This is a genomic window from Pedobacter jeongneungensis, from assembly GCF_000633455.1.
GTDB lineage: Bacteria > Bacteroidota > Bacteroidia > Sphingobacteriales > Sphingobacteriaceae > Pedobacter > Pedobacter jeongneungensis_A.
Map to the genome: position 1 here is coordinate 1 of NZ_AYMG01000031.1, position 57,671 is coordinate 57,671.

Below are 57,671 nucleotides of genomic sequence, written 5' to 3' on the forward strand. Positions count from 1 at the left end.
GGTTGGGCTCAAAGCCGTTACTGATGGGGCGGAAGCAACTGGTGTTGCAAAAACAAGATCATCAAACATGTGAAAAAGACCCGAAACTCCTGTAATCACAACTTTGGTCACATTCCCAAAAGCAGCATTATTTGAAAGTGTATTAACAGTATTCCGATTAGTAGCATCAACACCAGCTGGGTTATAAGAGAAATTCATGGTAGCTACCAAAGTATTTCCACTATACCCCTTAATTGTTATTGGATTATCTACAGCATAATAAAGAGAGTAAAAATCAATAATTTTAAATGCCTGAAATGAAAACGCTGAGTTATCAGTGTATGTCACAGTAAGTGCATCACTAGATTGTGAATTATTAGTAATCAACCCCAGGTTGCTAGGAGATGAACCTGTACCATCATCTGCCACATAATAATTACTATTTGCTTGAACAGCACTATTATAATTAATATTTGCAGTTTTGGTGCCCACGGCCACCTGCACATTTGGGCCCAGTCCGGCATATGGTGTAAAACCACTTTGAAAGGAAACAGTACCTTGTGCAAGGGCAATTTTACCTATCGCAACAAAGATGACCAGGAAAAAAAATTTGTAAAATTTCACACTCATATTCAAAAGTTTAAATACATAAATAAGGATTTTGCCATATGGCAACAGCGTTCTCTGCCGAGTGATTAAATTCGGCATTTAAACTCACCGGCAATTGACCGGTAACATCAGCAGATATAAATTGCCTTTCAATAAGATTCATTTCAACTATTGAAATGGCATTACCTGATGGAATTTCATCTCCATCAAGCCATTTTATTACCTGCTGTGTTAGATACTGAAACAATACTGAAAAAGGGCTTTCAGAAAAATCAGCGATATATTTTGGTATGGTACTTTCAAGTACTGCAGTGAATACATTTTTGAAAGCAGCATGCTTGGTTTCTATATATTTTAATGAAACTGGAAATGAGAAAGATACTGATGGGGTATAATCGATAAACTGGCTGAACTGGTTGATAAACAAATCCAGTTCTCTTCCACATAAGGTTACATGTAAATGACCAGGGCGTAAACGGTTAATTTCATTAAACAACCCAATTACATCATTTACATTAGGATTATTATTTAATGTACAAACCTGTATTGGTTTAGCATAAATACTATGATAACCTACTCTGAATGATTCTACCAGACTATAGCCTGCATCGTAAAGAGAAGTGCATATCATACAATCGGCAGCAGGAAATTTTCTAGCTACCCAAGCACCTAAAAAGGCAATGGTTTTCCAGGCATCACTGCTGAAAAGAAGATAATTATCAGGATAATTAATCCGAGATTGTGTATAAGGGATCACCTCACCTAAGCTAAGGTGTATAAATATTTTATCTGGGTTCCGTCTTAACTTGTCAAATAATGTGATGGCAACACGATAGCCCACGTAACCAATAATAATGTCTACATCTTCCTGATAAAACAATTTATCTATGGCTTTATTCACCTCTTTCTCAGACCCTGGCCCGATAAATTCTTTGAGTAACTCATAATCATTATCATGAGCATATTGCGCAAAAGGATTCAGGAGAATCCGTTTTAAATCAACAAATTCTCCTGAATAAGGTATTAATAATCCAATTTTCTTGTTCACGGATTAAGGTCTAGATGGAAATATACCGTTTGTACAAATGATAAAATTAACGGATAGTGATGGCTGCATGGTGCTTATAGTTACCGGTACTGAAACATTTACCGGAAGTGGTGTTCCGGCGCCAGTGTTACCTGTATTAGCACCAGTTAAATTGGCATTAAATGGAAGCAACGTTGTATCAGCCGCAGCCGTAGTATATTGTTTACTGGTTGTATTTACCGGTCCGCCTTGCACGGTACCCTTTGTTAACACGGTAGTGGGTCCTGGCGTATCAGTATTGGTACCACCAGTACTATTTACAGGTACTGCAATAGAAACACTGGCACCACTAAGAGAATGATTGTGTGATGGTAGGTTATTTACACCAATGGTCACTGCACCTGCGCCGGTTGCTACTACAGTTGCCGCAGCAGCACCAGTTTGTTGCCCTACTTGTGTAACTGTTTGTGCACCAATAGGCACTCTTGTTCTAAAGTCAGGTACTGCAAATGTAGTTTGACCATTGCCGCCATAAATTGTACCAATAAGTGCAAACAACGCCTGGTTTTGATTAACAGACAATAAAGTGCCATCGCATAACTGCCAACCTTGAGGTACCCATGGCAGAGGCCAGATTAAAATTGTTCCAAGAAGAGGATCCATAATTGAATTGTTTTAATATATAATTAATTGTTAATTTCCTGATACTGAAAGGTGCTATTTTCAAAACGCTCCTCCGCTTTTATACCTATTGCTGCAAGCTTAAAGCCGGTCATAAAACCTTCATTAAGCTTTAATATATTTATCCTTAAAATTTTCTTATCCACACATTGCACATATAGTCCGTTATCGTTAGCATATGTAATTGTTCCCGCAACAGTATCTTCTTCCCCTTCAGCTTCAACTTGCGATACCTCCAAAATTTTCACTATCTGTTGTTTAAAAGTTGTTACCGCACCACCAGCACCAGGGTTACATGCATTTACTAAGGCTTCAACCTGTGTGGCTGTTTGTGTTTCCCAATCAATAGTCAAATCACTGGCTTTAGGTCTTGCATAATAACATAGATTGCTATCATCAGGAGCTAATTCTTTAAGTTCGTTTTGTTGTGAAAGTTGGGCGATCAGTTGAACAATCATATTAATAGCAACCAAACTGTGCCTGCTATCGGCTATGCCCCAGGTTTCGCCAGGTATAAAAGTTACCGGCTCTTGCATGACCACAGCACCGGTATCAAAACCAGAATCCACCTTATGAATACTTACACCCCCGCTCGTTTCCCCGTTTTTCATTTGCCAGAACAGGGGATCGGGTCCTTGGTAAGCGGGCAGCATACTAAAGTGTACATTAAAAAATCCAAGTGTGGGAAATTCGTAAAGATCAGCCGGAATACGATAAGAAAAACCGAACATAATCACTACATCAGGCTGTATATCAACAAACAATTGCTTAATGACTGTAAGCAGTTCGCGTCTGTTTACTTTGAAAAAAGATATATCATTTTTATTACAGAAATTCTCTATCCCTAAATGCTGCCCCTTAAGCTTATCAGTTGATACGATTGCTTTTAGTAATCCCTGTGTATTGAAATAATCTATTACAGGAATAGATGATAGGTGATTAGAAAATATAATTATTTTCACTGAGAGCGCAATTAAAATGGGATGATTTTTGGATGACGTAAATTTATCGAAATTATTGTTAACTCCAAACAGGAATTGATAAATACTTAAAAGTAGGTATTTGTAAAATCTTAATAATACATCAGATATATAACCTGTAAAATTTTATTTTATTTAAATTATGGCTATTTACTTCAGGTCAAATAAAGCTATTCATTATATTAATACAATCGAACACAACAAATACTACATTAAATTGAATGTATCATTTTCAGGATGTTACACTATAATATATATTAAAAGTGCTAAATATGAGTATACTAAATGGCGCCGACAGGACTTTACCAGAACTTCAATACAGGCCTTTTAAGATCATCCTAATATGCTGACTTTCCTTAACAGGTTTTTGATGAGGTATAGTACGAAGAAGAGATTTCTTTCTATCAACAAGAGGCGTTTAATTACTGTCACCAGCTAGGATTGAGAAAAGTACAGGCTGTAATGGCATAAAATGATCAGAACATTTTAAGCCAGGCCGGTGTTGATTTACCAGCGAACAACATCACCGGCACGAAGTACACAAGATAAATCAATGACAAGCGCAGAAAAACTGGCAAACTGGGTAGCAGATAAACATAAAAACCAACTGATCAAATGTACTACGCTTCCCTATTTTGACCATTTGAACAAAGTAGCTTTATTGGCAAAAAACGCTATTGAATGGGGTTATGAAATAGGCCTTTGTCACGATTTATTAGAAGACACAGGTACAACCAGTGCTGAGCTGAAAACCGCATTAATAAATTTTGGTTATCCTGTAACAGCTGCTGAGCTTATCACCAACCATGTGGTTGAGCTAACGGATGTTTTCACCAAAACAGCTTATCCCAAATTAAGCAAAAAGAAAAGGAAAAAACTGGAAAACAAGCGATTACAAACCTTAGATAATGCTGCACAAACGGTAAAATATGCCGATTTGATCGATAATATAGCCTGGATGATGAAATACGATATAAAACATGCCGCTCATTACCTGAAAAAGAAAGCTACACTTTTACTAAACTTAAACCTCGGCAATAATCAACTAAGGCAACGGGCTATGGGTATTATCCAACGAGAATTGCTAAATTTTCATCAGCACTAACAGAACTCTCCTCCCCAAAATATGGATTACAAAAAAAGCGCCCCATTAAGAGGACGCTTTATATCCAGAGACTAATCGGATTGGTTTAAACAGTTTTAACCGTTGGTAATTTCATATACTTTACCGCACCTACACTACAGGCAGATAATACGCACAGCGCGGCAATAACGATAAAAATACTATTGGTGCTTCCGGTTGTATCAATGGCAAAACCCAGTAAAGGCTCGCCAAAAGCGGCAAAAAGATAAGCGATCATATTCATAAAACCAATGCCTGTACCGGTAAGGCTACTCCCTAAGAAATCGGGACTAAGCGGAAAAAAGCAAGCCTGCGGGCCATATACAAAAAAACCGGCCAATAGCATCAATATACTTCCTAAAAGCAGGTTATGAACCGGCGAAATGTAAATCAGAATGGCAATAACGGCACTTATCGACATGCCAAAGAAAATGGCTTTGATCCGGTCTTTTTTAAACAAGCTATCAGAGAGGATTCCGAAAGTAAGTGCCCCGGCAGCCATTCCTACAGGTAATAAAAAGGTCACCCATAAGTTACCAGGATTATCTTTCCAGTTACCTCCTAAATAATGAACGGGCACCCAAAAAATAAGGCCGTAACGGGCCATGCTTTCAAAGCCAAAACCAAGGGAGGCAACCATAAACCTTTTATTACTCAATACCAAACGATAGCGGTTTATCCAGCTTACTTCTTGTTGCTTTTCTACTTTAGTATCTGTTGCAATGTCCGGTTTATCACGGGCAATAATCAGAAAGGCAGTTGCCGAAATCAATAGCAGGAGAACCGGCAACCTGAAAAGCATACGCCACTCATAACCCTGTTGCAATAAAATAATGGAGAGCAGGTAAGTTACTACCGAAGAAAGCCCGGCGGCCATGGTATAAAAACCAAAGGCTTTGCCCCGCTCCTCTTCACTCCACCAGTTATTAATCAGTTTTGCGCCGGGCGCAAAGGCCATCGATTGAAAATAACCGTTTAAGGCCCATAATATCATAATTAACGTTCCACTATTAGCAAAACTGATGGCCACATTGGTGATGATGGAAAGGTATGCGCCCACTGTAACCATTAAACGTGCACTAAAACGATCGGCCAGGTTCCCGTTGATTAACTGCCCGATGGAATAACCCATCAGCATCGAAAAACTGATCCAGCCAATACCCGTATATGGGATATGCAAATCGGCAGCCATCCCTTTTGCGGCCCAACCAAAATTATGTCTGCCTGTATAAAAAAACAGGTAACAAAACATGGTAATCAACAGCATTTTCCATTGCTGTACCCTAAATTTCTTATCCATTTTGCTAAGCTTCCTGTTGATCCAAATTAATGCCCACCCTAAGTGGCTTATTCGCTACAGCGAACTCAAAGGCTTCATTGGTATTTAAAAGAACAAATTCTTTCGACACCACTTTTTCGAAAGGAAAAACCTGATGATTTTTACTGATGAAATTTACGGCATAAACAAAATCGTCGAAATTATAATTGTGCAAGCCTTTAATGGTAATTAACCTCCGCACTACCGATTCTGCGTCAACCTGTACTTTACGCGTATTAAATACAGCACCAATCCATACTGCTGTTCCACCAATGGCCAGTTTTTCGAGACTATTTTCCATCGCATCGGCCGAGCCGCTCATATCAAATGCAAGCTCAATACCTTCCGGCAAGCCCGCTGAAGCACCTGTTAACAGGTGGGTTTCATTTGCGCCAAATGCTACAGCCTGTTCAAGCCGTTGAGGATTAATATCGGCCATGTGGATATAGCTGGCTCCTGCGTCTTTACACATCGCGGCACATACCATCCCCAGTAATCCGCTTCCGGTAATAAGCCCTTTTTTCGATTTAACATCTCCAGCCAGCCTTAATGCACCCGCTACAGTAGCTACCGCGCAATTGATAATTGCCGCTACAGGCAATGGCACTTCGGCTGAGATTTTGAGTACTGCTGTTCCTGGTTTAAGGATACAATGCGTAGACAAACCTCCATGTAATACATCATTGGCCGTAATTTGTGCATGACCATATTTAAAAAGATTTTCACCTTTTTGGGGCATACCAGCTTTTGACATGGCGGATTCAGGGTCAGAAGAAAAAATACTCCAGGTTACCCTGTCGCCTATATTCAGTTTATTTCCCAGATAATCCTTTCTGTCATGTCCATCAGCAAAACCTGTAATTTCACCTACAATCTCGTGCCCTAATACCGTAGGCACTTTCTCTTTTCTTAAGCCACAATACGTATGCAGATCACTACCACAAAGTGTGGTGTAAAGATTTTTGATCAGGATTTCTCCTTTCCGGAGGTTAGGAATATCTTTCACCTGCACTTCCATCGGTTGCCCCTGACCGTTAAAAACTACTATTCTGGCTTTATCCATTGTGATAAATGCTAATATTGGGTTTAGAAGGGATGTATAAAATCAATAACAAATTGTTAATCAATAAGCGGCAACAGGTCGATCAGGTTGTCGATGATCAGATCTGGGTGAGCTTCCATTAACTGGGCAGCAGTATGTGCTCCTGTAGTAATTCCTATGCTGAGGCCGCAACCCGCATTCTGTCCCTCTTCGATATCGATGGCCGAATCTCCAATTTTCACCACGCTGGTGCTATCGGTAATATTAAAGCTTTTCATTGCAAATTCGATCATATCAGGGTCTGGCCTGTTACGCGATACATCAGAAGCAGTTACCAGTGCATCAAACTCTCTTCCCACGCTCCATCCTAGTTTTTTGATAATCGAATTGGCGGTTGTGCTGTCGTATCCGGTGTTTAATACCGCTAAAATATTTCTGCTTTTTAATTCGGCAAACAGTTCTACCGCATTAGGCTGAGGAAGAATATCTTCCGTAGCATAGGCGTTGGTTAAAGCAACAATAAATTCATCGTATATTTTAGCCGTGAGCGCTTCATCATTAACGCCGGCGTAGGTAGATAATATCGAGCGGATGGCCTGCTTCTTTTCTTTACCCGCTCCCTGGGCAAGCACCTGATCCAAACTAAATTCAAAACCTGCATTATTGATTGCCTTTTGAAGCGTTTTATACACCAGGTTATCCTCATTTACTGTGGTTCCTGCCATATCGAAAACCACCATCGCTATTTTATTTTTCTTCATTTAAAATCTAATTTATGTATTTATTTTCCCTTGTATACTAAAGAGAATAAAATGTTTAGCAAAACTAAACAATGTTTACATAAAACAAATTTTATACATATTAATTTTTTGTTAAATTTATGGTATCTCAACTCCAAGCACAATCCAGGGCCTTTATCAGCATTTATGTAACCAGTATGTTGCCATGCGAAGTCGACCAATCGAATTAAATTCTGATTAAAAGTCCTGCAATTACATTAAAAACAACCTAAAAAGCATTCGCATTTGAATAGTAAATATCATTATCTTGTGGGTCCCTATTATTAAAGGAAATATGAAAGAATCTGCAGAAATCCTTAGTCTTATCAAAGGGTACGAAACACGCGAATCGGACCTGATGCTGAACATTGCCCAACTCAAAAGCTTAAATGAGGCATTGCGCATTGCAGATGAAAGAAGTGCAGTACTCAATTCGATTATTGAGAGTTCTGATGATGCAATTGTAAGTAAAGACCTCAACAGTATTGTAACCAGCTGGAATGATGCTGCTGAAAGGATTTTCGGCTATAATGCATCAGAAATGATCGGCAAATCAATCATGAAAATCATTCCGCCCGACCGTGCTGAGGAGGAACCGCATATACTTGGCCAGTTGCGGCAAGGGATCAGGGTTGATCATTTTGAAACGGAGCGGCTTAGAAAAGATGGCACGTTGATTAATGTTTCGCTAACCATTTCGCCAATTAAAGACCGCAATGGAAATGTAATCGGCCTATCTAAAATTGCAAGGGATATTACCGATAAAAAAAATATTGAAATTAAGAAAAATGAATTCATCGGTTTTGTAAGCCACGAACTCAAAACCCCATTAACGTCCCTTCGATCCTACATCCAGGTAGCCCTGCACAAGGCTAAAAAGGATGAGCTGGAATTTATCTCCCAGGCACTTTCCAGAGCCGAACTGCAGACAAAAAAAATGGAGAATATGATTTCCGATTTCCTGAGCATTTCGAAATTCGAGGACGGCCATATGAAGATTAATCCTACCCGGTTTGATATGGCAAAGGCAATAAAAGAAAACCTGGAGGATGCCCGGATTGCTTCAGCAAAACATATATTGGTTTATGCTGGTGCCAATGAAGCTTATGTAAATGGAGACCAGGAAAAACTTTCGCTTGTGCTCACCAACCTGATCAGCAATGCCCAGAAATACTCGCCCAATGGAGGTACAATAACCATCAATTGCCAACAAAAAGACCAACACTTTTTCATCAGTGTAAGCGATCAGGGTATCGGCATTTCTACCGCCGACCAAAAGCTGATGTTTGGAAAATTCTTCAGGGTTAACAGCGAACAGACTAAATTTATAAGCGGTTTCGGGATTGGCCTTTACCTTGCATCAACCATCATCAACCTTCATCAATCTTCCATCACAGTAGAAAGTGAGCCCGATAAAGGCTCAACATTTTCATTTCATGTAGCAGCTGCAATGGAGACGGCATAAAACCCAAATATTGAATTAAAAAAGATAGGTACACATAAGCTTAAATTTTCACAGAACACGGGTTAAGCAAGTTAGTACTGTTTCAATTTTATTTGTTATTACAAATAAATTCGCTTTATAAATTCGTGGAGTTTTTATGCCTTTTTACCTACCATTTATCTCTACTTACCTATTCTCTATTTTGTAAGACTGCATATTTTTTAATCTTAGTTAGGCTATTTTTAATCGTAATCCAATCATATGGTTATCAACAACTAAATGTAAATAATAATTATGAAAAAGATAAAATTCCTAATTTTTGCCTTTTTATTCTTTAGCGTTTATATAGCAAAAGCCCAAACTCAAAAAATAAAAAAAGATACTGTCTACTATCTTTTAGACACGTTGTCTGTTCCTGCAAAGGACAGAATGTTTAAAGTTGAACGAGAAGGGCCGGCAATGGTTTATCAATTACAATGTAAATGCTATCCTTACTCAACTAGCATTACATTCTATTATGATATTAATAGAAAAAAAGAGAAAATCATTAAAATTAGCGAGGCTAAAAAAATTAAAACAGTTTCAATTACAGAGTTAATTAGCCTTGCTGTAAAGTCCTTGCTTAAAGAAGAAGCTAATGAGTATAAGTTTGTATTTTTGGAACCAAGCGGCAACGACATTAATTTAATCAATATGGTTTTAGCTCCTCCTTATAATCCAAATAAAGTTCAGTGATCATAATTGACCGGAAACGGATAAAATAAGGCCGGGCTCATCTTAGCCTGTAATTAGAATAATCACTCGACGGGACAATTCCGATTTCCTATAATTAAAAAAATGGAAACTAAGCAAACTTTCATGTCCTCAATAACAAAAAAGTTGATGGCTATTCTTCTCTTATTAATTGGCAGTAATTATTTGTATGCTCAAAATTCAGTCGTTTTTGGTGAAAAATTTGTAATAAAGGCCGATTTTATCAAAAAAGATTCCATTTTGGTTATAAATTATAAAAATCTAATGCCTTTTAGTCAATTGGTATGGGCTAATGATTTTTGCATTACTGCTATCATTAGTCCATCTGATGTTTCGGGTAGCTACCTGGCTTCACCTATAACGCAAGAGATTTATTTGGTAAATAAAACACTTCAACCTAATAAAACTTCCAATTCATTTTTTTTGAGAAATGACAGTACTGAACTTGATCTGTATAACTATAAAATATTAGATACAAGGAGTGAGATGGAAGTTAGATTAAAAGTTAACAATGATCAATTGTATAAACTTATCGTTAATAAAAAACTAATACTAAAAGGAATGATGAGTTTTATTGATTTTACCAATATTGAACTTTTAGCCAGCGAAGATAAAGAGAAAGGTAAAAAATTGAGTGAGCTATTAGCTAATTATACTCAAAAAAAGAATCCGAGCAACACACTCGCTCCTATCTTGTTAAAAAATATTATTTGGCAATTTAGTAGAAAAGCGAATGTTGTAAATGTGAATGGCTTACCCTCTGGAATTGCACAAGAAGGAAATCTTGAAAAAGAGAAATTGGTACACTCAAACGAAAAACATAAAGATAAACTGATTCTTTTTTCTTACGAAGAACTATACCGATTTTCAAACAGACAGGTTTTTAATGTAGAAATAGGTTTGAAATAGTAAGTCGTTATAGAATTCATTTTGGCATTCCAAGTACTTAACTTCATGAAACACCCAAACAAGACTTATATTTTTTTGTTGAATTGAATTAAAAAAGATAAGTGCATATGAACAACGAGCTACCATATGTCATCTGTTTGATGATGACCTCAGTTGATGGAAAAATTTTGGGCGAAAAATGGGGCGATAGTCCACAAATGGAACAATTAAGGGGAACATTTGAGAAAATCCATGAGAAAATTGGCATAGGTGCGTGGATTGTTGGCCGTACCACCATGGAGAAAGATTTTACCGATTTTGCAAAACCGGTATTAAAAAAAGGGCATCAGAAAATAGACCGCAACGACTTTGTTTCAGCTCATCAATCAAAAACATTTGCCATTGCCATAGATGGTAAAGCCAAACTTGGTTGGGAAAAATCAACCATGCAGGGCGACCACGTGATTACCATTCTTAACGAAAGCGTAAAAGACGCTTATCTTGCCCATTTACAAGACATTGGAGTTTCGTACATTTTTGCTGGTAAAGATGAAATCAATTTAAAAACAGCTTTAAAAAAACTACGCAATCTATTCGCGATCGAAAAACTGATGCTCGAAGGTGGTGCCCATATCAACGGAAGTTTTCTTAATGAAGGCCTTATTGATGAACTTCACCAATTGCTATTACCTGTGGCAGATGGCACCATTAAAACTTCAACCCTTTTTGAAATCGACGAAAAAGCAAAAAAAAATGGCGCTACGCTATTAAAGCTTGAAAAGGTAAAACAGATTGAGAATGACGTACTTTGGATTACCTACAAAATAGACAAGAAGTAACTAATTTATAGCATAGTAACTTTAAAAACAAGGCATTATGGGCTATTAGCTTATGGAGTTATAATGCACATCCAACGAACAATTGTGGCTTCTTACCGACTTTCCATTTTTATCCCAACATGACTACCTTATCTTCGCAAAATAGTCATTTTACACCATGGGGTTTTATCTAAAAAGGTTATTTGTGCTTTTACTTTTGCTCCTGGCAATTTGTTATACCTTTAATACATTTGCTGCCCCTGTTATTTCCGCTGCAATTTTATCCACATCAGGCAGAAGTATAAATGGTTGCTCTTTTGATGGAGGCTTTCTTTTCTTTGCACTGGCATTAACGATAATTGCGGTGATCAGGATTAGGAGGAGTTAGAGAAACCTCAGCACATTTTTGCCAAATTTCCGAGCTGTTTCAATTTGAAATCAATTTCATCTGTCCAGGGCATGCCCATGCATATGCGTAAGCAATTTTCGTATTGTTCCTGCAAGGTAAACATCCGGCCGGGAGAAATGCTGATCTTCTGTTTCATGGCCAGCTCGTAAAGTTTTATGGTATCTGCACCTTTCGCCAGTTCAACCCAAATGGCAAGGCCTCCCTGTGGCCGGCTAATCTTGGTTCCTTCGGGAAAATAAGTGGCAATGGCATGGCTAAAACGCTGGTAATTCCCCATTAGCGTACGCCTAATCTGATGAATATGAACATCATAACGGCCACTTTTAAAAAAATTGCCCACCACTTCATGTACCAGAGAAGGTGTGGCAATGGCATGTACGAGTTTTAGCTTCATTATTTTATCCTTATACTTTCCGGGAGCCACCCACCCTACCCGATAACCGGGGGCAAGTGTTTTAGAAATGGCACTGCACCACAGCACATTACCCCCGGTATCGAACGCTTTACAACATTTTGGTCTTTGAGCACCGAAATATAGATCGCCATATACATCATCTTCAATTAACGGTATATTGTGCTTGGCCAACAATTTAACCACTTCCTTTTTGTGTTCATCGGGCATGCAGCTACCTAAAGGCGTATTGAAGTTTGGAATCAGCACACAGATATCGATTTTCGAAACCAGTTTTTTTAACGCATCAATTTCGATACCGGTAACCGGATGGGTGGGCAGTTCGAGTACTTTGAGACCAAGACTAATGGCCAGCTGAAAAATACCAGGATAACATGGACTTTCAATGGCCACAGTATCGCCCGGTTTTGCCAAAGCCATCAGTGAAAAAGAAAGCGCATTCATTCCGCCACTGGTGGTAATGAGATCGTCTTTGTTCAAATTTCCTCCCCAGCCCAAAGAGCGGACAGCAACCATTCTGCGAAGCTGAAGATTGCCTTGAAGTGGCTCATAGGCTGTACCACCTTGCAATAACCTGCTCGCCTGAAGGATTTCTTTTTGGAGTTTTGCCAAAGGCAACAGGTTTCCGGAAGGGATACCAATAGAAAAAAGTGTAATGTCGTTATTCCCCATGCTCGAATACACTTTGGTAATCAGTTCATCAGGTTCTTTGTTTCCGGGCATTAATGTAGGTTTACTAACCCCGGGAAGCGGCAAACGCTGAACAGAACGGTTACTGACAAAAAAACCGGATTGAGGTTTTGAATCGATCAGTGATTGCGCTTCAAGCTCTAAAAAAATCCTTTTGGCGGTGTTCATCCCAATGGCGTATTCTTTACAGAGCATCCTTACGGAAGGGAGTTTTTCACCAACCTTCAAAATACCATTTCTGATCTGGGCAGCTATTCCATCCGCAATTTCATTATACCTGTAAATCTTTTTCATAAACAAACTGTATCCATACAAATATACAAAACTGATACTGTATTTACTTATTTCTCTTTATCACTTTTGGTTAAGTAAATTTTAGATATGATAAGTACAACAACAGGTAGCCTGGCTACCAGGAAAATCTCGGGCGGATGGCTGAACGGTTTTATAGGAGTATTGATTTTTAGCGGTTCTATGCCAGCCACTAAAATAGCGGTAATGGATATGAGTCCCATTTTTGTAACCATTGCAAGGGCAACCATTGCAGGTTTACTTGCGCTTGCGGTATTGATTTTACTTAAAGAAAAGCGCCCTGCAAAAAGCAGTTTAGGATCGCTCATTATTGTGGCTGTTGGTGCGGTAATCGGGTTCCCTCTGTTAAGTGCCCTGGCTTTGGCGCACATCAGTTCTGCACATTCGCTTGTATTTTTAGGATTGTTGCCATTGGTAACGGCTGTATTTGCTGTTTTACGTGGAGGAGAACGGCCAAAACCTATTTTCTGGTTCTTTTCTGCACTGGGCAGTATATTGGTAATCGGTTATGCCATTTATCAGGGTATTAATGCTTCACCACTCGGCGACCTGTTGATGCTGGCGGCTATTGTGCTCTGCGGACTTGGTTATGCAGAAGGCGCCCGTTTAACCAAAACAATTGGGGGCTGGCAGGTTATCTCCTGGGCATTGGTGATTTCCCTCCCGCTCATGCTCCCATTAATTTTTGTTTTTAAACCTGTTTCGCTATCAGCCATCAGTTCTGGTGCATGGATGGGCTTAGCCTATATTTCATTGTTCAGCATGTTTATCGGCTTCATTTTCTGGTATAAAGGACTCGCACAGGGTGGTATTGCCTCTGTAGGCCAACTTCAGCTTTTACAACCCTTTTTCGGCCTGGCACTCGCCGCTACCTTGTTGCATGAAGAAGTAAGTTTAAATATGCTGGCCGTAATGATTGGCATTATCCTCTGTGTTGCAGGTTCGAAAAAATTTGCCCGATAACAAATTCAATATAAAAATTTAATCATATGAAGATCAGCAATAGTACTACGCAAGATATCGCAGAAATCTTTCGCCTTTACGAAAGCGCAACAGCTTTCCAGAAAACAAAATACAACCTTCACTGGCCAAAATTCGAAACTTCACTAATCGAAACTGAGATAAATGAGAACAGACAATGGAAAATAACCATTGATGGAAAAACGGCCTGTGTATGGGCAACAACATTCGACGATCCACAGATATGGGAAGCTAAAAATGCTGATCCGTCCGTTTATATACACCGCATAGCTACCAATCCTGAATTTAAAGGGCAAAATATGGTTGCCGTAATCGTGGAGTGGGCAAAGGGATATGCCAGGGCAAACAATAAAACCTATGTACGCCTGGATACCGTAGGTCAAAACGAAGGCCTGATCAACCATTATACAAAAATGGGATTTAAATTCCTGGGCTTATTCGATTTAGAAAATACAGACCAGTTGCCAGCACATTATCATGAAAGACCTGTTAGCCTGTTTGAGATAGCTGTAATGTAAATGGAGTAGAAAGCTTGTGTAAGGTTGAAATTAAAAGTTTGCCAATATTTCAAATCTTTAATACGCTCATTGCTTTTCTATCAGCGTAATTGGTTAGTTTTGATTATCAAAAAACCGGCCTTTGGGACATCCTAAATTTAAACTCTAACAAAGCGTTTTGATTTGCCAGGGGCACTAAATAAACTGAACGGAAAAAGCTTTTAAGACTGTTATGATGCTTTTTCCTGATGATGCGTTTTAATCAACTTTATCCACCATAACATTAAAACAACACAGCATGAGTACAATTAAAGTAAAAGACGGAACCGAAATCTACTACAAAGACTGGGGAACGGGTCAGCCTATTGTTTTCCATCATGGATGGCCTTTATCGGGCGATGACTGGGACGGGCAGATGATGTTTTTCCTGGAAAAGGGCTACAGGGTTATTGCTCACGACCGCCGCGGGCACGGACGCTCCAGCCAAACTGCACAAGGGCATGATATGGACACTTATGCAGCAGATGTAGCAGAACTGACCAATGCACTTGATTTAAAAGACGCGATCCACATTGGCCATTCTACAGGTGGAGGAGAGGTGATCAGATACGTAGCTAAACACGGGAAAGGGCGCGTAGCCAAAGCCGTGCTGATTAGTGCCGTTACGCCGATCATGGCCAAAACAGCAAACAATCCTGACGGTATTCCAATGGAGATATTTGATGAGATCCGCCAGGGAACTGCTTTTAACAGACCTCAGTATTTTCAGGATTTTACTTTGCCATTTTATGGTTTTAACCGTGAAGGCGCTAAAGTATCGCAGGGTGTTAGAGATAATTGGTGGCGCCAGGGCATGATGGGCGGAATTAAAGCACATTATGATTGTATCAAAGCATTTTCTGAGACCGATTTCACAGCAGATCTTCAAAGCGTTGATGTTCCGGTGTTAATATTGCATGGCGAAGATGACCAGATCGTTCCTTATCAAATTACAGGTGTAAAGGCCGCAAAATTGGTCAAAAACGGCAAATTGATCACCTATCCAGGTTTCCCACATGGAATGCCTACAACGGAGGCCGAAACAATCAACAAAGATCTGCTTGATTTTATAAAGGCATAATTATAATAGTTACCAGGCTAGCAGTTTTTCCGCTAGCCTGGTAATTAATTTCATCTCGTTTATACTAGTTAAATTTTTTAACCCAGCGTTCTATTTCGTCCAAAACTATTTTTTCGCTATCGGGTTGGTTCATACCACAATCATGACCCTTGCCCAACATAGGAACAAATTTCGCTGCAAACTTCTTTTCCTTCAATAGTTTAAACAAAAATTTAGACTGATTATCTGGTACCAGTTCATCTTTATCACCATGAAAGAGCAAGGTGGGGATCGCCTTTATATAAGTATAAGGACTTACCTCGGTAAATTTCACATTTATTTTTTCATTGGAGATATATTTTGCTCCGGCCAAAAGTTCAACATTTTTAACAAGATTATTTTTTTGAAGTGCTTTCATCGTTTCGGGATCATCAAGACGTACAGGAGGGCAAAGCGCAGTGATTGATCTGATATTTTTACTGCTGGTATATCCATACAGCAAAGCCAGATGAGCGCCGGCGCTGATTCCTGCCAGGTGATAACCTTTTGATCTAAAATGGTATTCCAGTGATTTTCGCTGTATAAATGCCAGGGCATGATCAATGTCGGAAAGAAGATCTTGGCCATTTACATTTTCACTTACGTAACGGTAGTCAACATTGGCTACAATAAAACCCCTGTTGCGTAAATCCTTCGCTGTTTTATCGGTGTACTCATTCCCTCCCATCATCCATGCACCGCCATGGAGTAATATAATAACGGCCGTATTTTTAGTATAGGTGGCGGGAAGGAAAAGATCCAGTTGATGCTGTGCTGCCGAACCATATTTCAGGCGCAAGATATCTTTAGTTTCAGGCTGCGTAAAGGCATAAGATACCTGAAGAAAGGACAGCCTGAGGATCAGCATCAGTATTATTTTCATAATTTTTTCTTTTATAAACAAAAATAGCCATTTCAGGATCCTGATCATCCGAAAAAACCATTTAAAACAAGAAAAGCAGCTCTTTTCAGAGCTGCTTTTACAATAGAGTAAGAAATCTGTTTAGTTTTGTTCGATTTCCTTTAAACTATTCATTTTTTTATAGGCCAGGAAGCCTTTGATGTCTTCAAAATGCTCACGAACACGTTTATTACCAAATTCAAATACTTTTGTTGCCAATCCATCCAGGAAATCCCGATCATGCGATACCAAAATCAAAGTGCCGTCAAAATCTTTCAGCGCATCTTTAATAATGTCTTTGGTTTTCATGTCCAAATGGTTGGTTGGTTCATCCAGAATCAATACATTTACGGGCTCTAACAGCAATTTAATCATCGCCAAACGGGTTTTTTCGCCACCAGAAAGTACCTTAACTTTTTTTGTTGTATCATCACCACTAAACATAAAAGCACCTAAAAGATCTTTGATTTTTATAGTACCATCACTTAATGGAATCTGGTCGATGGTTTCGAATACGGTCAAACTTTCATCAAGCAGCGCCGCCTGGTTTTGGGCAAAGTACCCGATTTTTGCATTGTGCCCTACTTTTAAACCTCCTTCAAAATTGATCTCCCCCATAATGGCTTTAATCATCGTCGATTTACCTTCACCGTTTTTACCAACAAAGGCTACTTTTTCTCCCCGCTCGATCACCATTGATGCTTTTTCGAAAACAACATGATCACCATAAGTTTTAGTCAGTTCTTCTACCATTACCGGGTATTGGCCAGAACGTGGTGATGGCGGGAACTTTAGCCGCAATGCTGAAGTATCCACTTCATCGATTTCAATTACTTCCAGCTTCTCAAGCATTTTTACACGCGATTGCACCTGCAGGGTTTTAGAATAAGTACCCCTAAACCGGTCTATAAATTCCTGATTATCGGCAATAAAACGCTGTTGTTCTTCGTAAGCTTTTAATTGATGGATACGTCGGTCGGCCCGCAGCTGAAGGTAATGGCTGTATTTGGCTTTATAGTCGTATATTCTACCCATGGTAACCTCAATGGTGCGGTTAGAAACGTTATCTACAAAGGCACGATCGTGCGAGATCACCATCACAGCTTTTGCCGAATTGATCAGAAAATCTTCCAGCCATTGAATGCTTTCGATATCCATGTGGTTGGTTGGCTCATCCAGTAAGATCAGATCCGGTTTTTTTAATAAAATCTTGGCTAACTCAATACGCATACGCCATCCGCCCGAAAATTCGGAAGTTTGACGGGTAAAATCTTTACGCTCAAAACCCAAACCTTTTAACACTTTCTCTACCTCTGCGTCGTAATTTGTCTCTTCGATCGAATAAAATTTCTCACTCAGTTCCGATACACGCTCAATGAGTTTCATATAATCGTCGCTTTCGTAATCCGTACGGATAGTAAGCTGTTCATTCAGTTCGTCGAGCTCCTTTTGCATTCGGTTTACCTCTGCGAAGGCTTTCATCGTTTCTTCAAAAACGGTTACATTATCCTGTGTAAGCAAATGCTGTGGTAAATAAGCAATTACAGCTTCTTTAGGGCCAGTTACGCTACCGGAAGTAGGTTTGGATGCATCGGCAATAATTTTAAGTATGGTCGACTTTCCCGCACCATTTTTACCCATAAGGGCAATTTTATCATTCTCGTTTATCGAAAAGGTTACATCGCTAAAAAGCGTGGTTCCGCCAAATGAAACGGAGATGTTATTTACATTAATCACGAAGTTGGAATATTAATTGGCGGCAAAGATAAAGGAAAGCGCGTAAATTATAGCTTTTGTACAATCAATTATCTCTACTAGCAGCAGATTCCAAAAATTGATCGTCATTTCGAATGGAGCACAGTCCCGACGTTAAAGTCTTGAGAGTAATCTTTTTACATAGTTTATAGATTTCTCCACTGCGGTCGAAATGACGACCCACCTAAAAATACCATCACCACTATAGTGTTTTTCTAAGGTAAGCCCTGGGGAATGACGATTAATCGCAGCGTATCAATATCAGTCTCCAAAATCGCTCTTTATTTAATTAGACGATTTTTTGGTATCATCATTACTAATGCTGCGTTCGCTCTTTTTAATCGATCCCTTGAGTTTTCCGAATTTCCAGTTGAGCCCAAAACTGATGCGCCGGAAAGGATTTTCGCGGATACGTTCCTGGGTAAAATTGACCCCTTCGGTGTAGCTTCTGTAAGCCCTGTACTTTTGGAAGGGATTAGCAACCATGGCAGAGAAGGTTAGTTTATCTTTAATGATGTCTTTACTACCGCTAAAACCCAGATAATAATAATAATTCGACTGTCCCTGTAACATCACATCGGGTGCCCCATAATTGAAGGATACGCTTGTTTTCCAGGTTTTTTCAAACTTGTAACTGGTGGTAAAGCTCGAATAGCCCGTTAAGCCGCTATTTTTTGCAAGCACGCCATTAATCATTCCTTCCAGCCAGATGTAGTTCAGGTTTGCACTTACATTGAGGTTCCATTTAGCCGTAATGGGATAATTGAAGTTTGCATTTGTACCCAGTAACCTGCTTTTACCAATATTGAAAGAAGTTACCCTGGTTAGGTTTTCGGCAGGAAGATATTCAAATACCTGCTGCTGGGTATTGTTGGCAAAATTATAGCTCAGGCTTAAATTGAGCGATCCTTTTTTGAAATTACTATAAGTCAGCTCGAAGTTATTGCTTAATGTAGCTTTAAGATCAGGGTTACCAAAATATTCAAAGTTTGGCCTTGATTTGTCGACAAATGGATTCAGGTCCCATATCCCCGGACGCTGGATTCGCTGGGTGAAACCCAGGCTGATGCTTTGACTGTTTTTCAAAGTTCTGTTAAATGAAACCGATGGGATCAGGTTAAAATAATCTGTTTTAACAGTCGTATTTGTACTTTCAAAGTTGCCCGTTACATAGGTTCCTTCCAAACGGGCTCCCGCCTTAAAAGTCCAGTCTTTAAGTTTTAAGATATAAGTATTGTAAACCCCAAAAATATTCTGGTCATTGCCATAAACATTACTCTGCGCAGGATCGAGCTGGTAGATATTCTGTGCGGGATTAAAATTGAGGTACTGGAAATTGCTCTCCCCGTTCCTTAAAATTGCCTTCACTCCGGCCTCAATGGTAAGTTTTTTAAAGGGATTCACATAATCTACCTGGATAGTCTGCTCCTTTGATCTGCTGGTATTTTCCTGTTTATAATCCGGGCCGGTAAAGTTTATTTTATTACTAAACATGACATCGTTTAGCTGTGGTTCCGAACTATTAAAAAATTTATAAGAGAAGGTAAGCAGGTGCTCCTTTTTACCTGCAAAACCTTTTTGGTAGTTGAAAGTATAGTCGGTTCCGCCCCACTCATACCTGATGCCGCTGCCCATGTCGTAAGCTGTTAATGCCGCTCCGTCCATGATGTCAAAATGCTGCATCAGGTTCTGCTGGTTATAACCACCGTAAGGGTTAACTTCAACGGTGATCAGATTGAGCGAATCAATCTCATAGCTTAGCTCTCCGCCACCCCACCTCCATTTATTGTCCATTTTCTGAAAACCCAGTGAATAAAGGCTGGAAGGTATTTGGGTACCCCTGCTATTACGGATATCGCTCATTTTTATGCCATCAACCTGCCATACGCCTGTTCCACCATATAGGTTAGCACCGAATTTTCCCTGTTTGATGGTAAAATTTCCATTTCCGCTCGGTCCACCCGGGAACTGATAACGTGCGTTCAGGTTTCCATTATAACCGTTTTCCATTTTTCTGGAAGTGATGATATTGATGATACCTGATAACCCTTCACTTTCATACTTTGATGGCGGGGTGGTGATTACTTCTATTTTCTGCACGCCGGCAGCAGGCATACTTTTCAGATACTCCTTAGGGTCACGGGTTAGAATGCCCGACGGTTTGCCATTAATCAGGATGCGGTAATTGCCTGTCCCTTTCAGCTTTACGTTATCATCCGCATCAACCGACAAAAGGGGGACTTTACGCATCATATCCATAACCGACAGTACTTTGCTCTCTGCATCTGCCTGGATATCATACACAATACGGTCGGATTCCTGTTTAATTAGCGGCTTACTTCCGGCAATGGAAACCTCTCCCAGCTCATTGCCGGCAGAGGTCATATTAATTTTACCCAGATCGGTATGAGCAGTTAACTTAACAACAAGCTGTTTAGGCTTGTAGCCCAAAGATCCGATCAGGATCTTATATTCTCCCTGGCCTATTCCTGAAAACGAAAATTTTCCCAGTCCATCAGAAACAACACTTTTAATTACTAGTGAATCTTTTTTAATGGCAACGGTAAAGTATTCACCTGGTTTTTGGGTCAGGCTGTCTATAATCATGCCGCTTACCTGATATTTGTTTTCCTGGGCATGTAAAGTGCCCCAGGTAAGACTGCATTGAATAACAATACAGATCATTAAAAAGTATCTGCTCATAAAAAGATTTTTTTCCGGTGTGTAAAACATTTCTGTTCTTATGCCTACTAGATGCAAAAGTTTATATAATGTTGCATGGACGCTGGAAAATTGATCCGAAAAGATTAAAAATCAATAAGATAAATTTTGCCTAACCATTGATATCCATATGATCTATCAACAGAAGAGCCGAGCTGATTGCACACATATAACACAAAACCGTCTTTCATCACATTTATCCCCTATTCCATCACATTTATCTTTTACAATGTGCAGATCAGGATATATTGCAGCACATTTAAACAATAATATAACCCCAAATTAACGACAATGAAATCCCGTTTACTTATTTTGCTCTGCTGCTTCAGTTCTGGACTGTTTGCACAAATCCAGCCAGATTCTACTTCCAATCCAGACTTTACCATAGAAAATATTAAGTTTACGAGTGCAGGTGTCACATTGGAAGGTGCAATCTTTAAACCAAAACATGCGCATGCAGCGATAGTTTTAGTGCATGGCTCTGGCCAGGAAATGAGGATGGCGGGGATGGCATCGCTTTTGGCGAAAAATGGCATCGCGGTATTAACCTACGACAAACGCGGCGTTGGAAAATCGGGCGGTGTTTATGCCGGACCAGAAGTAGGAACCAATAACATTGATTCTGCCAACCTCAACCTACTGGCTTTAGATGCTAGTGCCGCCTCAAACATACTTTTGGCACATCTGCCAACTCAACACCTGCCTTTAGGTTTAATGGGCTTTAGCCAGGCTGGCTGGGTCATTCCTCTGGCCGCAAAGAAAAACCATCATGTAAACTTCATGATATTGTTTAGCGGACCGGTTGTTACCACGCTCGAACAGCTCCGGTTTCAGTTTTATACACAGGGTAAATCCAGCTTTTGGGAAACACATACTGAAGCCGAGGCACGTGAACACATCAATACCGATCCAGACCGGTATCAGTTTGCCGGAACCGATCCCCGCGATGCCCTAGCAAAACTCGCAACCCCGGGGCTTTGGATTTTTGGCGGCAAAGACATCCAAATTCCGGTAGGCTTATCAATAGAACACCTCAATACGCTTAAGGCAAAAGGTAAACCTTATCAATATCAGTTGTTTCCGGCGCTGGGCCACAACACCGCTTCCTCTAAATCCCCTGAACCACTTAACTACGCGCTTGAATGGATTAAAACCATTGGTGATGCTAAAAAACGTAAATAGTTAAATAAGGATTAACGATCTGAATAATATTCTCTAAGACTATATGGGTTTTAGGGAATTATTCAATCCGTTATAAAAGCTGATGCCTGCAACCTTTCACATGGTAAATGCGTCTTTAGCAGAAGAGATTAATTTACTTTAGATGAAAAATTTGTATATTCTTATTATTTTTTCCTGCTGTACAATAAGCGCCTTAGGTCAATACAAAGTGCGTTTAGCTAAACATGCCACTATAGGCGTAAATCCTAATATTGAAAGTTATTTTTTTGTGGAAAAATTAGCCGTTGAAAGTATTGGCAATTACGTTTTTGATATAAAGGGGATTGATTATTCACATCAGCCTATCGTTTATTTTGGCTTTAAACATTTCCGGCGTTATCAAAACGACCCGACAATCATAAGGGCTGCAGAAATACTCAAACAGATCAGAGACTCACTTGGTGATAACGGGCCGATATTAAACTATCTGTTAAACCAAAAAGAATTTCCGGCAAAAGGACCGCGCTTTGCCAGTGATAAAAATACATCTGCGGCTGATAAGCTAACTACCTTGTTACCTGAACTAACGGATAGCTTAAGAAAGTTTTACATCAAGGCAGATGTAGCTGGATTTCTGAAGAAAAACAGTTCCTTTTATAAAGGGGCCCTTGAAGAAATTGCCAAAGACATCAACAGATCGGCTTATCCATCCATAGAGAAGTGGTACGGAAAAAAATTCCCACGATACGAATTATACATATCGCCCGCCATGCCGATAACCCCGGGCGAAGACAGTTACAGGGGATTCGGGCCGGTTATTTTATCGCCAGATGGCAAGATTCCTTCAATGGTGGTGAGTTCGAGTAAGATGCTAAAATTGCAAGACAGCCTACCTTTATACAGGCAATATGGCTTTGATAACCGTGGCGTTACCCAGTTCATTACCGTTCACGAGATATCACATTCCTTTGTGAATCCGCTGCTCGAAAGGTATGAAAAGCAAATTAAGGCTGACTCCGCTTTATTTATAAAAGAACTGAAAGATACATTGGCTTCACGTGGTATAAGAGATTGGTATGTATGCGTAATTGAACATTTAGTAAGGCTCGGCGAAATAAGAATTGCAGTGTCTAATGGCAACATTAAAGAAGCTGATCGTTTAAGAGATCTTCACATTGGTGAGTATAGCTGCGTGTTAATTCCACTGTTAGAAGAAAAAATAACAGAATATGAAAAGAACAGGGCAAAATATCCAACATTTGAAAGTTATCTTCCAGAACTGATCGGGTTTCTACACAATTTAACACCCAAAACCATAAAGGATCAATTTTTAAAATATGATAACCATAAAATTATTCGCGGCTGATAATCAACAAGAAGAAACCTTTTTATAGAAATCCGGATTTTTGTAATAAACAAAAATATTAGATTAAAATGTAAATATAATTGATATATCAATTATATTTACACCAATGAAAAAATATTCCTATTTAAGTATTTCGTTTTTCACGTTAATATTCGGTCTCAATACCATCTGTCGGGCTCAAAACAGCAAAATCGACAGTACAGTTAAAGCGATTATGACAGAGAACCACATTGCAGGTTTATCTGCAGCAGTTATCGACAGTGGTAAAATTATCTGGACCGGCTATTACGGATACCAGAACATTGAGCAACAACAAAAGGTAAATGCCCAAACTACTTTTGTAATTGCATCAACCTCTAAAACGGTTACAGCAGCTGCACTGATGCAGCTTTATAGTAAGGGCAAGTTTAAAATGGATGATGACATCAATAAATACCTGCCTTTTAAGGTCAAAAACCCAAATTACCCAAACTTACCGGTTACTTTCGCTCAACTACTCCGTCACCGTTCTGCCATTCAGGATAATATAGATTACCTCGGCCCGTTCTGGCTGGTAAAAAAAGGAGACCCAACTATACCCCTTGGCACTTTTTTAAAAGACTACCTGGCCATTGGCGGGAAAAATTATAATGCAGATAAAAACTTTTTTAAGGAAAAACCCGACAGTGCATTTCATTACAGTAACATAGGCATATCACTGGTAGGCTATTTAGTGGAACGTATATCAGGAATGCCATTTGAACAGTATTGCAAGCAAAACATATTTACCCCGTTGGAAATGAATACTGCTGCATGGCATTTAAAAGATCTTGATACCACAAAACTTGCAATGCCTTATAATTATAGCGATTCGCTGAAAAAATTTGTCCCTCTGGGATTTGGTGGTTTCCCTGATTATCCAGCAGGCACCTTACATACTACACCAACACAGCTTGCCAACTTTTTAATCTCCTGGACACAGAATGGAAAATTTAAAGATAAACAGGTATTTGAACGAAATGCAGTACAGCTTTTAACACCAGATGAAACCAGTTTAGGTTATTATACCTGGTTCTTAAGAGGTACAGAGAAAGGAGAGCTTATTTATAACCATACAGGTGGAGATGAAGGCGTATTAAGTTTTATTGCCTTTAACCCGAAAACAAAAAAAGGCATATTGTTTATGATGAACAGTTTTTTTGAATCGAGAGAAGTTTTTATTAAACTCGTTAATTTATTCTATTATAATACACATTAATTGTACAACGATGAATAATGATGAAAATTTAGAAGACATCCTGTTTTATTCGCTCGAAAGATCGATTAAAAGTTACAGGCAATTTGCACAGCAGCAACTTGTAAAGAACGGCTTTAATATCACTATTGATCAATGGCTGTTATTAAAAGCCATTCATAATCATCCCGGGCAAACGCAACAGCAAATTGCCCGGGCGATTTTTAAAGATTTTGCATCTGTTACCCGAATGGTGGAATTATTAGTTGAAAAAAAGTACCTGATCCGTTTCTCCCACCCTACCGACCGTAGAAGATTTAAGCTGAAGCTGGCAAAAACTGCTGTAGAATTAATGCATGACATGCAACCTATAATCGAAAACAACCGTAAAACAGCCTTAAAAAACATTAGCGAACAACAGATCATTCAATTTGACGAAGTGCTAAACCTCATTATCAATAACTGTAAGGTTTAATAAATTTAACATTATTCATTTATGAATTTTGCCCTTGCTCTCCACAGCCATTAATCATGGCTACGGGTAAAATTATAATCTAAGCTTTTTCCATCTCCGGACACGATTGCTTTAACCGTTTTACCAGTCCTTTTATAAGCGATCTTTTTCGGAAAATCATGCTCCGGGTTTTCGCAAACAAAAGCATCTTTACCTATGGCAGTAAGTTTAAAATCAACCGGTTTTGGCTCACCGGTAACAACAACGGTATAAAAGATGTCATCTCCTTTAATACTCAGTTCCAGTTCTTCTGTAAAAACAGGTATTTTTTCTTTAAGCGTAACTCCTTTTCCGATAAATCTGGTTTCAGATACTTTGGTCCAATTTTCGTAACCTGATTGTCCGGGTTTGGAGTTTGTTCGCTGCCATTTCCCGATAAGCCATTCCAGCTTTTTAAATTTTTGCGTTGTACTTTCCTGTCCCTTAGCAAGGTTCATCATACCCAGGCTGAATACAACAGAAATGATCATGTGAAGTCGTAGAATTTTCATAGTTTTTTCTTTCAAAAATACAACTGACCAGTGTTATGGTATTGTACAAAACCGACGCCTGTATGGAAATTATTTATTGAGAAAGAAATTGGCCATACTAGGTGCCTCAAAAAAATAAGCAGATGGATCTTCACCTGTAAAGGCTTTGAAATTGCGGATAAAATGAGATTGGTCATAGTAACCTGATTCGTAGACAATTTCTACCCAGCTTTGTTTTTTCTCCTTGATCAACTGAAAGATATAATTGAAACGGATAACTCTGGCATAATATTTTGGAGAAAGACCTATGTATTTTTTAAAAAGCCGCTGAAGCTGACGCTCACTCATTTTTCCGGTTTCGCAAAGCTCCTTAATAGTAGCTTTGCCATTTGAATTAAAAATGAGCTCGAGCACGCTCTCCAATGGATTTTCGGCTGCAGTATTGCTGAGCAAAAGAAAATGATCATCCAGACGCTTTTTAAGACTGTGCTCGTTTTCAAAAGGAAGAAACCGGTCCTTTAACTTCACCAGTGCCGGATCAGCAAAAGTATCCAGATCAATGATCTGATCGAGGTAATGTTCCATATTGAGTCCGAAGAGCTGGGTCATAGCTGCAGGTTTCAGTTTGATAGCAAAAGAGCCTGTTTCGGCCGTGTTTTCGAGGTAAAAATAGCTACTGATCTGCCCAGCAAGCAAATTTGGTGTTTGTGTATACCATGTTCCGTTTATTTTAGCCTTGTAAACACTACCGTAGTTAAAAATAAGTTCTGTAAATCCATCTGGAATAATTTTCTCAACCCGCGGCTCAACATCATCGCATTGCATCATCCAGTAACATTCAATAAATTTTTCAAGACCTGGATGAGGAGATATTCTGGTGAATTTCATGACATAAGAAACTGAAACGTAAATATAATATAATTCTACCTGAACCTGATCAGTATAACCAACTGCAATTTTTTTCAAAAACCATAAATGCAACGGCCTGCTAACCCTGGCCTAACGGTCTTTATGCTTCTGCAAATCACGGTTATTGAGATGAGACTATAATTAAATTTAAAAACATATGCATATTGTTGTCGTATATACTATATTTGCGACAACAATAAATAACCGCATGAGAAAATTAGATTTTGCTTCCCTCCAGGTTAGGGATTTAGAGATTTCAAAAGATTTTTACACCAGTAAACTCGGCTTTGAAATAGCTGTTGTTAATCCTGCAGCCTGTATTTTCAAATATAATGAAGGAGAAGCAAGCTTTGCCATCCGAAAACCTCTGGTAGATTTAACAGGCAAAGAACCTGGTATCGGTGTATCGCTATGGTTTGCCATTGACGGAGATATCGAAGAACTGCAAACAACGCTAACTGAAAGAGAAGTTCCACTTCTGGGGCCGATTAGCAACACTCCATTCGGAAGAATACTGATTGTAAAAGATCCTGACGGATATCACATCACTTTTCTGCAACCAAACTAAGTACCCCGTAGCATGGAAAATCAAGATACAAAATACTGGATTATCGTAGCCTCTAAAGACCATGTTAAAAATGGCATAGCTGAGGGCTTTGCACAGGCCTGTCACGGAAAGGCATCCCCGCTAAGAAGGATGCATAAGGGTGATTTCATTATCTACTACTCCAGCAAACAGACAATGGGAAAGCCGCAGCCCTGCCAGCAATTTACCGCAATTGGTAAGGTAATAGATGAGCAGACTTACCAGTTCCAGGTTTCTGAAGATTTCTGTCCCTCAAGACGAAATATCGAATTTTTGCCTGGTAAAGATATTTCTATCCTACCTTTGATAGCTGAACTGGATTTCATCCCTAACAAAAAAAGCTGGGGTTATCCATTCCGCTTTGGTTTTTTTGAAATCAAATACCACGATTTTGAACTGATATCCTCACAAATGTTAATACAAGACTATGCCTGAGAAAATAGAATTCCATTTCAAGAGCCCGCTGGATAGTCCTGGCTATCTGCTGGGGCAGCTGACCATGTTATGGCAGCGTAAACTAAAGCGTGTACTCGATCCTTTAGACCTTACCCATACCCAATTTGCATTGCTTTGCGCATTGGCCTGGCTTTCCAAAGAAAGTGACAATGTTACCCAGGTAGATATTGCCAACCAGGGCAACGCAGACCGGATGATGGTATCGAAAGTACTGCGTACACTGGAGGAAAAAAAAATCATTACCAGACAGGAGCATAAAACAGATACCAGGGCAAAAACCATCAGTTTAACTGAGACTGGGGAAACCGTTCTGCAAAAAGCCATTATCGCTGTAGAAAACGCAGATTTAGCATTCTTCTCTATGTTGGATAAGGATTTGGCAAACTTTAATTCCAATATGGCAGCGCTAATAGAACTTAACAAGAACGATTAATCTCAGGAAATCAAAAAAATAAAATTCAACAAATCAATTTCAGGATTTCTGACTGGTTGGCTATGCATTTTTTTAGGCAATGAGTATTAGCAAATCAACTTTTAATGCTGATCGTTTGAAATTTGAGTTTTTGGTAACTCCTGGTGCGATAGATCCATACCTTGCTCAGGCAAATATTTATCATATTCTATTTGTTTTGCAACTGCTTCCGCTGCTTCTTTACCTCTCAGTTTTGAAACCAGGTGCAAAGCTCCATCTATACCTGCAGATATCCCTGCTGTGGTGATTACCCTGCCATTATCCACATAGCGGACATTTTGAAGCACTTTAGCTTTTGGTACAGCCTTTTGAAGATTTGTTATACTTTTATGAAAAGTGGTAACGGTAAGCTGATCAAGCAGGCCCGCTTTACCAAGAATAAACGCCCCGGTGCAAACAGAAAAGTAGCTTTTAGTGGCACTGTCTCTGGATTTTATCCAGGAAATAACTTCAGGATCATCTGTCGCCACTTCGTCTGAACCGCCAAATACCGCAAAAATATCTGCTTGCGGGGCATCTTTAATGCTGTAATCCGGAGTGATTTTTAAAATTCCCTGTGACAAAAGAGGAGCTTTTGTTTTTGCCACCGTAATGATTTTGAATCCTGCATAGGAAAAGACTTCCATCGGTCCTGCAAAGTCGAGTACCTCTACTCCATCATATAAATAAAAGCAAACTGTTATTTTTTGACCCTTTGATATTTGTTCGTTTTTCTCGACTAATGTCATCCCACAATGCGCACAAACACCAGGTTGCTGATAAGCAGTGGTATCACATGGATGGTTACAAGGCGGACATACATACGAGGTTGCATGTGCTTGTGGGTTTGCATAAACTTGTGTAAATGCAAAGCAGGGAATAAAAAAGATTAAGTGTAATAACTGTTTCATAAATATTTTATTTAATCCAAAATTAATTGAATACACCAAATAAATCCGGACAGTTATAGTAACAATCCGGCCATTCTATCTATGACGATATATTAATCTTTTGCTTCTTTAACTAACTTCCTGAGCTGAGCAGGGCTATTATAACCACACTCTTTCGCTACCCAGGCCACTTTATGTTTGGTTTTAAGCAGGTGCTTTGCTTTTTCTTGTCTTAATGACTGAATATATTGCCCGATGGTGGTTCCTGTTGCAGATTTGAACAACCTTGTCAGATTCCGCGGACTGATAAAAACTAATTCAGCCAATTCACCGATTGTGATTTTATGACGTAAATGCTTAGTAATATAATCCTGTATCTGATGTATGTGATGGTTAATATGCTGCCTGCTTTGCAGATAAATACTATTCTGTGCCTCCGTTCCATCTCTGCGTATGTAAACAACCATATCTTTTGCAACAAGACATGCAAAAGTTGCTCCGTGTTGCTCTTCAACAAGATAGAGTGCGAGGTCAATACCTGTAGCAATTCCAGCACTTGTGAAGATCCTCCCACTTTGCACAAATAGTTTATTCTCTATTACCTTAAGCAGGGGGTATTGTTTTTGTAGAGCTGTAGTCCATGCCCAATGCGTAGTACAATTTTGCCCATTTAAAATCCCTGCAGCAGCAAGAGCAAAGGCTGCTGTACAAATGGAAGATATCGTAGCGCCAGTTGCAGCAGCACGCTGTAACCAAGGTACCCACAGGTGGTCATCCGTCCTGTTCCATTTTTCAATTTCCATTCCGGCTACAATGACAATGTCATCCGTACGAACTGTTACCGAACTGAGTGGCTCAACATTTGTAAATCCAAGACCGGATGAGCTTCCAGGATTGTTGTAAGGCGAAACATAGTGGATATCATAATGTTTTCCGCAGCACCCTGATTCATAAAAAACAGTTACTGCGCCAGCCAGATCCAGAAGGTGAACGTTATTAAATATGAAAAATATAACACGATTGGAGCTCATTTTTCAAAGTTAATATATTAGTATAAGAAACATATATAATAGCTTCCTTACAAAAGAAGCGTATTTAATATTCCGTTAATATGGATGTCACCCCATAGTTCTAATTTTGCCGCAATAATTTATGGGCGAAAACAATACTGCCGGTTTTAAGGATAATGAGGAAAAGATGTTTGATGAAAAATCTTTCGAAGACCTTTATCGCCGTATGTACCCCACGCTGAAAAAGTACGCTATTTATCTGGTAAAGGATATGGAAGACGCGCAGATTATCCTGAATGATGTGTTTATATCCATCTGGAAAAACGGCACAATCATCTCTAACGAAAAAGCCTACCTTTTCCGTGCCATCAAAAATGCAGCTACCAACTACCATAAAACACCCAAAGCAAATCTTTGGCACATCGATAGCGAAGAAGAAGCCACTGAAATTATAGACCTGAAAGAAACCCCTGCGCAGGCTTTTCAAAATAAAGACCGCAACAGGATACTTTATGCACTTATTGATCAGATGCCTGAACGCCGTCGGCTTATTTTCTACCTATATAGAATCGATGGCTTTAGCTATAAAGAAATTGCAGCTTTACTCGATATATCTGTGAGGACCGTAGAAGACCACCTGGTGAAAGGTTTTCAATTTCTCCAACAAAAAGTATTAAAAAACAGATCTGAATTCAGGTAAAATTTCGCTTAATAATTTCTTAACGCAAAGTTAACATTTTTGAACCCGTAGTGCTTTCACTATTCTTGTCTTGTAAGTATAAAAGCATATGAATGGATCAGGAAACCTGGAAATTGGTACTCGAATATTTGGCTGTGAAGGAAAACCCTCGCAGCAGCAATACCGAAATAAAACTGCTCGAAGAAAAGCTTAATGATTGGGCAGGTAACGATCCCTATCGGATGGAGCAATTGCAAGAGGCATTAGCACTATGGCAAGACACGGCACAACTACCGGATGACGGATCGTGGAAGGAAAGTTTTGCCAGCATCAAAGAACAGCTAAATCAGACTCCAATCAGAAAATTTAAAATATTAAAATGGTGGCCAGCCGCAACTGCTGCTGCAGTTATAGGCGCCCTGATATTTTTTGTCGCCGGAAATAAAAAGCCATTAACCATTACCCAAAGCCCGGTAGTTTGGACAACTAAAACAGCGGATCCTGGCAAAATTATTAGCGTAATGCTTCCGGATAGTTCTGAGATATGGCTCAACTCGGGTAGCAGCATTAGCTTTCCGCAAAACCTGAAACATGCCGATATTAGAACAGTTAAGCTTAATGGAGAGGCTTTCTTTAAAGTAAAAAGAGATCCGGCACATCCATTTGTAGTGAAGAGTCAGAATATCCAAACCAGGGTACTCGGAACCAGTTTTAATATCAGGGCCTGGAAAGGCTACAAACCGGAAGTAACCGTGATCACCGGAAAGGTAGCCGTATCAAGAGATTCAGCTGGCGGGCAATCTGCAGCGATTCATCTTTTACCAAATCAAAAAGTAGTTTATGAAATCAAATCTACAAGCCTGGTACGCGAAAATATCGATGATGCCAAAGCATCGATAGACTGGAGAACGGGAAAGATGAATTTCGACAGAACACCAATGGAAGATGTATTCCAGACAATATCACGCAAATACGCAGTTAAGGTGGTTACTGATCAGTCTTTCAAAAACTGCGAACTTACTGCAAAATTCGACAATGTGGAGATCAGCGAGGTAATGAAAACCATCGGGCTCACACTTGATATCCATTATACCATAAACAAACAGATTATTTATATAAAAGGAGGTAAATGTAACTAAACAACGAGTAAAAAGATAGCTGCAGCATGTTGGCGCATGCCGCAGCTAAGAAATTTTAAATTTTATTTTAACCCATCAAGATTAAAACATACAAAGTTATGAAAAAGTCAGCAGTGACTAGTCAATTAATTTTTAGCGCAATGCGTTTTTTCACCCTTATTTACATCATGCTCTCCGTAATGCTCTTTGTAGGGCAGGCATCACCCGTAAATGCCCAGCAGCTGAATACCAAAATAAGTATCAATTTAAAACAGGGAAGCCTGACTGATCTTTTTAAAACCATAGAAAAGAAAACCGGCCTCTATTTCGTATACTCTAATAAAGATGCTGTAGCGCAACAGCATATTACCGGTTTAAAGGCCGATAACGAAAGCGTGAGCAGCTTATTGAACCGGGTTTTAACCCCCATGCAGCTTACTTACCTGATTGAAAGAAATCAGATCATTATTAAAAAATCAGTACGCGTGAGCGGAAAGGTAACCGATGAAAAAGGGCTACCTTTACCAGGTGTAAACGTAATCGAAAAAGGCAGCAGCAACTCTACCAGTAGCAATCTTAACGGAGACTTTAACCTGAGTGTTACAGATAAATCAGCTACGCTGATTTTCAGAATGATCGGTTATCAAACAAAGGAAATCGCACTTCAAAACCAGACTGAACTGAATGTTAGCCTCTCACCTGATGAAACTGCACTCTCCGATGTAGTGGTGACAGCACTCGGCATTAAACGTTCTGAAAAGGCATTGGGCTATTCGATAGCTACCGTAAAAGGAAGTGATGTAAATACCGTAAAAGAAGTAAATGTAGTGAATTCACTCGCCGGAAAAGTAGCCGGGGTAAATGTGGTAAGCACTGGTTCAGATCCCGGATCAACATCTTTTATCACCATTAGGGGCCAATCTTCCATTGCTACTGATAACCAGCCTTTATTTGTGGTTGATGGTGTTCCGGTAGCACATTCGCTACGCGCAACATCAGAGGTTGGCCGATCATCGGTTGATTATGGCAGTCCAATTGCAGATATCAGTCCGGATGATGTAGAAAGCATCACCATATTAAAAGGCGCAAGTGCTGCTGCATTATACGGAAGCAGGGCCGGAAGCGGTGTAGTTTTGATTACCACCAAAAGTGGTTCAGCAAACAAAAAAGGTTTAGGGATAAACTTTAACTCAAATGCCATGTACGATCAGGCATGGATGTTCCCACATTTCCAGCACACCTTTGGGGGCGGCGAATATACCGACGATACAGCATCTTCTACCACTTCTGCGTGGGGGCCAAGGCTTGATGCAGGTACAAAACACCTGCAATGGAACAGTCCCCTGGATGCAAGTGGAAAACCGATTGCCACCGATTGGGTATCGTATCCTAACAATCCGCAGGATTTTTACGAAACCGGCTCAACCTATACCAATAATATTTCCATCAGCGGAAAAAACGCAGATGGAAATTACCGCTTATCCTACACCAACCTCACTAATAAAGGGATTGTGCCCAACACCGACCTGAAACGGAATACGCTTAACCTTTCTGCCACCTATGTGCTGCACCCTAAACTAAAGATCAGCACCAATATTGGTTATGTGAACAATAAAAGCGACAACAGGCCATCGGCCTACCGTGAAAGTGTTACGCAGATGCTGTATTCGCTTCCACCGAATATGAACATCAACGACCTGAAAAACTATTGGAAACCCGGGAGGGAAAATATCGAACAGTTCTCGGCAGATGATTCAGACAACCCCTATTTTGTGGCTTACGAGCACACCAATGGCTATGATAGAAACCGGTTAACAGGAAACGTACAAGCTGTTTATGACATCACCAAAAACTTAAGCTTAATGGTGCGTACCGGACTCGATATGTACAATGAAGAACACGAAACCAAACGTCCCTTTAGCTCAAAACGGTTTAAATTTGGTGGATATGGGGTAGATAACTCCTTTTTTAAGGAACAGAACACCGATTTTTTACTGAGTTATAAAAAATTATTGAATCAGGACTGGTCGTTGAGCCTTTCTGCGGGAGGGAACCAAATGGATCAGACCAACAGATCAACCGCGCAGAAAACAGAGAGTCTGAGTATCCCTGGTGTTTACAATATCGCCAATGCACAGGCGGGTACCGTTGTAAATTCGCAATACAATTCCCGTAAACGCATCAATAGTATTTATGGTCTTGGCCAGGTATCGTTCAGGGATATGGTTTTTCTTGATGTAACAGGCAGAAACGATTGGTCGAGCACGCTCCCTGCCGGAAACAATTCTTATTTTTATCCTTCTGTATCGTTAAGTACCATTGTAACCGATGTGTTCAAGATCAGATCAGATGTGCTTTCGTTTGCTAAACTTAGGGCAAACTGGGCACAGGTAGGTAGTGATACCGATCCTTATCAGCTATATAACACCATCCCTTTTAACCAGGACTGGGGAGATGTAAAAAGAGCGACCATTGAGTTTAACCTCAAAAACAACTTTCTGAAACCTGAAATTGCTACTTCTTACGAATTCGGTGGAGACCTGCGCTTTTTTAAAAGCCGCGTGGGCATCGATATAACGTGGTATAAAACAAACAAAAGAAACCAGATCATCAACATCCCAACCACCATTGCCTCAGGCTCATCCAACCGGTTGATTAATGCCGGAAATATCCAGAACAGTGGCTGGGAAATCGGCTTAAATGCAGTTCCTTTTGATGGAGCTTTTAAATGGGAAACTAATGTAAACTTTACCAAAAACGAGAACAAGGTAATTGAGTTATCAGAAGGCCTGAAAGAGTACTCTATGGGCAGTGCCGATGGGGACAATATCCGTTACCTGATCAAAGAAGGCACCAAGATCGGCGACTTCTATACCCCGAGTTACACCAAAGTAACCAGCGGACCAAATGCGGGAGCTGCTTTATTAGATAAAACCGGACATTACATCCGTAACAATACTGAATACATCAAGGTAGGAAACTATAACCCCGATTTTACTGTTGGTTTTAACAATACTTTCAGTTATAAAAACTTCACTTTAAACGTGCTTCTAGACTGGCGTAAAGGTGGTAATTTTTATTCATATGTTGTTAAAAGCCTGATTAACGCCGGTTTGACAGATAACACCCTGATTGGAAGGGATGCAGAAACAGGTGGTTTACCATGGACAGACTCGCAGGGCAGAAAACGGAATGACGGGATGATTATCCCGGGTTTTATCGCCGATGCAAATGGTAACCTCACCCAAAATACAGTGATTATTGCGGCTTCTGATTTTTACAATAATACCTACAACAAATATTACGAAAGGCTCACTTATTCGGCTTCGTTCCTGAAAATCAGGGAAGCTTCTTTAACCTATGTATTCGACAAAAAAGTAACGCGTAAACTGCCCATCAGCAACCTGTCGTTATCCCTTATCGGGAGAAACCTTTACACCTGGACGGCCAACGGACTGGGTTATGATCCGGAAACGACCATGAGTGTTACCGAAGGCTTTAAACTGGGCGTAGGCCATTGGACACTGCCTGGAACCCGCTCATTCGGCTTTAAATTAAGTTGTAACTTTTAACCTGTACAAAAATGAAATTCAAATATACAACGCTCCTTTTCACGCTGGTAGCATTATTAGCGGGCTGTACCAAAGATTTTGAAGATATAAATACCAACCCAAATGCACCGGAAACCACAAATACCGAGTTTTTAATGTCGGATGTATTGGTTTCTACGGCATATGCCTATCAGGAAAACGCAGTTAGCAGAAGGCCGGCTTCAGCTGCACGTTACCTTACATTGGTGCGCAATACGGGTTACGACCTGTTGGATTGGGGGCCAGTTGACTGGGACGATATTTATGCCCGTTTAGCGGTGAACAAAACCTTAATGGAAACTGCACAAAAACGTTCAGAGAATCAATATGTTGCCATCAGCAAAATCATGAAGGCTTTCAACTTTGCTTATCTTACTGATCTGTATGGAGATATCCCTTATTCGCAGGCACTTAAATCTAAAGAGGCCAATCTCATCTATCCCGAATACGACCAGCAGAAAGCCATCTACCCTGATTTATTGAAAGAATTAAGGGAAGCCAATGATATGTTAAAAGGCAATACTCAGGAGATTAATGCCAAGGGGGATGTAATGTTTAAAGGCAAGGCACTTGCCTGGCGGAAGTTTGCCAATTCGCTGCGCCTCCGGATGTTGTTACGTATCTCCAAAAACTATACACCGGCCTTTACCGAAATGCAGGAAATTGTTAATGATAAAACTGCCTTTCCAATTTTTGAAAATAGTACCGATAACGCAGAAATAGCTTATTTGGGCAATATTGCCGCATATAGCTGGCCAGGTGGTCCTCTGGCCATGATCGACTTCGACTATTTAAAAACAAAGGTAAGCAAGGAACTGGCAGACAGGCTGATTCAAAGAAACGATCCAAGGTTGGCTATTTGGGTAGAACCTGTTAAAAGTGCAACCGGATCTACCGTTGATCTGAACAGGTATGTGGGTGTTCCAAATGCTATCGATGCACCTTCAGCTTATAACGGTGGCGAAGATCATGTTTCGGTTTTCTCTTCTTCTTTCTTCAGAAAAAATGGCGGCACTTCAAATCCATTGTTAAAAGCCAGCCTGATAACCTATACCGAGCAATGTTTTATTTTGGCAGAAGCCGTACAGAAAGGCAAACTCACCGTAGGTGGAGAAACGGCAGAATCGTTGTACTATAAAGGCATCAGGGAATCGATGAGCAGTTATGCCGTAACAGCAGTTCAGAGCTATTACGATCAGCCATTGGTAAAATATGATGGCACACTTGAACAGTTGATTACCCAAAAATGGCTGGCCATGTTATTTAAAGGCTCAGAAGGATGGTTTGATCAGCGCCGTACCGGCTACCCAGCTTTTGTTACCGGTCCGCTTGCAGCCGGAAGAGGAATCCCTAAACGTTATACCTACCCTGACTCGGAAAGTGCAAAAAACCGCGTTAACTATCAAAAAGCCGTTTCGGTTTTCGGTGCCGACAATCAGAATACCTTAATGTGGTACCTGAAATAAATTGAATCCCATTAATTATTATAACATGAAATTATATATCAAAGCTTTTTCTTTTCTATTTACACTCTCTGTTTTAGCCTTTGGCGCAAAAACATATGCCCAGGATTTTAAACCGGGGCATTTTCCCGACCGTGTAATTTTAACCTGGGCCGGAGATCCTGCCACCAGCCAAACGGTTAACTGGCGCACTGATACTACGATTAAGGCTTCAAAAGCACAAATCAAGGCTGAGGATTCTAATCCGGCACTAGAACAGTCAATTACGGGCTATGATGCAACTTCTACCCTGTTGGGAAGCGGAAATAATTATGAAATTGCAAAATATCACCACGTTACCTTTATCAACCTAAAACCATCAACGGTTTATGCTTACCGTGTTGGATCGGGCGAGCATTGGAGCGAGTGGTTTCAGTTTACAACTGCATCGGTTAAAAACACGCCGTTTTCTTTCATTTATCTTGGCGATGCACAGAATGATATCCGTTCAAAATGGTCGCGTGTTATCCGCAAGGCATTTTCGCACCAACCGGATGCAAGGTTTATCATCCACGCAGGTGACCTGATCAACCGTTCGAACAATGACCAGGAATGGGGCGAATGGCATTATGGAGGTGGTTTTATCAATGGTATGATTCCCAGCATCCCCTCTCCCGGAAACCACGAATATGTGCGCGATGATAAAAGAAAACTCGTACTCGATCCACATTGGGGCGTACAGTATACTTTTGCAGGCAATGGCCCAAAGGGACTGGAAGAATCTGTTTATTATGTGGATTACCAGGACGTAAGAATTATATCACTGGATTCTCAAATGATCATTTTGGATGAAGCTTCGGCCAAAGCTGAATACGAATGGCTCGAAAAAGTGTTAAAGGAAAATACAAAGCTATGGACCGTGATTACCTTTCACCACCCTATTTTTTCTACCGCAAAAAGCAGGGACAATAAGGAATTCAGGGAACGTTTTAAACCCTTGTTCGACAAATACCACATCGATCTGGTGCTGCAAGGGCACGACCATACCTATAGCCGTGGGCAAAACCTGCCAAGGGGGTTATCAGGAAGAGAAGTAAGCGGACCGGTTTACCTGGTTTCGGTTGCAGGCCCTAAAATGTACCAGGTAGATGGTGCCAAGTGGATGGATGTATCTTTAGAAAACACCCAGCTTTTCCAGGTGATTCACGTTGATGGTGCAGACCTTAAATTTGAGGCTTACAAAACATCGGGCGAACTTTTTGATGCTTTCTCGTTAAAAAAAGCCAGCAGAGACCGTGCTGCCGCATTTACAGATCTTAATCCTACGCAAAAACGTTAACAATGGGACTAAAAATAAAACCATTTTTATTTACCATTTTAATAAGTGGGTTGTACTTACCGGTTTTCGCGCAACAAATGATCAGGCCATTGCCAAAATCAAAAAATGCTTTTATTGTAATTGCCCACCGCGGAAGTCATTTAATTAAACCCGAAAACACAATAGCCTCCATTGAGGAGGCTATTGCTATTGGGGCTGATTATGTAGAACTGGATCTACGTACCACAAAAGACGGACAGCTTATACTTTTACACAACGACCGGGTAGATCAGGTGAGCAATGGGAAGGGGTTAATAAAAGACCTCGATTTTGAAGAGGCTAAAAAGTTCATTCTTAAAGGAAGAGATGGGACTTTGCACCAAATTGCCAGTTTTGAAGAAGCACTAAAAGCCTGCAAGGGAAAGATCAATATTTATTTAGATTTTAAAGCTGCCGACGTAGAAAAGACATACAAGGCAATTAAAAAGGTGGGAATGGAGCATCAGGTCCTGGTTTACATTGGCGGAAACAGCGATTACATTTCCTGGCGGAAAACCGCACCTGAAATGCCATTGATGTCGCGCCTGGATCCGGGAATTACTACAGCGCAAGATCTGCTTGGCGCTTTTGCAAAAACACCGTTGGAGGCAATCGATAATATGCCCAATGAAACGCTGTTGCCGGTTTTAAGAAAAATGGGCATCAGTATTTTTCCTGATGTACAAAAATCCAGCGAAACGCCCGAAGATTGGAATCAGGTAATAAAATACGGTGTGCAGGGATTGCAGACTGATCATCCTGAAGCACTTATCAAATACCTCCGACTGACAAACACAAGAGTTAACTAACTATTATTAAGGTATTTACCGATTTTACCAGCAGGGTCTGAATTTATAGCTTTAGGGTATATCCTAAATTCGTATTTACAAATTACCCCTCGTTTAAGTATTTAGGACAAAAAAGCTCAGGCAAAAACTTTGTCTGAGCTTTTTGAAGTTTTCATAAAAGAAATATCAACATCAATACAAGTTACAGCAGTCGTTATTCGAACAGTTCGTCGCCAATTTCCAAAAATTTATTAAACCTAAAATCTATCAGGCTTCCTTTGCGTGTTTTCAGGTTGCCCCTTATATCTGTTTTCTTTTGTGTTTTAAGATTGATGATTTTCACACCAATCTCCTGCTTACGGCCAACAGCTTCATAAGTGTCATAGATAACATACTTAAAACCGTTGTTGCTAAAATAGACGTAATTCAAATCCATCCCTTCATTTTGCACTCCACCGCCACGCATGTAGAATGAATATTTAAAATCCTTGCGACTGTTTTTTGATTTACCCGGGAATTCGAATTCAACTTTGTCTTTTGTACCAAATCTGTAAACAATGTTATTATCTGCTTTGCTTTTATTTAATGTTAACCTCTTTCCATTTTGGGTCTCAAACGAAAAAAGCACCTCTTCGCCAGGCAAAATCAGGCTTTGAGCAAAAGAAGCGGTGGTAAAACCAAGCAAAATAAAAAAAAGGGGCCATCTGAGCTTTAAAAATATCACTTGTTATTGTTAGTAGGTTATCAAAATGTTCAATCAAAATACTTGAGCAAACTCGTACGTTTAAATTAATTTTTTTGTGAATTTACTTAAAAATAATCTACAAATGCGAACGCGGCATTTTATAATAATCGCTGTTCAACGGTATTCCTATCTTTATCTTACCAGATCATTCTAGTGTAACAAGAAATATGCTTTTTCAAGCGAGTTGCATAGAAAACATAGATTAGAAGTTAAAGATAAATTGAAATAGATAAATATGAAAAGTCCTGAAACCTGCTTTCACGATATCTCAACCTCAATCTAAATACCCTGTCACATGTTATGAATTGAACGTTTATGGCTTTTCAGTCCATTATGAATAACAAATCCAGCAATCATAATAATCACAGCATAACAGGTATAAACAATGTTTCCCCTATCAGGATAACCATTATTGGAAACAGAGATAGCAAATAATGCCCATATGCCCACCACCCCAAATTCCCGCAGATTTCTGGTGTAAACCATTAGGACATTAACTAATCCAGCTGCACATATCATGATGATGGCCCATATATCATTAGAAATACCCCACCCTTGCCAGCTTATTTTGGTTAGGTATGCAGAAATATTTGCAATCCAAGCTACTGTAATCCATCCTGAATATAAAGCAAATGGCCAGTATATAAAAAGATAATCTTTTAAAGGATGAGCATCAAGTTCCATTCGGGTATTGGTTATAATCTTTAGCAAGGAAAATAGAATAACACCCATGATTAAAATCGAAAGACCTATATAATCATATAACCAGGCGATTACCCAAAAAGAATTGGCCAGACAGGATAAAACAAACCACCAACCGATTTTTGACAAGACACCGGATTTGCCCGGATCTTTTTTACCATCAATTCCTGTATAAAAAACAAAAGCTAGCAGCCCAAGATAAATAAGACCCCATATCGAAAAGGCATAACCGGCTGGTGTAAAATAATTGAGGTACCTATCAGAGACCGTTTTCATACTATCCCCATTTAAAAGTCCGGCATTGGATAGGTAATTGACGGCAATCGTTGAGATTAAAGCATGTCCATTGGCAAAAGGAAGAATTTTTTTCGCGTTGTTCATGGTAAGATTTATATAATTTAGGCTATAAAGATGGGAGAACCTGTTGAAATGAATAATAATATATGCTCAACACATCCGGCACAGGATTGTTTGTAAAATGCACTATCATCCGACAACGGCTGACTTAGGGCGAACAACAGCAAAAAAAAACAGGAACATTCAAATATCCGGATATAATCCCTCAATAAATAATCCTATCCGGAATATTATCCCTTAAAGAATAAACTCCGCTGAAGTTCAAAACAAAACTGTATTTCCGGTGGTTATCCTATTTACGGTTTTACGGTTTAAAATGCACGCAAAAATCCAATAAAGGCCATTTCCAACAAATCAATATGATAAAAATCTACCTGCAATCTAGTAAGCTAAAAACATGCACATTATTGCTCACCCTCTTTTTTTGCCTAATGGTAATTTCCTGCAAGAAAAATAGTGGTGATGATGAACCTGTCTCTCCGGCGGCAGCTGACTCCTATTTCCTGAAAGTATCAACATCCTTCGGCAATTCCATGGCAATTGACGAACAGGGCAACCTGTGGGCAACCGGACAGAATAGCAGCATGGTTCTTGGAGCGGGAAACATCGGAAAACAAACCAGTTTCATCCGCATCATGGCTCAGGCAAAGGATGTTTCCATCAAAGATAGCAGGGCTTTGGTTTTAAAAAACGATAACACTGTATGGACCGCGGGTAGTAACGATTTCAGGGAACTTGGAACAGGCAACTCACCATTTGACGGACAGTTCAAAAAAGTATTCGATGGCGCTGAGCAGATTGAAGCCGGTACCGAAAACGGATTTATCATCAAAGCAGACCACAGCCTCTGGGCAGTAGGCTTTAACCACCGTAACCTGTTTGGGAGTGCATACTCAAAAGCGGATGTGGTTTCAACCTATACCAAAATCGCAGACAACGTACGCTCTATCTCTGCTGGCATGAACCATATCCTGATGTTAAAGACCGATAACAGCCTTTGGGCCTGCGGCCGAAACATCGAAGGCGAACTAGGTCTTGGAAATTATACCGATCAGGATGGCTTTATAAAAGTAATGGACGGGGTAAAAGCGGTTAAGGCTCTTGAATACCACTCCCTGATCATCAAGACCGACAACAGCCTATGGGCTGCCGGATCCAATGATTACGGTGAACTTGGCCTGGGCAACAGCACCAAACAGAACAGCTTTGTAAAAGTGATGGACAATGCGGCAGCAATGGCCGGAGGACGTTTTTTCTCTCTTGTAATAAAAACCGACAATAGCTTATGGGCATCAGGATACAATAGCTTCGGCACCTTTGGTATCCAGGGAGCGGATCAGAACAGGTTTATCCATATTTCTGATAATGTATCCCAGATCAGCGCTGCAGACTACCATACCCTTATGCTCAAGACAGATAAAACCTTGTATGTTTCAGGTCAGAGTTCATTTGGTGAGCTCGGGCTCGGATCTAAAAAAAGTACAGAAGTTTTCACCAAAATAACGCTGGGTAAATAAGTTTTAATCTAACAATAGCCCCTTTCTCCGGTATTCAAATATCCACATGAAAAATATCCTCCTTATTGCCGCCCTTTTTATCTTTACTTTGCCTGCCATTTCACAGGAGAAACCGGTACGTACCGGACGGCACGCCTTTACCATCCAATGGATCAGCTTCAACAAAAACAACCCGGGCAGTGTCAACATCAAATCCATCGGAAAAGATGAATACAGCATTGAAGGCAGCCATAGAGATCCTCAGACGCAGGAATACGTCACCATAAACGGCACATTTTTAAACAAGGGCCGCACACTAAAATTCAATGGAACGATCATCTCTAAAATAAATTCAAGCAACGGCGGTCAGCCCTGCGAGCTTAGCGGACTATATATCTTCAAAGCAACAGGCATTAGAAAATACTGGCGGCTTCAGCAGATGCTCAACTGCGACGGAGAGACCACAGACTATATTGACATTTTCTTTTAACAGGGGCCATAGAGAAAGTATATATTTCCGACTTTAACCAATCTTTACCTTCCACATTTCCGTTCTCCGTTCTGGTTACAGGAGCGCGCCGCATCCAGGTTCTTTTCTGTTACAGATCAATAGTTTTTAGTGAGACTGCAGAAGTCTTTTACGAATTGCAGGACGTGTTTCAGTCCAGATGATGATTTACATAGTTTATCGATTAGCGCTTCCTGAGTGTGTTAAGCGTATGCTACAGGTCATATATAAAGTTGTGTGGGCGGCGCAAAAGCAATTAAGATTAGAAAATGGTTCCATTTAAACCTGTGTTTGCACCTGGTTTTTCCGCTGCTTTTGAGACCTTCCGGTCAGGTATTGCTGCGTTTTGATATTTTCCCACATAATGAGTTTATCCTCGACTTTTGAAAAAGCCCTGATATCTCCATCCTGGGAGATGACCAATCCAAGGGATGAGGGATGGTTCCAGCAATAAGCGATCATAGACCGGTGCCTGGTTCCATAATGCCTGGGATCATGGGGTTCCAGCGACTTCGGCGTTGCGGTAGCAGTGGAAGAAACGTAGATCTTGCGCGGCATCTTTTTTGCCCGGAGTACTGCGCCGAAGCCATTACTGACCATGCTGCGATTAAACAATACCACCCCATCCACACAGGTTTGGGAGGCAATAAAACTGATTGCTCCCTTGATCTCATCGCCAGTACCCTTTTTATCATAAAAAGAGCCTGTTTCCCGCAGGTATAGCGATTTACTTACCGATCTTTTCCCCGAACTCAAATCACCCGCAATTTTGCTCTCGGCTACAAAGTTATCAATTGCAGCTCTGGCATGTGATACCATTGCCAGAGTTAAACGTTCATAGTGGATTCTGTATTTTACATCCAGGTCTGCGCTATCATCGGCAATCAATATAGCTCCCCCATGCTGATAATTCTGTATCTTGAGTAAAAGCCTTGAAAAGGTCTGGATCCAGAGCCCATCCAAAAAATTCTCCCAGTCTGCATAGCTTTCGGTTGGATGAACCTGCTCAATATAGCCCTTTACGGTAATCTTCAAAAAATCCGCATTCTTCCTTAACATTTTAGAAATCGGTCCAATAGTCAGGACATCCAGGTAACGCTTAACGAGAACATTGTGTTTTAGGGTAGCCAGGAGCTCGTAATCAAAAAGTACGTTCAGCGTCCCGATGTCACTTATAGAAACCTGAAAAAGGCCAGGCTGTTCTGAGCCTGTATCAGACTCATAGTTCAGAAAATTCTGATAGTGCATCGCCTGATCAATCATCCCCCAGATATAAATAAGGCCCTCCTCGTTATAGTACACCGCAAGTGAGGAGCTGGCAGGGTCTGCTGCCTTGGAAAGCTTTGCAAGAGACTTTGTCGTCATCATAACATGGTGATCGAAAGCAATGCAGCTCCATCTTTCCGGAACAATGTGCCCCGGTGGTGCAGGATCTGGGTTTTCCGGATCGATGAAAGTCACTGTTACCCTGATCAGTTCACTTTCCTCTTTACACATGCTCGAATAGAAAAGACAGTCAAAAAGATCCTCAAGAACTTTGAGCTCGGGAAGAGTCGAACTGCTTTTGGTCAGACGGAGCTTGTTCTGTACCAGAACTGCCAGGTCATTTGGGCGTGAATTTTCCAAGATACTATCGTTTAAACAATAAACAGACAAGATTAAAAATCGTTTGATAAATAATTCTCCCAAAAACTAAAACCACACAATATGTTTTGTTAAAAGCACTTCATAATATAGAACTACCAGAGCTACATCCCTTACCAACGAAACCTCAAGCTAGAGCCACTAACCAATTGATGAAACTGTTTTAGCATAAAAACAGCTGATGATTTACAGGCTTATGACCAATCTGCCTTTAGCCAATCCAATAAAACGTTAACTTTACGGATTTAATCCCAAGTTCATGCCAACTACTCCTCCCTTTCTGGATCCGCAGCAAATTATCGACATATTTTCACAGATCAGCACGGCTACAGCACTACATATCGGCGAGGAAGCCCATATCCAGTTTGCCAATGACGCAATGCTCAGCATATGGGGCAAGGACCGGTCAGTTATAGGCAAATCTCTTGAGGATGCCCTTCCCGAACTAAAAGGTCAGCCATTTATCGAAATGTTTGCAAAAGTGTGGATTGAGGGGCTAACCATATCAGGTTCAGACACTCCTGCCGAGCTTAACATAAATGGTGAGGATCAGTTATTCTATTTTGATTTTGAATACAGGGCTATACTTGATGAAAACGGCAAAACTATCTGTATACTGCACACAGCCACTGATGTTACTGACCGGTTTTTAAAACAGAGCGCACTCCAGCAGGTAAATGAGCATGCCGAATTCCTTAGGATAGAACAAGCGCTTAATGAAGAGCTCAATACCAAAAATGAGGACCTCTCTGCCGCACTAGAGGAAATTAGGGCAATCAATGATGAACTCCATGCGACAAAGGAAAATCTACAATTACTAAACGATAAACTGGATGCCCGCGTTAAGGAAAGGACAGAAACGATTTCTTTTTTAAATCAGGAGCTTGAAGCTTCAAACGAAGAAATCAGGGCATCCAATGAAGAACTGATGGCCTCAAATGAGGAAATGCTGAAATTCAACCAGCAGCTCACAATGGTATATGAAAAACTAAAAATCAGCCAGGAAGAGGCAGCACTTGCCATAGATGCCGCAGGTTTGGGTACCTTTGATTTCAACCCCCTTAATGGTAGCTTTTCGGCGAATGACAAGCTCCGGAAATGGTTTGGAATCGAGGGAGACTGGCTTGAGCTGGAAAAAGCGCTACAGGTCATAGCAGAAAAAGACAGGGTAAGGGTAAGGGCCGCGATATCGCATTCACTTGACTTCAGTTCCGGCGGAGATTATGAAATCGACTATCAGATCATCAATCCAAAAGATCCTAGGCCCAGGATAATCAAAGCCAAAGGTAAAACACATTTTGATGCCGATAAAAAGCCCATCCGCCTGAGCGGGGTACTACAGGATGTTACAGAACAGGTTACCGGGCAGGAAAAGACTGAGCTGCTCATTAAGAACCTGGCAGCGAGCGAGCAAAAATTCCGCAGGTTAATCCAACAGGCTCCGGTTGCGATTAACGTTTTTAGGGGGCATGAACTTATCGTGGAAAGCGCTAACGAGAGAATGCTTGAAATATGGAACAGGACAGCTGAAATAGAGGGAAAGAGATTTGATGAGGTATTGCCCGAGATCGCAGACCAGCCCTTCATCAAAATCCTTCACGGTGTTCTGGATTCAGGGTTGCCGTATCATGGCCTGGAAAGCAGAGCCGTCATCATCAAGGACAATATCCCACAGGAACGCTACTTTAACTTCATCTATCAGCCTATAGAAGAAGCTGGCAAGATCTCAAGCATCCTACAAGTGGTTACCGAAGTTACCGAACAGGTAAATGCGAGAAAAGAGATATCAGAGGCAAATACCAGGCTGAGCATCGCCATGGACGCTGGCTCCCTTGGATCAACGGAGGTTGATCTGGCAAGCGGAACAATGAAATACAACGAGCAGTTTAGGCGCATCTTCGGAAAAAAACCAGATGAGGATTTCGTGTATTCGGATATGTTTGAGGCGATGCTTCCCCAATATCGGGATCCGATCAGGGAACTGGTTAGTATTGCCAAAGAAAACCACAGCATATACAAGGGAGAGTACGAAATCATGTGGCCGGACGGATCGGTCCATTGGATCAGTGCCCATGGCAGGGCAAGATACGATGATCAGGGAAAACCCGTCAAAATGGTCGGTGTGCTTTCCGATATCACAGAACTCAAAGCAGACGAGCAGCGAAAAAACGATTTTATCGGAATGGTTAGCCACGAGCTGAAAACTCCACTGACCTCTCTGACGGGCTATGTACAGCTCCTATACAGCAAGGCACAAAAAAATGGGGATAGTTTTGCCTCCACGGCATTAGACAAAGCCAATAACCAGCTAAAAAAGATGACTGGCATGATCAACAGCTTTCTCAATGTATCAAGACTGGAATCTGGAAAAATCCATATCGAGAAACAGAACTTTGATCTCTCCGGACTGGTGAGTGAGATGGAGGCTGAGTTCAAGGTAACGGCCAACAGCCACCACTTAGTCTTCGAACAAATCGGAGAGGTATTGGTAAATGCCGATCGAGATAAGATCGGTCACGTGGTGACCAACCTGATCAGCAATGCGGTAAAATATTCTCCAGTGGGAACCACAATCAATATTACCTGCAAAAAAGAAGACAGCAAAGCAACCGTTTCGGTTAGCGACCAGGGAAGCGGGATCAAAAAGGAAGATAAGGATAAACTTTTCGAGCGCTATTACCGTGTAACCGATCAGTCACTTACGATAGCCGGCTTTGGGATCGGACTTTACCTCTGTGCCGAGATCATCAGCAGGCACAACGGCGAAATTTGGTTAGAGAGCGAGCTGGGCAGGGGATCCACCTTTTACTTTAGCCTCCCCCTGTAGCATTTAAAATAGCTTAATCTCTTTTAATTAACACTTAAGTAACGCCGGAACTGAAGAAGATCACAGCCTGTATCAGTTCTCTAAAGATAATAATTTTAAATTCCCTCAAACATCATAAGTGTAGTGAAGATGGAGAAGGATTAATGGTCGCGGTAATAGATGAGGGACCGGGAATTCCAGCCAGTGAAAAAGAAAAGATTTTCTGTGGCTATTACAGGTCCAAAAACAAACCGACAATCTCTCGATTCGGGATCGGACTGTTTCTGCGCCGGGAAATCATCACAAGGCATAACGGCTATATTTGGGTTGAGAGCGAAAACGGAAAAGGCGCAAAGATCCTCATCACCCTGTCTGAGTACACTGCATAACAATTAAACGCCCTCTTCTTGAAAACCCCTACAAAACACTGATTACCAAAACATTACCATATAGCTGAAAACAAGGAATAAAAACCTAATTATAGGTACACTTTCATTTTTTTATTATATGCTAATTTATAACCGAACTATTTTTCTGCATATAACTCAAATCAACAAACTCTAACTACCTGCATATCCAACAGTTCGCTAAGCTTCTCTATCTTATCTGCAATGTGACCTACTCCTACAGCACAATGATGCGCTGGTCCGTTAAGGTTCCATTCATTTACAAACCTCCTCGCCCCAATACTGAATTTGTAGCGGCTATTGGTATTTCCGATCTGCAGAATAGGGCCTTTCACTGATTCACCTTCTGCTACCAGCAACATAAGCTTTCCATCCTTTGTTTCTGCCACTGACAGTAAGGTGACCGGACCATTCTTCACGGACATTTCTACCGATAAACCTCTGCCAACTTTTCCATGGTATACCTTAAGCGGCTTCACTTTTGTTTTTCCTTCTGCGATAGCAATGTGGCCAGGCCCATCATGCCCCATTAAAACTATATCATCTTTGAAATCCATAGCATAATATTCTGTAAAGGAACCGCCAGCCCCAAAGCTGTCCATGATTTTCATCGCCTGCACGTTTTTTATCTCATATTCTCCTGCTACAGGAATCCCGCGGGCCGTAAGCAACGAGTTGCCTAAAATAATCGAGCTGATCGTATCTTCATTTTCTTTGTTTCCTGTCCCTTTATAATAGTATGCAAATGAGCCAAGTTTATATTTTTCGGCAAGTAGGTCTAATGCAATTGATGTTCTTGAAGATTCTTGAAGATCTTCGAGAGAACAATCGGCCTGTATATCGAACTGTATCTTGAAATGTTCAATCCTTTCTGCAACTTCATTCTCTGTTACCGTTTTTCTAAGTGATGCCAGTTCTTCCACCTCAAGCATTTCGATATGCCCCCCGAAATAAGCATACTGTTTGGTTATATCGGTGTAGATATCGAGCATACCACTGTAATAATGTCCCAAGCAGCCCATACGATTGTACGACATGATATTTTTAACCTTTGCAGCCTCCACCCATTGGGCTACCTCATTCCATAATTCTTCATCACCATTGAGCATACCTGTGATCTGGTGGAATTTTATACCGGTGCGGTTGAATACATTTGCAATTTCGGGAACCGGACAGGCAGAACAAAATGCCAGCCACTCTCCTGTCATTTTTACACTATCGCCCATTTGATTAAATTTTTCGTAATCAATAGCGGCCTCCGGAGAAATATTCAGAATGATTACAGGAACTTTTGCCTTTTGTACCACAGGTAATACCGTTGATGAAAGTGCATAGGTGCTTACGTAAAGAAATATAAGATCAACGCTTTCGTTCCTGAAACGGTCGCCGGCATCAAAAGCTTTATCAATATTATCTACAATCCCAATGTTAACTACCTCAGGATGAAAAGCTTTAATTTTTTTCTCAATAATAGAAAGATAGTTTTCTAACCTCTTCTCCAGGCCCTCAAATTGATCCCAGTAAGTATCCAGGCCGATACCGAACAGACCAATCTTCAATGTATTTTTGCGCATCTTTATTTTTGTTTCTATTTTTTATGGGCAGAATGATGTTTATCTGAAATTTTACCGATACCGCGACCTTCACGTTAATGATCAAACAATCGGAAACATTTTTTAATGAATGTTTTAACGTAAAAAGATCCTGCAATTTTTATTTATTTGGTTAGGTAAAATCTTGTAATTATTTTCCGCTAAATCTACCGCTTGACTCAACATGAATAAATACACTTTTTGATCATTGAGATTCATATTTTGATTTTTATTACTTATTCACTAATAAATATATTATTTATTCAAAAAAAATACAATAAATCAATAGCCTATTTTATATTAAATTAGTTACAATTCTTTTTTAAGAAGTCGCAGTTTCATTTTGCACTAAAAAACGCATGATGAATAGCCTAGCTGATTAGCTAAACAAATGCATAACAATCAGGCTTAGTTTCAGCACTAGTCTTGTCTATTTAAAAATTCTTTTCTATATCTTGATGGCGAAAGGTTCATCTTTGATTTGAACAGTCTGGAAAAATAATATTCAGATTCGAAGCCGTTCTGATAGGCGATATCGCAAATACCCAGATCGGTTTCGAGCAGCATTTTAGCCGCTTTTTGAATTTTGAGGTTTAGCTGGTACTGGCCCGGCGACTGACCAGTAATTTCTTTAAATGATTTTCTAAACCAGGCATAACTTACGTTATGCTTTTCGGCAAGTTTTTCGGGAGAAATATCGCTATTCAGATTTTCGTGAATGCTGTATTTAATGTTATTAATAATTTGTGCCTTGCGGCTGCTCGATTGTAATTTTAAAAGTGCAGATGCATATACAAGCCCCAAAAGCTGAATGGTTAAACAGCCTGCCAATTGGTTGCTGCCCATTCCATCAAACTTAATGGTATCAATCAGCTGGATAAAAATATTGATGAATTCGGCATTAAAACCCATGTAAATTAATGGGTGTTCTGCACTAAAACAATCCTGTTTCATGAGGTGGTTGGCATAACTTCCACCAAAACCTACCCAATACTCGCTCCATCCGTTTTTTTCATCTGGTTTAAAGCGGTGCCAGATACCTGGATACAGGAAGAAAATGGTTCCTGGCTGCACATCTACCTTACCTATAAATTCGGCTTCAAAAGTACCTGTCCCTGATGCAATATAAACAAGCTGATACTCTGAAAGTACCCTACCTTTGGAATAATCAAAAAAGTACGCATCGGGGTGCACGGCATCGGGATATTTTTTGCCTGCCGGATGGATGTAATGGCCCACATTTAATATAGAAATACCCCAATCAGGTTGTTTAGCATCAGCTTCCGTGCCCGGGGTGATGTATTTGCGAAAAGTGTCCATAATCTGGTTAGTTATTCAGAATATCTAAACTAAACAAAACTCCATTAAGCGCCGCTAATTTTGATAAATTATATCAAAAAGTACATCAAAAATTCCAAAACATGCAAAATTAAAAACAATATTTGGGTCTGCAATTTAAATCAGTTTAAGCTACTACATATTAAAATATCCTTCAAATAGCAAGGTAAAAAGCACTAAATATGGAGTAAAGTAATTTCTATTGATTACTAATAGTTACCCGTAATGCCAATTTCGAGACCACGTAATTCTGCCAGCCCGCGCAAGCGGCCAATTGCCGAATAACCGGGGTTGGTTTGTTTAGCCAGGTCATCTAACATCTGGTGACCATGGTCTGGCCTGAAAGGAATGGGTATATTTCTTAACGCATTTTCTTCAGATAAGGCCTTCATAATTGCATACATATTCACGTCGCCGCCTAGATGGTCGGCTTCATAAAAACTGCCATCTTCATCTTTGGTTACATTGCGCAGGTGGGCAAAATAAACTCGTTCTTTTACTGCATTAAAAATCTCCAGTGCATTATTATCTACCCCAGCCCCTAAAGAACCTGTACAAAAGCACACACCGTTAAATGGCTGATCCACATTGCGAAGAATGTAGTTAAAATCATCAAGTGTACTGGCAATTCTTGGTAAACCTAAAATGGGATAAGGGGGATCATCCGGGTGAATGGTCATTTTAATACCTTCTTCGGTACATACTTCTGCTATTGATGAAAGGAAATAGACCAGGTTTTCCCGTAGTCCATTAAATCCGATTGCTTTATATTCATTGATGCTGTTGCGGAGTGTTTCAAGCTCAATCTCCTTTTCATTGGGAATTCCCATCAGCACATTGATCCTCAGATCGGTTAATTGCTGCTGATTTAAGGTCGCAAATTTACTTGCTGCACGTTCCAAAACCGAGTGTGGGTAGTCCGTATCGGCACCTGTTCTTTTAAGGATATACAGATCGAAAATGGCCAGATCGATCCAGTTGAAGTACAAGGCTTTAGAACCGTCTTTCATTTCAAGATCCAGCTGGGTGCGTGTCCAATCCAAAACCGGCATAAAATTATAACACACGGTTTTTATGCCACAAGCAGAAAGATTTTTAAGTGAGGTTTTATAGTTTTCAATAAATTTACCTGCATCTGCCCTGCGGGTTTTAATCGCTTCGTGCACGGGCACACTTTCAACCACCGACCAGGTTAATCCGGCGGCTTCAATAATGGCTTTTCTTTCTTTAATATCTTCAAGGGGCCAAACTTCACCATGTGGAATATGGTGCAATGCGGTTACAATTCCTGTAGCACCTGCCTGTTTCACATCTTGCAGGCTTACCGGATCGTTAGGTCCATACCAACGCCAGGTTTGTTCTAGTTTTTTCATAAGTGTATGATTACACAGATTTATATGATTACAACGATAGAGGGATTACTCTGATAATGTGGTTACACACTAAGCTTTTGCTGAGTTAAACACAGGCTATCTTCCCGGAGTTTAATGTAAGAGGATACAATACTCAGCATCATTTCATGGTAGCAGTTTGTGCTTTCCTGATCTGTACATACCGAAACCATACTGGCGTTACTATCATCATTTTGGCCATAAGTAATATTAAATGTTGACGTATAAAGCCACTCAGGCAGGTTTTCTGTACTAAGCATGACTTTACAGCTTGCCACATAAACGCCAGGCCTGTTGCCATCAACACGCCACGTATAAGCTAATGGTAACGTTACAATGCCGAAATCAGGCAGATCAACCAATACATTTACCTCTTTTACCATATTTTCTTTCCCGCTTACCATTGCTATCCTTTTAAGCTTATTTACCGACCGTTAGGGCTTCTGGTTGAACCTCATCTGAAGATTTTTTAAACTGCGATGAATCGCGTATTTCCAGCTGGGTAGCCAGAACCGTTTTTATTTTATTCTTATTGGTATTATTGGTTAACCTGTACATCAAAATCTCCATAATCTGATTGGCAATTTCTTCAAGAGGCTGTGCTATTGCCGTTATAGATGGCACAAAATATTTTAGCACTTCCAGGTCATCAAACGAAACCATAGCAATATCTTCACCAATTTTAAGGTTAAGCTGCCGCATGGCATCCAAACCATCCATCGTTAGATAATTACAGGAAAAAACAACCGCATCTATCTGACTATGCTGTTTTAGAAATTCTGCGATTTCGGCAATACTTTCTGATTTGCCCTGATAATTGATTTTTTTAACAATAGGTTTTAAACCTGCGGTATGAATGGCTTTTTCGTAACCTCTTGTTCGGTCCAGCATCTGCGATTGATCGGTTTCTATGGTTACAAAGGCAATTTCACTATACCCGTTATCAATCAGGTGTCTGGCAGCATCAGCAGCACTATTTTCGTTATCAATCAATACATAATCACTTTCAAAACCTGGAATATACCGGTCAAAAAGCACTACAGGAATCTCACTGCTAATTACTTTCCGAACCTCGTTTTCAAGTCCGTTAGGTAGCGCGATGATAAAAGCATCAACATGCCTTTCATTAAAAACCTGCAATACCTCTCCACCTCTTTTTTTACTGTTTTTTGTACTACTGAACAAGATATTATAACCATGTGCAGATGCCTTCTCATCGATATATTTCGCAATACCCGAGAAAAAAGGCTGAGAGATCTCATCAACAATAAAACCAATCGTCATGGTTTTACCGGTGCGGAAACTTTTGGCTAAGGCGTTGGGTTGATAATTCAGTTCTGAAACCAGGTGTTCTACCCTATCAATCAGTACCTGACTGATATTTTTCTCCCTCGCCTTTCCATTGATCACAAATGAAACCGTGGTAGTAGAAGTTCCCAATTGCCTGGCAATATCGGTTATAGACAACCTTTTTTCTCTCACTTTAATTGATTTTAGTTATTACATTTCTGGCCTGATGTAATACCATAAGCTAAGCAGATTATGACAAAATTTGGCTAGTTACACATCATCGATCGAAAGTTTGTCAGGCTTCTTAGATCGATTATCGTATAGCGAAGTTGTTAAAAAAAGAAGGCCTTTAAATGATTTTTGAGGTATTTATTTGCGTAAACGTTTAAGTAAAACGGAATATTGTGACACAACAAAACAGGGCTGAAAAACAGACAACCTAAAACGTTTAATCACAATTATGCTGAACATGATTCAGCAATATTTTATCAATGAAGATCCTTCGACTACGCTCAGGATGACAATCGCAGGAAAATTTCGGTATTATCAGAGTCTCCGTGTCAAATTGCATAGCTAGATCCTTAATACAGTCGTCTTTCCCGCGCAGGCGGAATCTTAAAGCGCTTGCATTACAATTATTTACTTACCTACGGTGGTTTCGCTAAAATTTACCCTTTTGAGTTTACTTACATTTTTTTGTTCCAAAGCTTTGCCAGCATAATCAGGTTTATTGGCACCCCATGCAACATTACTATTCAGCACACTAATGTATCCGGTATTTTCGAAGTAAAACCCTGCAATGGCACTTTTAACAAGACCTTCTACATTGCTCGGTCTGCGGTCGTACACGCCACCCGCCTCTTTTGTGGTTTTATCAAGATGTACCGTCACCTGATCGAAATAGATATCGGCAATTTTATCCTGACTTTCTCCACTGATGTACACACCACTTTCGCCGGTGCAACGGATATTGCTGAAATAAATATTCTTTACCGCTCCTACCTTTCCCTTGGTTTGTCCTTTAGGTAAACGCCAGCCGGCATCTTTGTTGTTGCTGGTTGCCCTTGGGTAAGCGGTAATGTAAATGGGTTCGGCCTTGCCCCACCATACATCCGAAAATAGTTTCGATTCGATAAGGAGATTGGAGAAAATCACATTGCTTACCGTTCCCTCATCGCGGTTCTGGATGCCTATACCCCGGTTGCTCTTTCTAATATTACAGTTATTAATCAACACGTTGCTGATGCGATCCATATTTTCGGATCCTATTTTAATGGCGCAAGAACTGGATGTCATGGTACAATTGCTGATCACAATGTTTTCGCAAGCACCGTATTCTTCATATTCTCTCCTGTTTTTCAAGCAGATACAATCATCACCCGATTCGATATAACAGTTATTGATCCTCACGTTTTTACTGTGATCAAGATCTATCCCATCGCTATTGCGTATCTTAATGCTATTGAGTAAGGTAATATTCGATATAGATACATCATTGCAGCCTACCAGATGCACCGTCCAATAGGCCGAATTCTGAAAAGTTACTCCATCTATATTCAGTTTATTACAGCCAATTAGGGTAAGTAAATGCGGCCTTGGATCTACCACATTAAAAGGTTTCAGTACATACGAATCGCTCAATTCTTCTCCCATAAACGAAATGCCGTTGCCATCAATTACACCTGTGCCGCTAATGCTTACCTGTTCGAGTTTCTCTCCACCAATCCAGATGGTACCTTCACCTTTATTTTCCCTAAACGCACTTTGGGTATATAATTTCTCATCGGGACTGGCCAGAAGTTTAGCACCACCTTCCACCCTTAAATCTATAAACGATTTTAAATTAAAAGGACCAGTTAAAAATACATGTCCGGCAGGTACAATTACCTGTCCGCCACCCGCTGCCGCACAGGCATCTATGGCTTTCTGAATCGCAATGGCATCATTCGTTTTACCATCGCCAACCGCACCATAATTTTTAATATTATATAATTTATTTTGAGCTACTGCCCCGAAAGAAATCAGGAGCGCAAAAACAAGCAGGATCTTAGTCTTCATTTTTTATTCTTTAGAGATAATGATGTGCGCGTTGGCTTTCAAATTAATTTTAGCTTACCAGAAAACGGTATAAAGTGCAACAAGAATGCCACAGATAATCACCGAAGCTATGGTAAAAGCAGGTGTAACCTTAAACATGCTGCTATCGATTTCTAGTCCCTGCGGATTATCCTTGCTTTTCGGATCGGTTAATGTAACCAGCACCATCAGCGCAAGAATAATGAGGAACACCCACGACATCCGGTTTAAAAAAGGGATTTCGGCGATAGCACCACCGGTGAGTGCAGGCAGAAATTTAAATAAGGTAGACAAAGGGATGGTTAACAATGCCGCGGTAAGTGCCGCACGCGAAGTGGTTTTCTTCCAGAAAAAGCCCAATAAAAAGATGGCAAAAACGCCTGGCGAAATAAACCCGACATACTCCTGGATAAACTGATAAACCTGATCGAAACTACGCAGTGCAGGCGCAATAACGATGGCAATTAAAGAGGCAATCACCACCGACCATCTTCCAACCGAAACCAAACGCGTTTCTGAAGCTTCGGGCTTGATGAATTTTTTATAGATATCTAAGGTAAAAATGGTGGCAATACTGTTGCATTTTCCGGCAAGTGAGGCTACAATAGCAGCAGTGAGTGCCGCAAAAGCAAGGCCCTTTATTCCTGCAGGTAGTAAATTCATCAGTACAGGGTAAGCATGATCGGGTTTTACCGTTCCTGCTGCATCCAGCATTTCGGAGTGAAAATAACCACGCTGATAAAGCACATAAGCCGCAATACCCGGAATTACCACAATTACCGGAATCAGTAATTTTAAAAATGCGGCAAATATTAATCCGCTACGCCCGGTTTTTAAATCGGCGCCCAATGCCCGTTGTACAATGTATTGGTTACAGCCCCAATAGTTTAAATTATTGATCCATAAACCACCAACCAATACTGCAATACCCGGCAGTTCGTGGTAAAACTTATCTCCTTTAGAAAAGATCATGTGGAAGTGACCGGAAGCTTCACTCTTGAGCAAAGGCAGCGCAGCAAATACGCTTGGCGCATCCAGTTTTTCGGAAACAAGCTTTAGCGCCATATAACAGGTAATTAACCCGCCTGCAACCAGCACAAACACCTGAATTACATCAGTATATCCGATTACCTTCATCCCACCGAGGGTAATAATGGCCGAAAAGATGGCCAGAAAAATGATACATATATTAAATGGAACACCTGTAATAGTCTCAATGGCAATGGCACCAAGGAAAAAAATAGAAGTCAGGTTTACAAATACATAAACGAGTAACCAAAAAACCGCCATCAGTGTACTTACCGTATTGTTATAACGGTTAGACAGAAACTGGGGCATGGTGTAAATTTTGTTTTTGATATAAATGGGCAGAAAAAAGATGGCCACAATAATTAAAGTAGCGGCCGCCATCCATTCGTAACTGGCAATGGCAAGTCCCATGGCAAAACCTGAACCCGACATGCCAATAAAATGCTCGGCTGAAATATTCGATGCAATAATAGATGCCCCTATTGCCCACCAGGTTAGCGAACCTTCGGCCAGAAAATAATCTTTCGTATCTGTACGCTGTTTCTTTTTGCTCCGATAAACCCAATAGCCATATACCGAAACAATAATAAAATACAGGAGAAAAACGGCATAATCGAATGCAGACAGGTGGTTCATAGCGTGTTTTTATATTTGGTTTTTTTTTAAAAATCAGAAAAAATCCCAAAGTTGGAAGCTTAATCCTGTTATTTAATTACGTAAACGTTTTCGCGTGGCCAGCTTAAATGGCCAGGTTTTATACCGGTTAACAGCCCGTAGATTCGCGTTTGATCAGCATTGATTTTAACACAATATTCTGTTCATCATCCAACTGTTTATTGTTAAGGATTTTAAAGAGGCACTTTGCTGCTTCGCGGCCTATTTCGAAGGCTGGCTGCGTAATGGTGGTGAGCGAAGGAGCCAAAAGCGGTGCTGTACTCAGGTTCGAAAAACTCAGCATTTTTACATCAAAAGGGATCCGCAGGCCCAATGCTCTACAGGCAGTATAAGCCGGGATAATAAATTCTTCGATGGA

At 40.3% G+C, this 57,671-nt stretch carries 51 protein-coding genes (1 of these 51 running past the window's edge); 25 read left to right on the forward strand and 26 right to left on the reverse strand.

Annotated elements, in window-relative coordinates; genetic code table 11:
* The 4 genes from U859_RS30655 to U859_RS0124890 all read right to left on the reverse strand — a co-directional run.
* On the reverse strand, positions 1–609 hold a 609-nt coding region (locus tag U859_RS30655; RefSeq protein WP_162800032.1), incomplete at its 3' end, for a hypothetical protein.
* Positions 610–619: 10 nt separating this feature from the next.
* Positions 620–1,636, reverse strand: coding sequence for a hypothetical protein (locus tag U859_RS0124880; RefSeq protein ID WP_025145968.1), 1,017 nt, complete (start codon positions 1,634–1,636; stop codon positions 620–622).
* Positions 1,637–1,639: 3 nt separating this feature from the next.
* The gene (locus U859_RS0124885; protein ID WP_051584772.1) at positions 1,640–2,278 is read right to left on the reverse strand and encodes a phage tail protein; all 639 of its coding nucleotides are present in this window, start codon (positions 2,276–2,278) and stop codon (positions 1,640–1,642) included.
* Positions 2,279–2,301: 23 nt separating this feature from the next.
* Positions 2,302–3,258: a methionyl-tRNA formyltransferase gene (locus U859_RS0124890; RefSeq protein WP_084153150.1), complete on the reverse strand. Its 957-nt coding sequence runs from the start codon at positions 3,256–3,258 to the stop codon at positions 2,302–2,304.
* A 571-nt stretch (positions 3,259–3,829) separates the two neighbouring features.
* Between U859_RS0124890 and U859_RS31325 the strand changes: the two genes are divergently transcribed.
* Positions 3,830–4,381: a hypothetical protein gene (locus U859_RS31325; RefSeq protein ID WP_025145971.1), complete on the forward strand. Its 552-nt coding sequence runs from the start codon at positions 3,830–3,832 to the stop codon at positions 4,379–4,381.
* 85 nt (positions 4,382–4,466) lie between these two features.
* Here the strand turns inward: U859_RS31325 and U859_RS0124900 are convergent, their stop codons facing one another.
* The 3 genes from U859_RS0124900 to U859_RS0124910 are packed head-to-tail and all read right to left on the reverse strand — an operon-like array spanning position 4,467 to position 7,520.
* Positions 4,467–5,699, reverse strand: a complete 1,233-nt coding sequence (locus tag U859_RS0124900; RefSeq protein ID WP_064774735.1) for an MFS transporter — start codon at positions 5,697–5,699, stop codon at positions 4,467–4,469.
* 4 nt (positions 5,700–5,703) lie between these two features.
* Positions 5,704–6,780 (reverse strand): zinc-binding dehydrogenase, encoded by a 1,077-nt coding sequence (locus U859_RS0124905; protein ID WP_025145973.1) that lies wholly within the window; start codon positions 6,778–6,780, stop codon positions 5,704–5,706.
* A 56-nt stretch (positions 6,781–6,836) separates the two neighbouring features.
* The gene (locus U859_RS0124910) at positions 6,837–7,520 is read right to left on the reverse strand and encodes a phosphonatase-like hydrolase (protein ID WP_205314441.1); all 684 of its coding nucleotides are present in this window, start codon (positions 7,518–7,520) and stop codon (positions 6,837–6,839) included.
* 313 nt (positions 7,521–7,833) lie between these two features.
* Here U859_RS0124910 and U859_RS31330 point away from each other — a divergent pair, with 313 nt between their 5' ends.
* From U859_RS31330 to U859_RS0124930, 4 genes are all read left to right on the forward strand, one after another.
* The gene (locus U859_RS31330) at positions 7,834–9,003 is read left to right on the forward strand and encodes a sensor histidine kinase (protein WP_025145975.1); all 1,170 of its coding nucleotides are present in this window, start codon (positions 7,834–7,836) and stop codon (positions 9,001–9,003) included.
* A gap of 273 nt (positions 9,004–9,276) precedes the next feature.
* Positions 9,277–9,717: a hypothetical protein gene (locus tag U859_RS0124920; RefSeq protein ID WP_025145976.1), complete on the forward strand. Its 441-nt coding sequence runs from the start codon at positions 9,277–9,279 to the stop codon at positions 9,715–9,717.
* A 102-nt stretch (positions 9,718–9,819) separates the two neighbouring features.
* Entirely contained in the window at positions 9,820–10,644 is an 825-nt protein-coding gene (locus tag U859_RS0124925) for a hypothetical protein (RefSeq protein WP_162800033.1), read from the forward strand.
* A 107-nt stretch (positions 10,645–10,751) separates the two neighbouring features.
* Complete coding sequence (locus U859_RS0124930; RefSeq protein ID WP_025145978.1) at positions 10,752–11,462, forward strand: RibD family protein; 711 nt, start codon at positions 10,752–10,754, stop codon at positions 11,460–11,462.
* Positions 11,463–11,836: 374 nt separating this feature from the next.
* Here U859_RS0124930 and U859_RS0124940 read toward each other — a convergent pair whose 3' ends face one another.
* Positions 11,837–13,246, reverse strand: coding sequence for a PLP-dependent aminotransferase family protein (locus tag U859_RS0124940; RefSeq protein WP_025145980.1), 1,410 nt, complete (start codon positions 13,244–13,246; stop codon positions 11,837–11,839).
* A gap of 87 nt (positions 13,247–13,333) precedes the next feature.
* On the opposite strand from U859_RS0124940, the gene U859_RS0124945 reads away from it, so the two are divergent.
* From U859_RS0124945 to U859_RS0124955, 3 genes are all read left to right on the forward strand, one after another.
* The gene (locus U859_RS0124945) at positions 13,334–14,227 is read left to right on the forward strand and encodes a DMT family transporter (protein ID WP_025145981.1); all 894 of its coding nucleotides are present in this window, start codon (positions 13,334–13,336) and stop codon (positions 14,225–14,227) included.
* A gap of 26 nt (positions 14,228–14,253) precedes the next feature.
* The gene (locus U859_RS0124950) at positions 14,254–14,763 is read left to right on the forward strand and encodes a GNAT family N-acetyltransferase (protein ID WP_025145982.1); all 510 of its coding nucleotides are present in this window, start codon (positions 14,254–14,256) and stop codon (positions 14,761–14,763) included.
* A gap of 277 nt (positions 14,764–15,040) precedes the next feature.
* Positions 15,041–15,862, forward strand: coding sequence for an alpha/beta fold hydrolase (locus U859_RS0124955; protein WP_025145983.1), 822 nt, complete (start codon positions 15,041–15,043; stop codon positions 15,860–15,862).
* A gap of 64 nt (positions 15,863–15,926) precedes the next feature.
* Here the strand turns inward: U859_RS0124955 and U859_RS0124960 are convergent, their stop codons facing one another.
* The 3 genes from U859_RS0124960 to U859_RS0124970 form a co-directional block, all read right to left on the reverse strand.
* A complete protein-coding gene (locus U859_RS0124960; RefSeq protein ID WP_162800034.1) occupies positions 15,927–16,763 on the reverse strand; it encodes an alpha/beta hydrolase in 837 nt (278 codons plus the stop codon).
* Positions 16,764–16,883: 120 nt separating this feature from the next.
* On the reverse strand, positions 16,884–18,518 hold the full coding sequence (locus tag U859_RS0124965; RefSeq protein WP_025145985.1) for an ABC-F family ATP-binding cassette domain-containing protein: 1,635 nt from the start codon (positions 18,516–18,518) through the stop codon (positions 16,884–16,886).
* 303 nt (positions 18,519–18,821) lie between these two features.
* A complete protein-coding gene (locus U859_RS0124970; RefSeq protein ID WP_025145986.1) occupies positions 18,822–21,239 on the reverse strand; it encodes an outer membrane beta-barrel family protein in 2,418 nt (805 codons plus the stop codon).
* A gap of 309 nt (positions 21,240–21,548) precedes the next feature.
* On the opposite strand from U859_RS0124970, the gene U859_RS0124975 reads away from it, so the two are divergent.
* The 4 genes from U859_RS0124975 (at position 21,549) to U859_RS0124990 (ending at position 25,472) form a co-directional block, all read left to right on the forward strand.
* The gene (locus U859_RS0124975) at positions 21,549–22,439 is read left to right on the forward strand and encodes an alpha/beta hydrolase family protein (RefSeq protein ID WP_025145987.1); all 891 of its coding nucleotides are present in this window, start codon (positions 21,549–21,551) and stop codon (positions 22,437–22,439) included.
* A gap of 142 nt (positions 22,440–22,581) precedes the next feature.
* The gene (locus U859_RS0124980; RefSeq protein WP_025145988.1) at positions 22,582–23,784 is read left to right on the forward strand and encodes a DUF4932 domain-containing protein; all 1,203 of its coding nucleotides are present in this window, start codon (positions 22,582–22,584) and stop codon (positions 23,782–23,784) included.
* Positions 23,785–23,890: 106 nt separating this feature from the next.
* Entirely contained in the window at positions 23,891–25,021 is a 1,131-nt protein-coding gene (locus U859_RS31335) for a serine hydrolase domain-containing protein (RefSeq protein ID WP_051584774.1), read from the forward strand.
* A gap of 10 nt (positions 25,022–25,031) precedes the next feature.
* Positions 25,032–25,472, forward strand: coding sequence for a MarR family winged helix-turn-helix transcriptional regulator (locus tag U859_RS0124990; protein ID WP_025145990.1), 441 nt, complete (start codon positions 25,032–25,034; stop codon positions 25,470–25,472).
* Between the two features lie 50 nt (positions 25,473–25,522).
* Here U859_RS0124990 and U859_RS0124995 read toward each other — a convergent pair whose 3' ends face one another.
* Complete coding sequence (locus U859_RS0124995) at positions 25,523–26,002, reverse strand: DUF6265 family protein (RefSeq protein WP_162800035.1); 480 nt, start codon at positions 26,000–26,002, stop codon at positions 25,523–25,525.
* A 69-nt stretch (positions 26,003–26,071) separates the two neighbouring features.
* The gene (locus U859_RS0125000) at positions 26,072–26,947 is read right to left on the reverse strand and encodes a helix-turn-helix domain-containing protein (protein WP_025145992.1); all 876 of its coding nucleotides are present in this window, start codon (positions 26,945–26,947) and stop codon (positions 26,072–26,074) included.
* A 151-nt stretch (positions 26,948–27,098) separates the two neighbouring features.
* Between U859_RS0125000 and U859_RS0125005 the strand changes: the two genes are divergently transcribed.
* The 3 genes from U859_RS0125005 to U859_RS0125015 are packed head-to-tail and all read left to right on the forward strand — an operon-like array spanning position 27,099 to position 28,365.
* Positions 27,099–27,458: a VOC family protein gene (locus U859_RS0125005; protein ID WP_025145993.1), complete on the forward strand. Its 360-nt coding sequence runs from the start codon at positions 27,099–27,101 to the stop codon at positions 27,456–27,458.
* Positions 27,459–27,470: 12 nt separating this feature from the next.
* Positions 27,471–27,911 (forward strand): EVE domain-containing protein, encoded by a 441-nt coding sequence (locus U859_RS0125010; protein ID WP_025145994.1) that lies wholly within the window; start codon positions 27,471–27,473, stop codon positions 27,909–27,911.
* Complete coding sequence (locus U859_RS0125015; protein ID WP_025145995.1) at positions 27,904–28,365, forward strand: MarR family winged helix-turn-helix transcriptional regulator; 462 nt, start codon at positions 27,904–27,906, stop codon at positions 28,363–28,365. Before U859_RS0125010 ends, U859_RS0125015 begins: the two co-directional genes overlap by 8 nt.
* 101 nt (positions 28,366–28,466) lie before the next feature.
* Here U859_RS0125015 and U859_RS0125020 read toward each other — a convergent pair whose 3' ends face one another.
* Positions 28,467–29,294 carry a DJ-1/PfpI family protein gene (locus U859_RS0125020; RefSeq protein ID WP_051584775.1) on the reverse strand — a complete coding sequence of 276 codons (828 nt, stop codon included), beginning with the start codon at positions 29,292–29,294 and terminating at the stop codon, positions 28,467–28,469.
* Positions 29,295–29,386: 92 nt separating this feature from the next.
* Positions 29,387–30,304, reverse strand: coding sequence for a GlxA family transcriptional regulator (locus U859_RS0125025; RefSeq protein WP_025145997.1), 918 nt, complete (start codon positions 30,302–30,304; stop codon positions 29,387–29,389).
* A 121-nt stretch (positions 30,305–30,425) separates the two neighbouring features.
* Between U859_RS0125025 and U859_RS0125030 the strand changes: the two genes are divergently transcribed.
* From U859_RS0125030 to U859_RS30660, 6 genes are all read left to right on the forward strand, one after another.
* Positions 30,426–30,983, forward strand: coding sequence for an RNA polymerase sigma-70 factor (locus tag U859_RS0125030; RefSeq protein ID WP_025145998.1), 558 nt, complete (start codon positions 30,426–30,428; stop codon positions 30,981–30,983).
* Between the two features lie 92 nt (positions 30,984–31,075).
* Positions 31,076–32,101, forward strand: coding sequence for a FecR family protein (locus U859_RS0125035; protein ID WP_025145999.1), 1,026 nt, complete (start codon positions 31,076–31,078; stop codon positions 32,099–32,101).
* 98 nt (positions 32,102–32,199) lie between these two features.
* Entirely contained in the window at positions 32,200–35,652 is a 3,453-nt protein-coding gene (locus U859_RS0125040) for a SusC/RagA family TonB-linked outer membrane protein (protein WP_084153151.1), read from the forward strand.
* A gap of 11 nt (positions 35,653–35,663) precedes the next feature.
* Positions 35,664–37,136 (forward strand): SusD/RagB family nutrient-binding outer membrane lipoprotein, encoded by a 1,473-nt coding sequence (locus tag U859_RS0125045; protein WP_025146001.1) that lies wholly within the window; start codon positions 35,664–35,666, stop codon positions 37,134–37,136.
* Between the two features lie 25 nt (positions 37,137–37,161).
* Positions 37,162–38,451: a purple acid phosphatase family protein gene (locus U859_RS0125050; protein ID WP_051584776.1), complete on the forward strand. Its 1,290-nt coding sequence runs from the start codon at positions 37,162–37,164 to the stop codon at positions 38,449–38,451.
* A 2-nt stretch (positions 38,452–38,453) separates the two neighbouring features.
* Complete coding sequence (locus U859_RS30660; protein WP_025146003.1) at positions 38,454–39,278, forward strand: glycerophosphodiester phosphodiesterase family protein; 825 nt, start codon at positions 38,454–38,456, stop codon at positions 39,276–39,278.
* Between the two features lie 193 nt (positions 39,279–39,471).
* On the opposite strand, the gene U859_RS0125060 is transcribed toward U859_RS30660, so the two are convergent.
* Both U859_RS0125060 and U859_RS0125065 read right to left on the reverse strand, forming a co-directional pair.
* Positions 39,472–39,942 (reverse strand): hypothetical protein, encoded by a 471-nt coding sequence (locus U859_RS0125060; RefSeq protein ID WP_162800036.1) that lies wholly within the window; start codon positions 39,940–39,942, stop codon positions 39,472–39,474.
* Positions 39,943–40,293: 351 nt separating this feature from the next.
* Positions 40,294–41,085 carry a hypothetical protein gene (locus U859_RS0125065; protein WP_025146005.1) on the reverse strand — a complete coding sequence of 264 codons (792 nt, stop codon included), beginning with the start codon at positions 41,083–41,085 and terminating at the stop codon, positions 40,294–40,296.
* A 335-nt stretch (positions 41,086–41,420) separates the two neighbouring features.
* Between U859_RS0125065 and U859_RS0125070 the strand changes: the two genes are divergently transcribed.
* A complete protein-coding gene (locus tag U859_RS0125070; RefSeq protein WP_162800037.1) occupies positions 41,421–42,578 on the forward strand; it encodes an RCC1 domain-containing protein in 1,158 nt (385 codons plus the stop codon).
* A gap of 46 nt (positions 42,579–42,624) precedes the next feature.
* Complete coding sequence (locus U859_RS31340) at positions 42,625–43,047, forward strand: hypothetical protein (protein WP_025146007.1); 423 nt, start codon at positions 42,625–42,627, stop codon at positions 43,045–43,047.
* Positions 43,048–43,344: 297 nt separating this feature from the next.
* On the opposite strand, the gene U859_RS0125085 is transcribed toward U859_RS31340, so the two are convergent.
* Positions 43,345–44,691, reverse strand: coding sequence for a putative sensor domain DACNV-containing protein (locus U859_RS0125085; protein WP_025146008.1), 1,347 nt, complete (start codon positions 44,689–44,691; stop codon positions 43,345–43,347).
* Positions 44,692–44,968: 277 nt separating this feature from the next.
* Here U859_RS0125085 and U859_RS31720 point away from each other — a divergent pair, with 277 nt between their 5' ends.
* Positions 44,969–47,536 carry an ATP-binding protein gene (locus tag U859_RS31720; RefSeq protein WP_025146009.1) on the forward strand — a complete coding sequence of 856 codons (2,568 nt, stop codon included), beginning with the start codon at positions 44,969–44,971 and terminating at the stop codon, positions 47,534–47,536.
* Positions 47,537–47,628: 92 nt separating this feature from the next.
* Positions 47,629–47,904, forward strand: a complete 276-nt coding sequence (locus U859_RS32730; RefSeq protein ID WP_410477234.1) for a sensor histidine kinase — start codon at positions 47,629–47,631, stop codon at positions 47,902–47,904.
* 161 nt (positions 47,905–48,065) lie between these two features.
* Here U859_RS32730 and U859_RS0125095 read toward each other — a convergent pair whose 3' ends face one another.
* From U859_RS0125095 to U859_RS0125130, 8 genes are all read right to left on the reverse strand, one after another.
* Positions 48,066–49,496 carry an arabinose isomerase gene (locus U859_RS0125095; RefSeq protein WP_025146010.1) on the reverse strand — a complete coding sequence of 477 codons (1,431 nt, stop codon included), beginning with the start codon at positions 49,494–49,496 and terminating at the stop codon, positions 48,066–48,068.
* Between the two features lie 438 nt (positions 49,497–49,934).
* Entirely contained in the window at positions 49,935–50,834 is a 900-nt protein-coding gene (locus tag U859_RS0125100) for a helix-turn-helix domain-containing protein (RefSeq protein ID WP_025146011.1), read from the reverse strand.
* 227 nt (positions 50,835–51,061) lie between these two features.
* A complete protein-coding gene (uxuA, locus tag U859_RS0125105) occupies positions 51,062–52,225 on the reverse strand; it encodes a mannonate dehydratase (protein WP_025146012.1) in 1,164 nt (387 codons plus the stop codon).
* A gap of 62 nt (positions 52,226–52,287) precedes the next feature.
* Positions 52,288–52,647 (reverse strand): hypothetical protein, encoded by a 360-nt coding sequence (locus tag U859_RS0125110; protein ID WP_025146013.1) that lies wholly within the window; start codon positions 52,645–52,647, stop codon positions 52,288–52,290.
* Between the two features lie 16 nt (positions 52,648–52,663).
* A complete protein-coding gene (locus U859_RS0125115; RefSeq protein WP_025146014.1) occupies positions 52,664–53,725 on the reverse strand; it encodes a LacI family DNA-binding transcriptional regulator in 1,062 nt (353 codons plus the stop codon).
* Positions 53,726–54,172: 447 nt separating this feature from the next.
* Positions 54,173–55,591 (reverse strand): glycoside hydrolase family 28 protein, encoded by a 1,419-nt coding sequence (locus U859_RS0125120; protein ID WP_025146015.1) that lies wholly within the window; start codon positions 55,589–55,591, stop codon positions 54,173–54,175.
* A gap of 54 nt (positions 55,592–55,645) precedes the next feature.
* Positions 55,646–57,274 carry a sodium/sugar symporter gene (locus U859_RS0125125; RefSeq protein ID WP_025146016.1) on the reverse strand — a complete coding sequence of 543 codons (1,629 nt, stop codon included), beginning with the start codon at positions 57,272–57,274 and terminating at the stop codon, positions 55,646–55,648.
* A 127-nt stretch (positions 57,275–57,401) separates the two neighbouring features.
* Positions 57,402–57,671, reverse strand: partial view of a LacI family DNA-binding transcriptional regulator gene (locus U859_RS0125130; RefSeq protein WP_025146017.1) — the 3' end only. The gene runs 738 nt beyond the window's last position; the window shows 270 of its 1,008 coding nt (coding positions 739–1,008); the start codon falls outside the window, past its right edge; it ends in the stop codon at positions 57,402–57,404.

What these genes read in the sequence shown, in the direction of transcription:
- U859_RS0125030 (WP_025145998.1), top strand. Translation starts at nt 30,426, where the DNA reads ATGGGCGAAAACAATACTGCCGGTTTTAAGGATAATGAGGAAAAGATG.
- U859_RS0124885 (WP_051584772.1), bottom strand. Translation starts at nt 2,278, where the DNA reads ATGGATCCTCTTCTTGGAACAATTTTAATCTGGCCTCTGCCATGGGTA.
- U859_RS31335 (WP_051584774.1), top strand. Translation starts at nt 23,891, where the DNA reads ATGAAAAAATATTCCTATTTAAGTATTTCGTTTTTCACGTTAATATTC.
- U859_RS0125025 (WP_025145997.1), bottom strand. Translation starts at nt 30,304, where the DNA reads ATGAGCTCCAATCGTGTTATATTTTTCATATTTAATAACGTTCACCTT.
- U859_RS31325 (WP_025145971.1), top strand. Translation starts at nt 3,830, where the DNA reads ATGACAAGCGCAGAAAAACTGGCAAACTGGGTAGCAGATAAACATAAA.
- U859_RS0125035 (WP_025145999.1), top strand. Translation starts at nt 31,076, where the DNA reads ATGGATCAGGAAACCTGGAAATTGGTACTCGAATATTTGGCTGTGAAG.
- U859_RS0124970 (WP_025145986.1), bottom strand. Translation starts at nt 21,239, where the DNA reads ATGAGCAGATACTTTTTAATGATCTGTATTGTTATTCAATGCAGTCTT.
- U859_RS0125005 (WP_025145993.1), top strand. Translation starts at nt 27,099, where the DNA reads ATGAGAAAATTAGATTTTGCTTCCCTCCAGGTTAGGGATTTAGAGATT.
- U859_RS0124905 (WP_025145973.1), bottom strand. Translation starts at nt 6,780, where the DNA reads ATGGATAAAGCCAGAATAGTAGTTTTTAACGGTCAGGGGCAACCGATG.
- U859_RS30660 (WP_025146003.1), top strand. Translation starts at nt 38,454, where the DNA reads ATGGGACTAAAAATAAAACCATTTTTATTTACCATTTTAATAAGTGGG.
- U859_RS0124940 (WP_025145980.1), bottom strand. Translation starts at nt 13,246, where the DNA reads ATGAAAAAGATTTACAGGTATAATGAAATTGCGGATGGAATAGCTGCC.
- U859_RS0125045 (WP_025146001.1), top strand. Translation starts at nt 35,664, where the DNA reads ATGAAATTCAAATATACAACGCTCCTTTTCACGCTGGTAGCATTATTA.
- uxuA (WP_025146012.1), bottom strand. Translation starts at nt 52,225, where the DNA reads ATGAAAAAACTAGAACAAACCTGGCGTTGGTATGGACCTAACGATCCG.
- U859_RS31720 (WP_025146009.1), top strand. Translation starts at nt 44,969, where the DNA reads ATGCCAACTACTCCTCCCTTTCTGGATCCGCAGCAAATTATCGACATA.
- U859_RS0125015 (WP_025145995.1), top strand. Translation starts at nt 27,904, where the DNA reads ATGCCTGAGAAAATAGAATTCCATTTCAAGAGCCCGCTGGATAGTCCT.
- U859_RS0125010 (WP_025145994.1), top strand. Translation starts at nt 27,471, where the DNA reads ATGGAAAATCAAGATACAAAATACTGGATTATCGTAGCCTCTAAAGAC.
- U859_RS0124925 (WP_162800033.1), top strand. Translation starts at nt 9,820, where the DNA reads ATGGAAACTAAGCAAACTTTCATGTCCTCAATAACAAAAAAGTTGATG.
- U859_RS0124930 (WP_025145978.1), top strand. Translation starts at nt 10,752, where the DNA reads ATGAACAACGAGCTACCATATGTCATCTGTTTGATGATGACCTCAGTT.
- U859_RS0124995 (WP_162800035.1), bottom strand. Translation starts at nt 26,002, where the DNA reads ATGAAAATTCTACGACTTCACATGATCATTTCTGTTGTATTCAGCCTG.
- U859_RS0125050 (WP_051584776.1), top strand. Translation starts at nt 37,162, where the DNA reads ATGAAATTATATATCAAAGCTTTTTCTTTTCTATTTACACTCTCTGTT.
- U859_RS0124900 (WP_064774735.1), bottom strand. Translation starts at nt 5,699, where the DNA reads ATGGATAAGAAATTTAGGGTACAGCAATGGAAAATGCTGTTGATTACC.
- U859_RS0125125 (WP_025146016.1), bottom strand. Translation starts at nt 57,274, where the DNA reads ATGAACCACCTGTCTGCATTCGATTATGCCGTTTTTCTCCTGTATTTT.
- U859_RS0124955 (WP_025145983.1), top strand. Translation starts at nt 15,041, where the DNA reads ATGAGTACAATTAAAGTAAAAGACGGAACCGAAATCTACTACAAAGAC.
- U859_RS0125095 (WP_025146010.1), bottom strand. Translation starts at nt 49,496, where the DNA reads ATGCGCAAAAATACATTGAAGATTGGTCTGTTCGGTATCGGCCTGGAT.
- U859_RS0125065 (WP_025146005.1), bottom strand. Translation starts at nt 41,085, where the DNA reads ATGAACAACGCGAAAAAAATTCTTCCTTTTGCCAATGGACATGCTTTA.
- U859_RS31330 (WP_025145975.1), top strand. Translation starts at nt 7,834, where the DNA reads ATGAAAGAATCTGCAGAAATCCTTAGTCTTATCAAAGGGTACGAAACA.
- U859_RS0124950 (WP_025145982.1), top strand. Translation starts at nt 14,254, where the DNA reads ATGAAGATCAGCAATAGTACTACGCAAGATATCGCAGAAATCTTTCGC.
- U859_RS0124960 (WP_162800034.1), bottom strand. Translation starts at nt 16,763, where the DNA reads ATGAAAATAATACTGATGCTGATCCTCAGGCTGTCCTTTCTTCAGGTA.
- U859_RS0125070 (WP_162800037.1), top strand. Translation starts at nt 41,421, where the DNA reads ATGATAAAAATCTACCTGCAATCTAGTAAGCTAAAAACATGCACATTA.
- U859_RS0125110 (WP_025146013.1), bottom strand. Translation starts at nt 52,647, where the DNA reads ATGGTAAGCGGGAAAGAAAATATGGTAAAAGAGGTAAATGTATTGGTT.
- U859_RS0125100 (WP_025146011.1), bottom strand. Translation starts at nt 50,834, where the DNA reads ATGGACACTTTTCGCAAATACATCACCCCGGGCACGGAAGCTGATGCT.
- U859_RS0124980 (WP_025145988.1), top strand. Translation starts at nt 22,582, where the DNA reads ATGAAAAATTTGTATATTCTTATTATTTTTTCCTGCTGTACAATAAGC.
- U859_RS0124975 (WP_025145987.1), top strand. Translation starts at nt 21,549, where the DNA reads ATGAAATCCCGTTTACTTATTTTGCTCTGCTGCTTCAGTTCTGGACTG.
- U859_RS31340 (WP_025146007.1), top strand. Translation starts at nt 42,625, where the DNA reads ATGAAAAATATCCTCCTTATTGCCGCCCTTTTTATCTTTACTTTGCCT.
- U859_RS0125120 (WP_025146015.1), bottom strand. Translation starts at nt 55,591, where the DNA reads ATGAAGACTAAGATCCTGCTTGTTTTTGCGCTCCTGATTTCTTTCGGG.
- U859_RS0125020 (WP_051584775.1), bottom strand. Translation starts at nt 29,294, where the DNA reads ATGAAACAGTTATTACACTTAATCTTTTTTATTCCCTGCTTTGCATTT.
- U859_RS0124910 (WP_205314441.1), bottom strand. Translation starts at nt 7,520, where the DNA reads ATGAAGAAAAATAAAATAGCGATGGTGGTTTTCGATATGGCAGGAACC.
- U859_RS0124990 (WP_025145990.1), top strand. Translation starts at nt 25,032, where the DNA reads ATGAATAATGATGAAAATTTAGAAGACATCCTGTTTTATTCGCTCGAA.
- U859_RS0124945 (WP_025145981.1), top strand. Translation starts at nt 13,334, where the DNA reads ATGATAAGTACAACAACAGGTAGCCTGGCTACCAGGAAAATCTCGGGC.
- U859_RS0125040 (WP_084153151.1), top strand. Translation starts at nt 32,200, where the DNA reads ATGAAAAAGTCAGCAGTGACTAGTCAATTAATTTTTAGCGCAATGCGT.
- U859_RS0124920 (WP_025145976.1), top strand. Translation starts at nt 9,277, where the DNA reads ATGAAAAAGATAAAATTCCTAATTTTTGCCTTTTTATTCTTTAGCGTT.